Genomic DNA, 57,671 nt, shown 5'->3' with positions numbered 1-57,671 from the left:
GGCATCCGCGGTCGCTTGGACGTCGGCGACGAGGCTCCGCGAGAACTCGGCCAGGTCGAGCTCAGCCATGGGATCCCCCGATCAGTTCCTTCACCTCGTCGACCGTGGCGCGGTAGGCGTCCAGACCCGAGGTGCTCACGTGGTACGTACAGTCACCGACGCCGTCTGGCAGGTCCGACTCAACCAGTCTGGGGAAGCCTTCCCGCACGTGCCAGAACCGAAGCTCGCGGAGGGTGTACCGGGGCTCTTCATAGAGGTCATGTTGCCCGGGGAGATAGCCGACCTGGATGAGCAGGCCGTCGAACCTGGCCCGGGCGGCCGGGCTCGTGAGCTGCTGTCGTATCCCCTCCACCCTCCTGTTCAGGCTCTCCCCCGATCCGCCGCGTCGTTCGTCGAGGTTCGCGAGCGCGAGGACCAGCGCAGGCGTACCAGTGCCGTCCAGCTGTCTCTCACTGGCGATCCGTATGCTCCGGGGGCGCTTCGCGACACTGGCCTTGGTCTCGACCGCCACCCCGGACAGCTGGAAGTCCTGGTTGGTCCCCGTGGGCCCGGTCCACGCCTCGACCGCCTCGGACTGGCCCAGAGAGGCCAGGAGGACGTCGCCCAGCACCAAGAGTTCGCCGTAGAGCCCACGCCGCGCCTCGGCGCTCAGCCCGTCCCTGCTGACAGCACGCAGGAGGTCCTGCCACCTCTCGAACCGGTCCACCGCTGCTGCCAGCGCCTCCGCAGCGGCCGGCGCAGTCTTGGCGGTCTCGGCGACGTCGGTGACAAGCGGGTTGAACACCTCGCGAAGCCCGTCCGCAGTCAGGATCACCTGGAGTTCATACTCGACCCGGGACACGGCACTGAGGTTCATCTCGATCCCGGCTGCCTTGGGAAGGCGACCCACCGACCGCACGATCGGGTCTGCGGAACGAGCGTCCGCCCGGAACACCAACATGCGCTGTCCGCCTGGGTGGGAGACGGAGAGAAAGATGTCGAGAGGAGACTCCGGGTACAGACGGAGGTTGGACCTCCCCGGGGCGTCCTGGGGGCTCTCCAGTTCACGCCACTCGTCCTCGGTGACGGTCACGCCTCGTCCTCCTCCTCGTCGATGGTGTAGATGTCCTCCTGGAGCCAGATGGTGTTGGCGACGTATTCGGTCTTCGACTGGTACTCGGAGTGCGGGAAGCTCACCTGGAAGCCCACAAGGGGGGTCGTCGACTCGGCGTCGGCGGACTTCGGCAGCACGATGGGGTAGATCAGCAGGAGCCCCTGGTCGGTCCTCCGCTCCCGCCGAATGAACGGTCCTGCCGGGGTCTTCGGCTCCGGCGCTTCCTTCTTCTCGGCGGCCTTCTTCGCGGCCTTGCGGGCTGCGACCATCTGCTCGGGATCGAGACCGATCAGCTCGTCCGGTGGGCTGAGCACTCGGCGGATCGTGTACCTTCCCTCCGTCTCGAATCCCTCGTTGAGCGAAGTGCGGGTCACAAGTCCGACCGTGCGCCCGCCGATGACCCGCGGCGACTTCGACGTCTTGCTGCTGACCAGGCAAACCGTCCAGCTGCCCAACTCACCCACCTTTGCGCACTGCTCGACGTACTTCGCGATGAGCCTCGGGCGAACCCGCTGCGCCATACGGTCCGTCTCGTAGGAGGTGAGGAACTCGGAGACCAATTCAGGGGGCACCCCGTCCCACCGGACGTTGCCGCCCGGGCCTCCGGGTTCCGCGACGCTGCCCATCCGGCGGAGAAGGGTTTCGAGGGCCCTGAAGTTGTTCTCGACGGTCCTTTCAGCGAGCCTGAAGATCACGGTCTCCGGTCCCTCCCCGGAGTAGCTGAGCAGGATCTTCGTGCTCTGCCGCATCTTGTTGGCTGCGGTCACCGTGAGACCCAGCGAAGAGGACCGGACCTTCAGCCCGAACTCCTTCGGAGTGAGGCTGAGCGCCGCCATCTCCTCGACCTCCCTGCGGAGTTCGTCGGTCGCAGCGGTGACCTCCGCGTAGGCGTCTTCGAGCGCTGGCGTGGTGTAAAGACGGCACACGTCCTCGTAGCCGGGGCGGTATCCGAACCACCGGCCCATCTGGAGGAGGGTGTCGTACGTCTTCGAGACGCGCAGGTAGTAGCTGACGGTCAGGCCGTCCAGGGTGAGGCCGCGGGAGAGTTTCTGTCCCCCGATGGCGATCACGGACAGGCCGTTCCTCCGGTTCTCGTAGTAGTCGAGTGCATCCTTGGAGGTGCCGTTCACCGTCTTGACCTGGATCTTCCTGAGGGCAGGAAGGAGCTGTTCGGACACCCGCTCCCAGGTCAGGCGTTCCACCTCGTCAGCCGGGAACTTGTCCGTGGTGGGCACGAAGTCCCGCTCCCAGAGAGCCCGGAGCTCGGCGCGGAGCTCAGGGCCCTTTCCGTACCGGTCCCGGATCATGTCCACGATGAGCCGCAGGTGGTCGTCGACCTGGTCGCGAACGAGCGTCTGCACCGCTGTGAAACGGGTGACGTGCACCAGCATCGAGTTGTGGACCTTCGTCTGCCCTCGCGCCCGACGGGCCGCGCATGCGAGCACGAACGAGAAGATCGCGTCGCGGAGGGACTGCGGGAGCCTGTCACTCGGGCTGTCACCGGACTTGTGCCTGGGGGGAAGCCAGGTGTCCGCGTCGTCCACGTGGCGGACCAGCGGCAGCGGCTGCACGTCCTCCTCGTCCTCGTCGTCGACCTGGAGTCCGAAAACCCGCTCAGGACCCAGGTAGTTCGACGGCGAAGGGAGACTGCGGATGAAGCTGTACGGGAAGAGATCCTCCCCGGCGACGTCGTGGTCCGCGTCCGGATCGATGTAGATGTTGGCGAAGGGGGTGGCCGTGTACCCGACGTACGAAGCCTTGTCGAAGCTCTTCATGAGCCTGCGGATGGCGGCGTTGGTCTTGGTCGGGTCTGCCTCGGGGTCACGGACCGTGTTGATTGAGGCGTTGTCGGCCTCGTCGTCGATGACGAACAGAGGGAGGTCCTTCACGACCTTCTCGCCGTTCTCGTCCTCGGTGCCGTGGACGTCTATCACCCAGTTACGCAGGTACTCAAGGATCTTGTAGTGCTTCTTGACGACGAGGACGACGGGGAAGCGGCCGAGGGGGAAGTTGATGGCCTTGGCTGTCGCGAGGCCGAAGTCCCCTTTTTCCGCGCTGCTTGTCGGGGACGCGATGTCGAGCTTCTTGGCGAGGGGCATGGCTCCCGCACCGATCGCGCGTGAACGGCCGTCCTCGTTGGATCGGTTCTGGTGCTGGGTGTCAAAACCCAGGAGCCCTTCGTCTACCCGCAGTTGTGTCTGGCTCCGGAGGTCGTTGTGGATGCCGGCGAGGACCACGATGAACCGGTATCCCGCGTCAACGGCCTTCGCAGCAAGCCCGATGTACTGGCCGGTCTTGCCCGACTGCACCTGTCCGATCACAAGACCCTGCCGACGCCAGGGTCCGGAGCGGCGCGGGTCCTCTAGCTGACTCAGCACCTCGTCCGAGCTCTGGTCCAGCCGCCTCACGACCCACGGCGGAAGGTTCACGACGTCTTCGAGGTACCGTCGATAGCGCTCCCAGAAGTCCCAGGCCCGGTCGTTCTTCGCTTCGGGCAGCCAGGGCTCATGCCCCTTGGGGTCGACCAGTGCCAGGGACCGTTCCTGGAAAACGGCGGTCATGGCCTCGATCTCCTTGGCCAGCTGCTCCCGGTCAAGGTCCTCCCCCTGCGCGGCCAGCATTCCGAAGATGGCGTTGACCGCGTTCTGCACCTCCTCCGGCTTCGGCTGACGGTCCTGAGGCAGGAATCCGAGAACCAGGCGTGTGGCCTTGGCCATGGGCTCGTCGGGAACGGCGCTCACGTGGGACCTCCAGCGGGACGTAGACGGTATGAAGCAGGGTAGGAGCGGCCTCTGGCAACGACTCAGCTCATCCGCTCCAGAACCCCTGCAGTTGGTCGAAGGGAGGCATGGTGCGCAGCCTCTCGCGGGCGGCTGCGGGCGAGCGACCGCCCGAGACGAGTGACTCGTAGATGCACTGTGCAACCTCGGTCGCCGCCTCGTCGGCGGCCCCTGGTCCGCCGAACGGCTCCGGATCGTCGCTGGTGTCCGTCTCGTGCATCACTCGCAAGGCGGCAACGGGCACCGTCTCCTCCAGCAGCCGGATCAACGCGCGTACGTCAGCCGTGTTGTTGCCGCCGGGTCTCAGAGCAGCCTGGACCAGCGGATGGCTGCGGTTGATCCTGCACGTGACCCTGCCGTCCGGCCGGCGCACGTTCCAGGCATACGACAGAGGATCGCCGTGAGTCCGTGCTGCGACCTGTCCACGGTGCCGCAGCACGTCTGCGGCCTTCGCTCGGGCCTGCCCTGCGATGCGCTGAAGGTGCGGACGTAGACCGACAGGCGGAACGACGCTGGACTTCCTCACGTCAACGCCCCACTCGGCATCGGTCTCGGCCGGGATGTCGACGGCGATCCGCGCCAGGTTGTACTTCTCCTCACGGCGCATGCCTCTGTGCCCCAGCCAGTCGCCGGCCAGGATCAGGCGGTTCCGACGGTAGACGTAGAAACCCTGCTGGTCGAGCCACCCCTGTGGTCCCGCAGCCCTGCCGTACTCCTCCGAGGTGATCCGGTGGGCGCTGGGGAGGATGAACGCCTCGACCCGTACGGAACTGCCGCCGAGAGGCAGTTCCTCGGTGGGGAGTCGCTGAACCGAGGGATGGTTGCTCATGAACGGATCCCAGGGCTCCACTGCAGTCCCGGACACCTGCAGGTTTCGGCGTCGACTCCCGGTGAGGAAGCGGGCGAAGACCATTCCGAGGTGCGACTCAGTGCGGGCCGCCTCGGCGTAGAACTGCTTCTGGGTGCGCTCGTCGTCCTCGCTGACCTCACCGCCGTGATAGCCGTTGAGCCGTCGCCAGAGCACGATCGTGCCGTGGTCAGTGCCACTCCGAAGCCTGTTCAACACGGTCGTCGTGTCGGCGTCCGCTCCGTGGAGCAGCCGCCACTCTCCGGATTCCTCGACGACATCGAGGTCCCAGGTCCGTATGTGCCAGTCACCGGCAGTGGCAGTGGCCACGGAGAGCTGTCGAGACTGCGAGAACGAGGCGGACTTCAGGCCCACGCCGAAACGACCCAGGTCAGTGGAGGAGCGTGACGTCGAGGGCCCACGAGCCGCCACGGTCATGGCCGTGACGAGTTGCTGGGCGTTCATGCCCTTGCCGTCGTCGACGACTGCGATCCACGAGTCCCGTCCCGCCCAGGTGAACTCGACGTCGATGTTCCGCGCGCCAGCCGAAACGCTGTTGTCGACGAGATCCGCGACGGCAGCCGGCAGCGAGTACCCCAGGGAGCTGAGCGAAGCCACCATGCCTGCGGGTTCGGGGGCCGCGATGTCGTACGTCATGGGTGCTTCCAGCCCGCTTCCCCCGATATGGGCCCTCTCGCTTTGCGGCTGACTCGTGATCCACACGATCCGAAGAACACCGCGAAGTCTGGGAGATGCCCCCTCAGGGCCGCCAGTTCATGCATCTGGCAAACCCCCGCCCAGAGGCGATGGTAATCGAGGCGTGGGGCGAATGGCCTGGTCTTCTCCGGATTCCGGCCTGCGCTCTCCAGCAGTGGTTCTCATTGAGCCAGCGACCGTCGCACTGCGTTGGCCAGCGACATCGCGCGCACATCGTCAGGGCCGCCGATGATGTGGTTCATCGCGTAGCCGAAGGCGATGCCGTGCTCCGGGTCAGCAAAGCCGAGCGAACCTCCCCGACCGGTATGGCCGAAGGCACACGGCCCGGTCATGGGGTTGGTTTCAGTGGGCAGCATGTACCCGGAGCTGAATCGGCTGGGGATCAGCATCACTTGATCCTTCCCGCCGGCCTGTTCCTTGGTCGCCGACTCCAGGGTTTCCGGGGTGAGCAGGCGCACGCCGTCCACCTCGCCGATCAGCGCGGCGTACATGCGCGCCAGTCCACGTGCGGTGCCGATGCCGTTGGATGCCGGGAGTTCCGCGGCCTGCACCTTGGGCGAGTCGAAGTCGATCGCAGCAGGGTCGGTGACCGCGTACGCCCTGTTGCTGAATGACTCCGGATCCCGCCAGGCGGCGACGAGTTCGCGGAGTTCCTCGGGAACCGACTCGGCGGGCACGGCAGTGAGGTCAACGGCCGGCCGCTGGTACGCCATGCGGCTGACCCGGTCGCGTTGATCCGCCGGCAGTCCGATGAAGAAGTCCAGTCCGAGGGGGGCAGCGATCTCGTCGGCGAAGAAGCGGCCCGGTGTCCGGCCGGACACGCGGCGGATCACCTCGCCGACCAGCCAGCCCCAGGTCCGGCCGTGGTATCCGTGCGTCGTGCCCGGAGTCCACAGGGGACGCTGCGCGGCCAGTGCGGTAACCATCGGGTGCCAGGCCAACGCCTCGTCCAGCGGGACCGGTTGGTCCAGCGCGATCAACCCGGCCTGGTGGGACAACAGCCAGCGCACCGGGATGTCCGCCTTGCCGTTCGCGGCGAACTCCGGCCAGTACTTCGCCACCGGTGCGTCCAGGTCCAATACGCCGCGCTGGGCCAGCATGTGCGCCGCTGTCGCGGTCGCGCCCTTGGTGGCCGAGTAGACCAACTGCAGCGTGTCTCGTGTCCACGGACGACCGGTTTCCGGATCGGCGGTGCCACCCCACAGGTCGACCACCGGCCGGCCGTACTGGTACACGCACACCGCCGCACCGATGTCCCCGTGCTGGGAGAAGTTCGCCTCGAACGCCTCACGCAGCGGTTCGAATCCAACCTCGACCTCGCCGTCGATCGTCGTCATGCCGTCCATCCTGGCATTTGGACCGGCTGCTCCAGCGGGGCGGGTTGGCCCTCGAAGTGCGAGACGGCGACTGTCAGGCCGCGATGGGAAGCGCCTGAAGACGCTCGCGGAACTCGCGGACGGCGGAGACGGATTTGCGCGGTTCGAGTCGAGCGTTGAACTCCTTCAAGCGGTCCAGGGCCCGTACGGAGCTGACACTGCTCTCCAGGAGCCCGGCGCCGTAGTTCGCGGCGTCCAGAGCCCCTTCCAGGTCGCCGCCGGCGAGCCGTGCCTCTGCCAGGCGGCTGGACCGTACGGCCTTGTCCCGGGGAGCCGCACTCTCCACGGAGGTCTCCAGGGAACTCGTCGCGCGCTCCACCTGCCCGGAACGCAACAGGACCTTGCCTTCGGTCGACTTCAACTGCGCCTCGCCGAACCAGTTGAGCCAGTCCGGGTTCTCCTCCACCGAGCCGTGCTCCCAGAGAGACACAGCTTGGTTGAGCGCCGTTCCGGCGTTCCGGTGGTCGCCGTCACGTGACAGTGCCTCCGCCTTGTGCAGGTAAAGGAAGGACTGGGTGTACGGCGACAGAGTTTGAGGTGCGTTGTCGATGGCGGTCGAGATGAGGTCGACCCGCTCGGCGGTCCGTCCAGCCTCAGAGACCTGGACTCCCATCTCCGCGAGGATGAAGGCGCCGAAGGCGTCGTCTCCAGAGGTCCGAGCGCTACGCAGGGCCCCGACGTAGTAGTGCTGGCCGGCGGACCGCAGGCCGGCGTCGTAGGCCATCCAGCCGGTCAGGTGCGACACCCGGGCCGCCAGCGAGTAGAGGCGGACGCGAATCCTGTCCGTGTAGCGGCCGGCGCCGAGGAGGCCAGTCACCAGGGCGAGGTCACCGCGTGCCTGTTCCAGGAGTCGGGCGCCTCCGAGTTGGTCGTCGAGCGTGCGGAGTGTGCTGATGCGCTGCTCGATCGTCGAGACCATCGTGTCCGTGACCTGGTCGCCGTTGAGCGCTGAGGCGAAGGCGGAGGGCGCGTCCGCCCAGCTCGCTGCGAGGCTCGTCAGGGCGGCGCCGGTGATGGTGAGAAAGCCCCGGCGGTCCATGCGGCCACTCCCCACGAGTTCGGACAAGGCTTCAACGGTACCGGCCTCGGTCCACGGTGTGGTGAGCTCCGCGATCTCCCAGACCGGGAGCCACCGGGGCCATCCTTCCTCCCGGACCTGCTCGTACGGGACGCACAGTAAGTCGGCGAGCACGCGCTGGGCGTCAGCGTCCGGCTCCTGTCCCTGCTCCCATTTCCACACGGTCGTCCGGTTGGTCGCCAGCGGGATTCCGAGTGATCGGCCGTGCGCTTGCATGAGGCGGGCGAACTCGGCCTTGCCCCATCCGCGCATGTGGCGGAGGAAGCTCAGCGGGTGGACTGCCAACGGTTCACCAGGCACGTCTTCACTCCCGTCATCCCTTCGCGGCGTAGTGGGGAGGCTACTTCGCGTGTCCGTGTACGGGGAGGGCGTCCCCATGAGGAACCCCCTAGAAACGTTCCGCCTTGCCCGCTGGGCCCGTTGACTGAGTGTCAGCCGTCCAGCGAGGAGCGCGCGCAAGGCGTCCGCTTCGGGAACGGTTCCTCAGATCGGCGGCTTCGTCCCCGTATCCCCCGTCGGGGACGAAGCCGCTCTCCAGCTCTTCGGAGGCGTCCGCCATGCCCACGCTCATCCATCGGTTCGTCCTTGCGGGTATGGAAAGGGAAGTGCCCCTTGCCCGGCGCCAGGTCGTCGACAAGGTGCGTACCTGGGGTGTGCCGGTGGACGACGAGACAGCCGACACCATCCGCCTTGTCGCTTCCGAACTCATCACCAACGCCGTGGTCCATGGGGAGGGACCCGTCACCGTCGCGCTGCACCACCGCCCCGGCAGTCTGATGATCAGCGTCGTCGACGGCAATCCCTTGGCTCCGCAGCTGAGTTGTGCCCACGACGACGATGAGAGCGGGCGCGGTCTTGCAATGGTCGGTCTTCTCGCTTCGCGGTCTGACTGGGAGCCCTCCGGCTGCGGGAAGCTCGTATGGGCGGAGATCGAGCTTCCCAAGGCGGCTCCTGCCATCCGAGCCGCCGTTCTGCGCAGGTTATTCGCGCGCCGGCCGAAGCGCGGGGCCGTAACCGAGCCCGAGTCGCTCACTCTGGCGGTCGCGTGATGGGACGGCACGCATTACGAGCGCATCCACTTCCTGATCCTGACATGGTCTTCCGGCCCACCCGCCGCGACATCGACCCCGTCACCAGGGAGCCCACTGAGTACGCGCTATGGGACCGCCACGAATGGCACGCACGCGGCGAGTGCTGGCTGTGGTGTGGACGGGACGACGTCGAGGTCACATGGATCGGGCCCGTCCGGTCGAGCGGTATGCACGCGACCCTCTACGCATGCCGTGCATGTCTCTACGAGCTGGACCAGCGCGTTCTGGAGATCAACATGCGTGAGGACGCAGGCGCTCTGCGGGTTCATCGCTGACCTGTCCCTTGCGCCGGACCCCGGTTCATCGCGCGCCCAATGACCGCCGCCCCACGGCAACCCAGTTCTCCCACGGCCTTGGGGCGACCATCAACCTCCCGTCGGAGCCCTGGCGGGAGAACCGAAGAGGAAGGAGCACGAGGTGGCAGAGAACACGACACCGCCTTCGGCCCGGAGGGGCCTCCTGGTGGCGGTGCAGGAGTTGACCGCCGTCCACGACCGGTACGACAGCCTCCGGTCGGACAACCAGGGTAGTTCCGGCGACGCGCCGTGGCCGGGTGGCGACGGCAACCTGCACGACAGCGAGTAAGGCACCAAGCGGTGAGGGCCGGCGCGGTCAGCCGTGCCGGCCCTCACCGCGTCCGAAGCATTGGTCGAACCCATGGAGGACGCACGATGGAACATCGGTTGATCAGCGCCATCGAGACAGCGCTCGGGTGGAGCGGAGCCGAGGAGCTGGGCAAGGACTTCGTACGCGGGAGCATGGACGACCCCGCACTCGTCTCCCGCATCATGACCGCGAACCGCCTGCTCGACATCGCCATGCGCAGGAGCCTGAACCGCCCGCAGTTCCGGTGCTTCCAGAAGGGCGAGGAGGTCCATCCGGCCATCTACTACACCGACAGCGTCAGTCCCCGGGGCCAGAGCATCTCCATGGTCAACATGCGCAGCCTGGGCAGGCTCTTGGGTGAAGGCGCGACGGTGATCATGGACCAGGCCAACGTCTTCGATCCGACCATGGAAGTCGCCTGCCGGGCCCTGCAGTGGTGGTCCCGTGAGCGAGTCCAGGTCAACGCGTACCTGACGACGAACGACGCTTCCGGCTTCCCCCTGCACTGGGACGACCACGATGTCGTCATCGTCCAGCTCGCGGGTGAGAAGGAATGGGAGGTCCGCGCGACCTCTCGCAACGTCCCGATGTACCGGGACGCCGACCCCAACACCACTCCGAGCGACGAGATCATCTGGTCCGGCCTGATGCGGACCGGCGACGTCATGCACATCCCCCGGGGCCACTGGCACCAAGCGACTCGGACCGGCAGCGGCTCCGGCAACAGCCTTCACGTCACGTTCGGCATCACCAAGCGCACGGGGGCGAGCTGGCTCGCGTGGCTGGCCGACTGGTGCCGCGAGCACGAGGTCTTCCGCCACGACCTCGACCGCTGGCAGGGAACAGGCCGCGAGGCCCTGACCGAGGCCGCCGCCCAGCTGATCAGCGAGCGCCCGCCGGCCGACTTCCTTGACGCATACGAGCAGGCGACGACACTGCCCCGGCACGTGCCGTTCCTCGACATACTCGGGCCGCTCGACGCAGTGGTGTGCACCACCCATTTCCCGCCCCAGATTCAGGAGCACGGAGAAACCGTCGACATCGTGGCCTCGGGGAAAAAGCTCACCCTCGCGGCCAAGGCCCTGCCCGCTCTGCGTTTGCTGCTCAGCGGCAGGCCGGTCGAGGTCGAACATGCCGCGGCCGTCGTCGGAGCCGAAGTGACGGAGGTCGCTGAGATCCTGGTGAAGGAGGAGCTGTGCGCGGTGCTGACCCCCGAGTTGTTCTCGGGCTACACCGGTCTCGTCACGAACGCCGGCTCCTGACCGGGGCGCTCGACCTCGGCGTCACAGCACTCGACACCAGCACCAACTACCTCGGCTTCCGTTCGCATCAGGTCCTGGCGCAGACGGCCGGCGACCTGCTGCCGAAGTTCACCGTCTCCACGAAGGTGGGCTACTTTCCGGGGCCGGGCGGGGCGGAGCATTCCTTGGACCCGGTACGGCTGCACGCGGCCGTGGAACAAGTGGCTGGGGACCTGGGGCAGGAGCCGGATCTGGTGTTCCTGCACAACCCGGAACACTCACTCCGCGAGGCCGACCCGCACGGCCGGGAGGTGCTGACAGAAGCATGCGCTGCCCTCGATGACGCTACGAGCAAGGGCCTGTGCGCTGCCTGGGGCATCGCGTCGTGGGATCCATCATCCCTGGTGGGACTGATTGGCCCGACCGTACCGAGGCCAGCGACCCTCATGGTCCGCGCCGGCCTACTGGTCGGAGTCAGAACGTTGGACGCCGCGGACGCCCTCATCAAGGCGTGGGTCCTGGACCCCAGCGAGGTATGGGGCATGAGCCCCTTCGGCGGCAGTACCAGCGACTTGGTGTGGGCCAGGATCGACCCCCGTGTCTTCCTCGGTGGCAGCCGTCAACTCTCTCGCGTGCAGGCGGCGTTCATAGCCGCCTATCACCTGCCGAGGGTCGGCACTGTGGCTGTGGGCACTGATGAGCCCGCCCATCTGGGCGAACTCGTCGGTGCCCTGGTTGGCGAGGTCGAGGAACGAACGGTCCAGGAGTACCGGAGTCTCCTGCGAGGCCGTTCACGCGATCAGCCGGTCTGAAGCTCCTTGATGACCTGTTCGGCCATGCGCCGGGCGGGTTTCAGCCGAGGGTCTTCTGGGTGTGCGTACGGCCCGAGGATCTTTGAGCAGGCGAACAACGTCATCAACTTGCCGTCCCGGCTCTCGAAGTCGGACCGGCGCTCGTGCCATACGCGATCGGCCAGAGCCGGGACAGCAAGGGAACTCGCCCACAGCGAGGCCGAGTCCAGCCCCAGCGGCGCGTTACCCCAGTCCTCCCAGTCGAAGAGACTGAACGCTGGAGCGGTCATGTTGGCCCAGTTCAGGTCCGCGTGGGCTGGCACCCACTGCTCGATGGTCGTATCGAGATCGCCGGAGAAAACACCGCGGATGGACTCGGTGACGAGGGCCTGGGTGATGGTGTCGGTGTCCGGTGTGGCGACCCGACTCGTGCGCTGGGCCGCCAGCGCGTCCAACGACGCGTTCAATGCCCCCCACCAGTCATCTGACAGCTTCGGGGCTTCACTCAGGATGGCGCTTCCGACAGGAGCCCCTGGCAGGAGTTCAGTTTCGTCGGCTCGCCACATCACCGGCCCGTCCGTGGCCCGCCAGACCACACATCCGTGCCATTCGGGCTGGGCGATGCCCTTCAGGCAGGCGGCACTTTCAGTCCCGTTCCAGCCCTGGTCGGAGATCTTGTCGAGCAGGCGTCGCTCGATCCGTACCCATGTGCCGCGGTCTGTTTTCGCCCCCACGGATCGGCGCTTGCGCACTATCGTGTCCGGGAGCAGCCCCACTTGGAGAGACCGCTCGACGCGATCAAGAACCTCTTCAACCGGCTGTACGCGTAGGTCGACAGCGTGACCCGTGGAGACCGAGAGCGCCATGGACGCGACCGTAGCAGCGGTGCGGTGACAGGTGCCCGTTGCCGAAGTACGGGCGGTAGCCGCCAACCACTCCAGAACTCGAAGGTCGGGCCCCACCGCCGTCCTGCCGTATCTGAACTCTGCCCAGGCCACCCATCCCGCGTACGGCCCGAGCTTGGAGCGGTTACCTGTTGACCCTGTACCTGCGCCCCGGGCCGCTCGGTTCACCGACCGCCGAGGACAAGATCGCCGAGTAGGTTAGCCAACGCCTGTGCGGCGCCTGCTGGGAGCCGATCGAGGACGACGAGCCGTACGAGCGACGCCCATTCGACAGCGACTCGGCGGGAGCGATCCACGGCTACGTCCACGCCGAGCCGTGCGTCGATCGGCCGTCCCTGCTCGTGCCGGTGCCCCCTGAGGACTCAAGCACTTGAGCTGCCAGCACTTCCCGCAGCCTCAGGAACGACTCGGCTCGTAAAACCCCTCGTCACAAGCCGCTCATACGCCCGAATCACCTCGTCGGGTACGTCCTGTTGGATCATGAAGCCTTGAGCTGGGTAGATCAGCAGCCGTTGAAGAGATCCGACGAGCATGTCGATGACAAGCCGTGCGTCCTGGATTGAGTCCGCGTACTCCGAGAGCGTCATGGGAGTCGACGCACTCACGAACTCCACCTCAGGCCAGAGCTTGCGGGCCGTGGCGTAGGCCCGACGTTCCTCGTAGGGCTTGCTGACGAGAAGCACGGAGGACACCTTGATTCCGCGCTCTGTGAGCAGGGCGCGGGACAGGGTGATGTTCTGCCCGGTATTCCGGGCATGGGGCTCGACGAGGATGGCGTCCGCGGGAACGCCGAGTTCAAGCGCACGGTCCCGATAGTGCTCGGCCTCGCCGCGCGGCATGCGGCCCTGTGTCGTCCGGCTGGTCGCGCCCGTGAAGACGATCAGTGGCATCATGCCGCGCCGGTACAGGTCAACGGTGGTGTCGGCTACGCCCAGGTCGTGGCTGCCAAGACCGAGGCCGACCGAGCAGGGACGCGGCTCGTGATGCATCAGCTGGAAGTCCCAGAGAAGCCGGGCATCTTCCCAGTCCTGAGCGGAGATCACGCGGAACCTTCCTTGGCCTTGTCCCGGGCGGAGTCGGGGACTTCGAACTCGTACTCCCACGCGAACCGCGAGGCTGCGTGGATGCCGACGGCGAACTCGACCACTGTGCCATCTGCTGTGTATGTCGTCCGGTGAAGCTCAACTACGGGTTCACCCGTAGGAAGTTGTAGGAGTTTCACCTCGTCCGCTGTCGGCACGCGAGCGAACAACGCCTCTTTCATGTGGTCGATCTCGTACCCGGCGTCGTAGAGCACCCGGTATCCGCCGCCACGGCCGGCGGGGCCTGGCGTTGGATCGACGATGCGGGTTCCTTCGACGTGTTCGGGCCTGTAATAGCTGGTCAAGGTGTGCGTCGGTTGCGTGCCCTCCTTTACGAGGCGAGCACGTGCATACACCGGTGAGCCAACTGGGACACCGAGCCCCTCAGCGATCATCGTGTCCGCCGCGACGCGGTTGACGGTCTGCGTCTGCTCGTTCCGGTCGTAGGCACGCCCCGACGCCACGCGATCAGCGATGAACGCGACTTCGTCGCTGTCCCGCCATTTGACCTTGTCGTAGCGGGTGATGCCGAGCCGTTTGAGGGCAGAGCGCGGACGCACGATCGTGCCGTGGCCTCGTGTCGACGTCACGAGGCCTTCGGCCTCAAGTGCCTTGTACGCCTGGTGGACGGTGGCCTTCGAGCCTTCGCCGGCCTCTACAAGCTCCCTGATCTGGGGCAATTGAGCCCCTGGTGCGTAGTCGCCATTCCTGATCTGTTCCGCGACCCGGTCCGCCAGTTCACGCCACTTCGGTGCCACAGCAGAACTCCCTTCGACACGGACTAGTGAAGCACAGTCCTAGGACTATTGACAGTCCTAGGACTGCGATGTCATAGTCCTCCCATGCCGCCTGCAGTCCTAGGACAGCGGGGGGATGGCTGCCCTTGGGCTCCGCCATGGCATGTCGGTTCGGGATAGCTCCTAGCACGTCATGGGGGCCCTGAGCTGGTCGTTCCTTGACAACTCAACAGAGTGCACCTGAGGGAAATCCGCCCCACCTCCGCAAGCAAGAGGGCGGGCGCGTGCGGGTCCTGTCCCGTGCGCGGTACAGCGCAACCGCCCCGATGGTCGTAGGCCGGGTTCAACTCCCGGTCGGGGCACTGCGGCCGATCTTCGGTCGCGCCGCGCAGCCTGCGCGGCTTCACCTTCAACGACGCGGCCCCGGTGCTGGAACACCGGGACCGCTGTTCGGGCCGTTCACCTGTGGAAGGACACACGACCCAATGGACCACATCGTCACTGTTCAAGAGGCTGTTACCGCATTCGCCGACTTCATGGAGCCGACGGATGCCGAGCTGGACGCGATCGAGTTGGAGATGCCCGCGATCCTTGCGGACGTCGACCTGCTGGACGCGCAGATCATCACCATGGACCGCACCCCCACTGAGCTGGACGTGCGGCGTATCCGCCGGGCCCGCCGCAGGCTGCTGACCGCGCTGGCGGGCCAGGCCGCGACCGTGCACCGGGGTGGTGCGGCGTGAACGGACAGAACGCCGTGCGGGAGTTCACCGCGCAGATGTCCGTCCGTGACGGGCGCTGGCGCCTGTACGTGGCCTTGCTGAACACCACCGAGCGGTGGCCCGAGCACCAGTTCGGGCGGACGGTGCCGACGTTCACGGATCGCATGCGGGCGCTCCTGGTGCTCGGTTTCGAGCCTGTACCGGGCGCTGAGTGGGAGTGGACCGAGGACAGCGGGACCCCCGACGACCTCGCCTCCCCGGTCGTGCTGATCGCCGCGATTCGGGTGCGTTCATGGTCGGGGGTGAGCGTATGAACGCCGCTCACATCCGTTCAGCTGAGCGGGCGTTGTCAGCCGGCACGTGGCTGATCGTGGCGGGCGCGATGCTCTACTCGATCCTCACCGTCACCCCGCTCGCCTCGGCCCACACGCCCGCCCAGTGGGCCTGGACGGCGCCGATTCTGCCGCTGGTGGTGGATGCGGCGGTGGTCATCGTGGTCCGGCTGGACGCGGTGCTGGCCCGGCTCGGGGGCAACGGCGGGCGGTGGCCCATCGCGCTGCGGTGGATGACCGGCTGCATGACTCTCGCCCTCAACGTGGCCGATTCCGCGCTGAAGAACGACCTGGTGGGTGTGGCCGTGCATGCGGTCGCCCCGCTGCTTTTGATCGTCACGGCGGAGACAGGACTCGCCTACCGGCGGGCCATCACAGCCGCCGTGGTTGCTTGGGAAGCCAAGGAGCAGGCCGAGCGGGAAGCCCGCGAACGGGGCGCGATCGAGCGGCGTGACGAGGTCGCACGGCGGGCCCGCGAGGAACGCGAGCACGCGGCGGCACTCGCCCGTGAACAGCGTGAGCACGAGGCCCGCATGGCCCGTGAACAGGCCGAGCGGGAGGCCGCAGCGCGGCGTGAGGAACGGGAGCGGGAAGAGGCGCGGGAGCGTGCCGAGTGCGAGCAGCGTGAACGTGCGGACCGGGAGCGTGAACAGCGTGAGCGGGAGCGTGAACGCCGTGAACGTGAGGCCGCCGAACGCGCGGAACGCGAGCAGCGGGAGCGTGTTGAGCGGGAGCGTCGTGAACAGAGCGAGCGGGAGGAGCGGGCGGCGCGTGAACGGGCCGCGCTGCTGTCCGCCGGTCCTGCCACGGAGAAGCTGTCCGAGGACGACGCCCGCGCGATCGTGGCCGCCGCGCACGCGGAGGGCATGTCGGTGCGCACGGCTGCGGAGTTGTGCGGCTGGTCGGTGGGCTGGGTCTCGACCCGCTACGCCGAACTGCGGGGCCCGGTCAACGGTGTTCCGGTCGATCTCGCCGGTACCGGCCGTTGATGGCTACCGCGCACGCGAGTGGCTCGCTGCCCGTGCACCGGTGGCGTCTCGCCCTCCCTCGTCTCGCTCGGTGTGTGCGTGCGTGCCGTGCGCCGACTCCAACTGACCTGAGGGAGGGCCCTGATGGCACATCGTGACCCGCCGGGGATCATCGCCCCGCACATTCCCGCCGACGTCTACCGCCGCGCCGAAGCCAACGGACAGCCGGTCGTCGTCATCGTCCACACCACCGACCAGACCGGGCGCCCTCTGGGCCACTACCTGTTCCCGCTCGTCATCGCCGGGGCCGCCGCCATGGGTTGCTGGGGGCTGGTCGCCGCCCTGTGCGCGCTGCTCGACACTGCCGCTCACGCGGTCACCGTCATCGCGCAGACGACCGGCCCCATCAGCGTTGGCGGCATCACCCTCAAACTCGCCCGCCCCAAACACTGAACGACTTCCCCCCGCCCCCAAGCGGGCGGAAGTCGTAGGCGGCCCGCACAGCCCCCGACCCCCTCGCGTGTGGGCTCACATTCCCCGGGCCGTGAACGGCCGTTGAGGACGCCGCGAGGGGGTTGCACGGCTGGTTTTTCCGCCGCCCTACGCGCGCGGGCGCGTAGGGCCCCTACCCCTCCCCATCGCTCAACTCTGCAACATCGCAGGTCAGATGTGGTTGCAGGGGTGCAACCGGTGCTGTCGACGCAACCGACAGCACCGGCCCTGCAACCCGGCGGGCCGGTGACGCCACGCAACGGCGCACCGGCCCTCCTTCATGGTCTTGGAGGACCCTTTCGTGGACTGGAAGCAAGCATGGTCGACCACCACCAACACCACCACTACGGCTCTCGATTCACTCGCCCCGGTGTGCGCTCCGTTCGCGGCCCGCTGGGACCTGGAAGCCGAGCGGCGCGACAAGCTGCGTACCCCCGAGCACTTGAAGTCGCTGATGGCCGCGCAGAAGGAACACAACGCCGCGCGCTCCACACACGCCACGGCCAAGTCGCAGCAACACGCCGCCCGCGCCGCGTCCAACAACCCGTTCACGGTCGGCCGCCGCGCCGCCCGCGTCGCGGCCAAGGCAGCCCTGAGCCACGAGCGCGACACCCGCGCCAAACTCAAGACCGCGCGCGTGAACTACCCCACCACCCTCAAGGCCCGCGCCATCCAGGCGCACTCGATGCACGCCGTGCCCACCTCGATCGCGTCCGCGCTCATGTCCACCGCGCAACTCACCGTCTGGCCGGCCACCACGTCGGCCGTGCTGATCGGGGCGAACGTCGCCGCGCTCGCGCTCGGCCGGCGCAAGCTTCGGGTGCCGGTGGATGAGTCGGTCTCGGTGGAAGAGCGTCAGCTCATGGAACGCCTCGACCCTCCGTACTGGGTCGAGCACGCCCCGGATCGTGGTCTGTCGGGCACGGTCACCACGCCTCCCGCGATGGAGCCGGGCGGCATCCGCTGTGAGATCCGGCTGGACGGCACGTGGACGGTCAAGACACTCGCGGACAAGGCCGACTCCATCCGTGCGCTGCTCGGTGCCCGCACCGCGCTGCGCATACGGATCACCTCCGCCTCACGCGGCGGCTGGGCCGTTCTGAGCCTGGCGACCCGTTCGGCAGCCGCGGGGGTTTCCTCGCTGTGGATTCCAGAGCGCATCCCGTCCGACCCGCTCGCCATGAGCCTCGGCCTGGACACCGAGACCGGGGACGAGGTCCTGATCCCGTTCGACGAACGGCTGTTGGTGTCCGGCGCCTCCGGCACCGGCAAGTCCTGGTCCTTCCGTCCCCTCATGGCCACCGCCCACCTGCGCGGCGACCTGCTCCTGATCGACGGCAAGGGCGAAGAGGCCAACATCTGGGAACCGGTCTGCCGCGTCGCCGTGGAACGCGACGACATCACCGACGCGGTGGACCAGGCGCACGCGGAGATGACCCGCCGCAAGACTGGCATGAAGGCGCGCGGGATCAGCGTGTGGGACGGTCCTCAGCTCACCGTCGTCGTCGACGAGGGACAGGTGATCCTCGCCCTGATCACCAAGGACAAGGACCGCCTACAGCGGCTGATCGAGCTGTCGTCTCTGGGGCGCTCGCGCGGTGTCGTCCTGTGGTGGGCGACGCAGTACCCGCTGACCGACGGCGGGGCGCCGGGCGTGCACAAGCTGATCGCACCGAACCTCCTCACCCGGTTCTCGCTGCGGGTGGCCGGCACAACACAGGCACAAGTCGCCCTGGACGACTGCGCGCACTACGCACCGCACCAGATCCCCGACGGCCGCGAGTACCGAGGCCACGGCTACCTCAAGGGCTACGGACCGCGCATGCTGCGCACCTGGACCCTCGACGACGCCGGCGTACGCGCCCTGCCCAAGTCGATCTGGTCTCCGGCCCAGGCCACGGGCGGACAGGTTCCGCGCCCGCCGCTGCACCTGGTCAAGAACACGCCCGCCGCGACCGGGGCGGCAACCAACCGGGACAAGGTGCTGGCCGCCGTGCACTCCGGGGCCCGCACCGCCAAGGACGTGGCCGACACGACCGGCCTCAACAAGGGCACCGTCTCCCGCGAGATCAAGACCCTCACCGAGAGCGGAGCCCTGCACCGGACCCCCGACGGCAGGCTCCTGCCAAGCCGGCAAGCGGCCTGAGCACTCTCGCGAACGACAACGGCGGCCCCCCTCACGCCAATGAATCGGGGCCGCCGCCAATCCACCTGCCCTCAACAGACCTGTGGAGGTCTCCCAGCATGACCCAACCCACCGACATTCGGCGAGAGCACCTGTCTACCGCTCTCGCCTTGGCAGCCTCGGGCGTGCCGCCGCTGCCACTGCGGGCGGGGAAGGTGCCGTTCGGCAACTGCCCGACCTGCGCCAAGAACGCCTGTGGTGGCCGGCCGAACATGAAGACTCCCGGCCCCTGCACCTGCCCGCAACCATGCCACGGCTGGGCCGCCGCCACCACCGACCCGCACATCCTCAACTCCCCCACGTGGCGGCGGGCATGGCAGGAGGCGGCGGGCGTGGCCTATCACCCCGGGGGCGCGGGCCTGACCATCGTGGACCTCGACAACGCGGACTCCATCACGTGGGCCCGTGCCACCCTGCCCGCCACACGGACCGTACCGACAACGCGCGGCGAACACTGGCTCTACCAGGGCGCCATGCAATCCGCCAACGCGGTCCGACCCGGCGTGGACATCAAATCGCTCATGTCCTACGCCCGTTGGCTCGGACCCGGCACCGGAGCCCTCACGGGCCTACCAGACGTCGTACACGCGCTGATCGTGAAGGAGCCCGCCCCGGCCCGGCCCATGGCCGTCACCATGCCCGCACCCAGCGCGGGCGGACAGTGCCCCCACCGCACGCCGACCTATCTCGACCGTGGCATCACGATGGCCGAACAGCGCATCACCAGCGCCCGTGAGGCGGTGCACGCCACCGTCTACCGGACGTTCCTCGCCGTGCTCTCCACCCACGGCCGGTGCGGCTGCCTCACCGACACGCACACCGCCCGGCTGTTCACCGCCGCGCAGGCCAAGGGCGAAACGCCCCGGCACTGCATGGACGCGTGGACCAACGCCCTCACCACGTTGGGACTGTGACCATGTCTGAGGACGACAAGACTCCCGGCCGCGAGGTCATCGCGGACTACGCGCAAGCGCACTTCCGCTACTTCCGCACCGCCGACGGGACCGTGTACGCACAGAAGAAGGGCCATCCCGTGGCCCGCCCGATCCGCTCCCAGGGCACGACAGGCAGCCACCGCCAGGAACTCATGGTCGGCCTCTACCGCGACGGACGCGGCGCGTTCAACGGGTCCGCGCTCAAAGAGGCGTTGGACCTGATCGAAGCACTCGCCCTGACCGAGGACGTCCAGCCGGTCCACATCCGCGTCGCCCCCGGCTTCGACGGCGCGACCTGGCTGGACCTAGGGCGCGACGACGGGCAGTCCGTCCGAATCCACCCCACCGGGTGGGACATCACCGTTCCCGACCCGCATGAGGTGTGCTGGCGGCGCACCCAGCTCACCGGGGAACTCCCCCTGCCCGTCAAGGACACGAACGGCAAGGGCATCGACCTGCTGATGCGGCTGTGCAACTTCGCCAACGCCGAGACCGAGTGCCTGGCCATCGCCTGGCTGATCGGCTGCCTCGGCCCATCCGTGCCCGTCCCCGCACCGTTCCTCACCGGACCGCAGGGAGCAGGCAAGTCGACCGGAGGCCGCATGCTCACCCGGATCATCGAGGGCATGAGCGGTGACCTGCGCAGGGCCCCGAAGGACGAGGAAAGCCTGATCGCAGCGGTTGCCGCGGGATGGGTCACCGCCCTGGACAACCTCTCCCACGTGACACCCGACCTGTCCGACGCCATGTGCTGCATCGTCACCGGCGCCGAAAGCGTCAAGCGCGCCCTGTTCACCGACGGGGACGTCTTCCGCGTCGGCTACCGCCGCCCCCTGCTCCTGACCGGGATCGACGTCGGAGTCATCCGCCCCGACCTCGCGGACCGGCTCCTGCCCCTGCGCCTGGAACGCCCCCGCATCCGGCGCACCGAGGCCGAACTGTGGACGGACTACGCGGAAGTCCTCCCCGTCGTCCTCGGCTCCCTCCTCGACCTCACCGTCAAGGTCCGCGCGGCCCAGGCGGAGACCCCCACCGATCTGCGGATGGCAGACTTCGCCCACCTCTGCGCCCAGTTCGACGCGGCAACCGGCCTCGGAGCTCTGGCCGCGTACCGGGCCAGCCTGGACGACCTGAACGACGACGTCATCGAGGGCGACCTCCTCGCACAAACAATCCTCAAGCACGCCGAGACCATCGAACCCGGCGGCGCGCAGCGGATGACGTCAACCGAGTGGCTGTCCTGCCTCAGCCGCCTCTACAGCGGCGACGACTCCCGCCCCCTGCCCAAGGGATGGCCGACCACCGGCAAAGTCCTCTCCGACCGCCTCAAGCGCCTCCAACCCACCCTCGCCGCCCGGCGCGTCCTCGTCGACTCAGGCCGCACCAGCGCGGGCCGCTACCTCGAAATGACCCACACACTCCCCGCGGCCCCGCACGAGCAGGCACGGGCGTTCTGACCACACGCTCACCCGGACAAGCAAGAAGAGCACCACCACGCCGGGCGGGGGTGCTCCTCTTGCTGTTCGGCGCCTGCGCCGCCCCAAGGACGTGCCGCGCAGCGGCTCCTTCTCTGCTCTTTGAGCCGCACCCAACTACAACAAGGCAGCCCCTTCTTTGTCCTAAGAAGGAAGACCCTGCGTCATCCGCGTCACGCGAGCCGGGAAACGGCATGTGACCTGCAGCAACAGGCATGACGCAGACGGTTTGCTCTGCGTCATCCTGCGTCACCTGCGTCATCCGGTGACGCACCCCATGACGCCGACATGACGCACGCCCTAGCCGCTACGACAGGCAAACCCACAGTTCAGAGCCCTAAGTGACGCTCATGACGCCATGACGCAGAAATCCACGCCTCGGACAGACACGAGCTTCTGAGCAGACCTCGAAACCAACTCCATTCACAGGCCCCGCCCCCAGCCGGAGGTAGCCGCGTGCTCGCCCTCTCGCCCGCCGACCAGTTGCTCTACACCCCCGCGGAAGCTGCCACAGTCCTCCGCTTCGGCCGCTCGACCGTCTACGAGCTGATGGCCGAAGGCGCCCTGAAGTACGTCAAGCGAGGCCGCTCCCGCCGCATCCGCCGAAGCGACCTTGAGGCATTCGTGAACGCCCTGGAACCCCAGCCCAGCTAAAGCACGCGCACCCCCGAGGCGGCCCTGGACCAACGTCCGGGGCCGCCTCCCGCATGAAGGAACACAGAGGAGCACATGAGCCCCCGCAATCCGAACATGGAGTCATCCGTCTACGAGGGCAGTGACGGCTGGTGGCATGGCCGCGTCACGATGGGCGTCAAGGACGACGGGAGCCCCGACCGCCGCCACCGCCGGGCACGGACCGAACCCGAAGTGCGCCGCAAGGTCCGCGACTTGGAGAAGCTCAGGGACAAGGGACGCGCCCCGAAGGCCGGCCGCAAGCCGACCGTAGAGCAGTGGATGACGACGTACCTGACCGACATCGCGAGCCTCAGACTCAAGCCCCGCTCGCTGGACGACTACTGGTCCAAGACCCGCAACGACATCGTCCCGGGCGTCGGGCAGCACCGTCTCGACAAGCTCGCACCCGAGCACCTGGAACGGATGTACCGGAAGATGCTCGATGCCGGGCACGCTCCGTCCCACGTGCTCAAGGTTCACCGCATCCTCTCCCGCGCCCTGAAAATCGCCCACCGCCGCCGGATCATCGCCGAGAACGTCGCCACCCTCGTCGACCCGCCCACGGTCGACGAGACAGAAGCGAACCCGTTCACGATCGAGGAAGCCAAAGCGTTCCTGCGAGCAGCGGCCGAACGCCCCACCTCGATACGCTGGATCGTTGGCGTCGGAATGGGATTCCGGCAGGGGGAAGCACTCGGCTTCCGGTGGCCGTACGTCGACCTGGAAGGCGAGATGTTCCACCCTCAGTGGCAGATACAGCGGCTCACCTGGCGCCACGGCTGCAAGGCCCCGCACGCGTGTGGGGAACGCCTCCACCGATTCGAGCCCTGCCCGCCGGACTGCGCCGCGCACAAGGGCTACAAGCGCGGTTGCCCCGCGCCGTGTCCTAAGACGTGCACTCGGCACGCAAGTGCTTGCCCCGAGCGAAAGGACGGCGGTCTCGTCTTCACGCGCCCCAAGACGAAGAAGAGCCGCAATTCCGTGCCGATCCCTCCCCCGTTCATCCCGTACCTGATCGCGCACAAAGAACGGCAGGAAGCGCTGCGCGAGGCCGCGGGCGACGGGTGGGCGGAACACGGTGCCGTATTCACGCGGCCGGACGGGCGGCCGCTCGATCCCCGGGCCGACTGGGAGGAGTTCAAGGAGCTGCTCGCCGAGGCCGGTATCGACGACCGCCGCCTCTACGACGGCAGCCGTCACACGGCGGGCACGATCCTGAATGAGCTGGGCGTGGACATGGTCACCATCATGGAGATCCTTCGGCATACTCAGATCAGCCAGACGCGACGGTACGTCAAGGGCCGCTCTCACCTCTCGAAGGACGCAATGCGCCGTATGGGAGACACGTTCATACCACCTGCGGAAACAGCGCCTCAGACAAAGTCTGGCGTAGTGGGAAGTCGCGTGGCACGGGCAAACCGTCGACGTCGCATGCGCTAAAAATTTAGACCCTGCGTAGGACAACGTTTGTACTGAAGCCTCCATGGAGCCGCTGGCGGGGTTCATGCCGAATCCCGCCAGCACTGCAAGAAACCCTATCGGACCCAAACGAGCTCCCTCGGCGGAGTGGTCCACGCCCATGCCTGGGGTTGATCCTTTCACCGCTCCCCCGACCGCCCGCCGTCGCGGCACCACGGCCGCCGACGCGGCAGGAAGACCACGCAACTACGTGCAGTGAAGCTTGAAGGTGATTTCGAGTGTTCCCTTCAACCCGGCAGATGATCTGTCGATCTTAAGAGTTAGATCTTCAGCGTTCCCTCTGCACAGTCACCCAAGCGAGTGAATTTTCAGATCACCTCTCCGTAAAACCCCTCAGAAGTTTCGTTTTTTCACTTCCGCCCCATGGCCCCCTCTCGAATGAGCGTCCCTCATGAAGAGCTGTAAGGCATAGTGACAGGTAGCACAAATCCGCGTAGCCTTCTGATTCTGGTCCTCTTACCTAAGGTCAGAACGACGGCCTGCGAACGACCTGAGGCGCCACAAGGAGATCACCATGTCCGATGTCGATCCGATGTTCTACCGCCAACTCCTGAGCTCGCAGCTTCAAGCAGCTCGCAAGAAGGCGGGGTACTCACAGCTGGACGTCGTGAGAGAGACCGGGTGGTCCCCGTCGAAAGTAATGCGCCTGGAGTCAGGGCGGGTCAAGATTTCCATGACCGACCTCAAGGCCCTGACGAACTATTACAACCTTCCCCCAGAGGATGCTGCGGTGTTGAAACAGGCCGCAGAATCGGCACGCCTGCAGCCGTGGTGGTATGACTACCGGTCTCTTTTGTCGGAGGGATTTCAGTCCTACCTAGGATATGAGGCATCCGCAGCAGTGATCCGCAACTTCGAGGCTCTCTTCATTCCTGGCCTACTTCAGACCGAGGGGTACGCACGAACCATCCTCCAACAATCAGTCGTGGAGGAAAAAGAAGAACTGCTCGACCTTCGAATGAAACGTCAGGAACGCATGCTCGTCGAGTCTTCAGAAACGGAACTACGGTTCCTTATCGATGAGGCTGCCCTGCGGCGGGTTGTCGGAAACCCGGCGGTAATGGAGGCGCAACTCGACCACATTGAGTCGACGAGCTCACTGAATCACGTGACAGTGGGAGTAGTGCCCTTTGCGCGGGGACTATACCCGCTCCTGCGTTCACCCTACGTAATTTTCGAGTTCTCCAGGGCCGAACAAGAAAGGGTGGTATATCTCGAAAACCCTGACGGAAGCGTCATCCTCAATAACAAGGCGATCGTCGGCGTACAGCGCAGCGTAGAGGACTATATCGAGGCTTTTTGGGAGGTGGAAAACGAGTACGCACGCCCCTTCAGCGAATGGCGAGAGGCTTCAGCGCCCGCTACCATCCCGCCCGACATCTCATAATTCTGGCGCGCTAGAGCTTTCGCTTGACAGGCGACAAAAATGAATTCCAAGCAGATAAATCGAAAGAAAGGCGCAAACCGTTAGAATCTTTAGAGTCCCTGACTAAAACACAACTACCCAGCAAAACCTCGACACAATTGTCATCTGGACCACTAGCGGAACTCTTTCGCCACACCGTCGTCGGACCCGAAGAAGTCACCACTCCCCCAACTCTGCACCATGGCGCCCTCAGTACGCACAGGCTTCTGCCTTCAGTATGACGGCACGAGCAACCAGTGCCAAGGAGTCAAATCACGGCGCCTCACCGCGAAAGGCAGGGAACTAAGAAAAGTCCAAAACTCTACTATGAGCCCGCGAAGCGGCAAGGTCTTTTCTAGCCATTGATGCGGGAGATCGTTTCCACGAGAAGGGGAGTACTCGGCTAGCCGGCAAGCATCGCCCGAGCACTCCCCTCACGAAGCACCGTCGTCCACACAATCGAACTAGGAAGCCTCATGACAGATACTAACGTGCCTCACGTCGCACGCCAGAGCCACAGCGGAGCGGGCCCTCGATGTGCGGAGATAGTCCGCTCAAGGCGAGGTGTCTGATGACCCCGCCTCCCTCGGGTGGGCTCGCACACCGGGTCCTTGTTGTCCTCTTAGCTGTGTTGCTCGGGCTCTTAGCGGGCTTTGCAGCGGGTGTAGTGGCTGCAGTGCTCCATGCCGGCATCCTGGTCGCAGCCCAGTCCGCGGGGTGCACCTTTATCGCCGTCACCCTGCTGGTGTTGGAGATCCGCGACCGTTTGCGGGAGCCCTAATCGCCTACTGGAAGCCCTACTAGGCTGACAGCAGGCTCGTCACCGCTGCGGCGCTTCCAAGGAGGCCCTCGCGCAAGGCCGGGCGAACACGAAGGTGTCAGTCCTTCCACGGAGGCGACGGCAAGCGTCACCTTCCCAGCTCCCAGCTGAGACCAGAACTGAGACCGCGAGCACGCCGACTGGGCGCCGCCGAACTCCGTCGACATCGTCAAAAAAGCAAAAGCCCCAGGTCACGGCGAGTGAGTCCTGAGGCTTCTACAGAGCCGCCTTCGGGATTCGAACCCGAGACCTACGCATTACGAGTGCGTTGCTCTGGCCAGCTGAGCTAAGGCGGCGCGCTGTCCACACCATGGTGCGGTCAGCAACGTCGGCAAGTCTACACAGTTTCCGGGGGTGCTCCGCACGTGCCTTCGGGGCGCCCCCGGACGGTCCGGTGATCAGGACTAGGAGCAGCGTTTCCCGTCCGTGGGAGGGGTTCCGCGGAGGAGATACGTGTCGATCGCGGAGTCGATGCAGGTGCTCCCGCGGCCGTAGGCGGTGTGGCCGTCGCCCTCGTAGGTGAGGAGGCGGGCCGAGGAGAGCTGGGCGGCCAGGGCGCGGGCCCAGCGGTAGGGGGTGGCCGGGTCGCGGGTGGTGCCGACCACGACGATCGGGGCCGCGCCCCGGGCCTCGATGCGGTGCGGCTCACCCGTCGCCCTGACCGGCCAGTACGCGCAGCTGAGGGAGGCCCAGGCGAGGCCCTCGCCGAAGACGGGGGACGCCTCCTCGAAGGCCGGAAGGGCCTTCTCGACCTCCTCGGGGCTGCCGTAGGCGGGCGGGAGGTCGAGGCAGTTCACGGCGGCGTTGGCCGGCATCAGGTTGCTGTAACGGCCCCCTGCATCACGCTCGTAGTAGCTGTCGGCGAGGACCAGCAGCCCGGCGCCGTCCTTCTCCTTCATCGCCGACGTCAGTGCCTCACGCAGTTGCGCCCAGGAGCTCTCGTCGTACATCGCCGCGATCACGCCGGTGGTGGCGAGGGCCTCGCCGAGCCTGCGGCCGTCCGCGTCGCCGGTGCGGATCGGGCGTGCGTCCAGCTTTCCGAAGAACACCTTCAGATTCCGGCCGACCACGGCGGGCGTCGTGCCCTTCGTGCCGAGCGGGCAGTCCGGCTGCTGGACACAGTCCTTCGCGAACGACTGGAACGCCGTCTCGAACCCCGCCGTCTGGTCGAGGTTCATCCTGCGCGCGGGCAGCGAGGGGTCCATCGCGCCGTCCAGCACCAGCCGCCCCGCGCGACCGGGGAACAGCCCCGCGTACGTCGCCCCGAGGAACGTCCCGTACGACGCCCCCACGTAGTTCAGCTTCGTGTCGCCCAGTGCCGCCCGCACGATGTCCATGTCCCGGGCCGTCTCGATCGTCGACACGTGCCGCAGCAGCGCCGGCGAGTGCTTGCCGCAGCTTTCCGCGAACTCCTTGTAGGCGTCGACGAGTTCGGTGGTCTCGCGTGCGTCGTCGGGGGTGCTGTCCGTCTGGGTGTACGTGTCCATGTCCCGCCCGTCGAGACATTCGACGGGCTCGCTGCGGCCCACTCCGCGCGGGTCGATCGCGACCATGTCGTACCGGGCCCGGACCGCGGCCGGGTAGCCGATGCCGGCGTACGCCTGGAGGTAGCCGATCGCCGAGCCGCCCGGTCCGCCCGGGTTCACGAACAGCGACCCGAGGCGCGAGCCCGGCCCGGTGGCCTTCTTGCGGGAGACGGCGAGCCGGACGTCCCCGCCGGCCGGCTTGTCGTAGTCCAGCGGCGCCTTCAGCGTGGCGCACTCGAAGCCGGGGACTCCGCAGCTGCGCCAGCGCGCCTTCTGCCCGTAGTACGACGTGAGCGCAGCAGGTGTCGATCGCGGCAGCGCGGTCAGCGCCACCTCGGCGGCCGAGGTGGTGGAAGTCGTCGACGCGCCGAGGGAGCAGGCGGAGACAAGGAGCGTGGAGATCACGAGGAGGGCGCCGCCGGCAAGGACTGTGCGGGTCTGACGCGGATGGGCCTCGGGTGCCTGAGGAGTGCGGGCCGTGCGTGCCTGCCGGGCGGGAAGGTTCCGGCTGGTGCGGCGGGGGTTGAGCCTGATGCGCATCGAGCGAGCCTAACTGTCCGCGTTGGATCACATGCGCACCGTGAACCATCCGGCCCGTACGAGTGACTCCGTCAACCTGTGATCACCTGTGCTCCTCAGCCCTCTCTGAGTGCCATCGCCATCGCCTCCACCGCGAGCAGCGGGGCCACATTGCGGTCGAGGGCCTCACGGCAGGCGCCGATCGCCTCGATGCGGCGGAGTGTGCTCTCCGGGGAGCTGCCGCGGGCGAGTCGCTCCAGGGCGTCCTCGGCGTCGCCGTTGGCGATCGCCACGCGGGAACCGAACTGGAGGGCGAGGACGTCGCGGTAGAAGCCGGTGAGGTCGGTCAGTGCCAGGTCGAGGCTGTCGCGCTGGGTACGCGTCCTGCGGCGCTTCTGCTTGTCCTCCAGGTCCTTCATCACGCCCGCGGTGCCGCGCGGCATCCGGCCGCCCTCGGTGGCGCCCATCGCCGTCTTCAGCTCGTCGGTCTCCTTGCCGTCCCTCTCCTCTGCGAGCTGTTTGGCGTCGTCTGCCGCAGCGTCGACGAGTTCCTGAGCCGCCCTGAGGCAGCCGCCGACGTCCTCGACGCGCAGCGGCATCTTCAGCACGGCGGCGCGGCGCTGGCGGGCGGCCGGGTCGGTGGCGAGACGGCGCGCCCGGTCGACGTGGCCCTGGGTGGCACGGGCGGCGACCATCGCGGCGGCGGGTTCGATGCCCTCCCGGCGCACGAGCATGTCGGCGACGGCGTCGACGGAAGGGGTGGACAGGTTCAGGTGCCGGCAACGGGAGCGGATCGTCGGCAGGACGTCCTCGATGGAGGGGGCGCACAGCAGCCACACCGTCCGCGGGGCGGGTTCCTCCACGGCCTTGAGGACCGCGTTGGCCGATTTCTCGTTCAGCCGCTCGGCGTCCTCGACAAGGATGATCTGCCAGCGGCCGTTGGCCGGCGAGGTGAAGGACTTCCTCACGGTGTCCCGCATGTCGTCGGCGAGGATCTGGCTGCCGACCGCCGCGACGGACGAGACGTCGGCGTGGGTGCCGATCAGGGCCGTGTGACAGCCGTCGCAGAATCCGCAGCCGGGAACTCCGCCGAGGGCCCGGTCCGGGCTGACGCACTGCAGTGCGGCGGCGAAGGCCCTCGCCGTCTGGTTCCGCCCGGCCCCGGGCGGTCCCGTGAACAACCAGGCATGGGTCATCTTCGACGCCTCGGGCGGCGGGGCGCCGGTGACGACGGCGGTGACCAGGGCGTCGGCGTCCCGGGCAGCGGCCCCGAGCTGCTCGCTCACCCTCTCCTGGCCGACCAGGTCGTCCCATACGGTCATGGGTCACGCCGCCCTTTCGTCATGTGTCGCGCTACGCAGTCCATTGTGGAGGCGGCCACTGACAACGAGCCGACGGCCGGTTGTCGGCTGCGGACCGACGGGGCGCGGGGAACTGCGCGATCCGCCACGACGAGCCCGCACCCGGAAGACGGCCGCTACCGCCCCCGACGCCGACCCCGGTCGTCCCCATAGTCGTCGTCGTGCGGGCCGAGCAACTCGTCCGCCAGCGACGGCAGGTCGTCCAGCGGCGTCTCCTCGGCCCAGTCCGACCGGGCCCTGCGCCGAGGCGTCCCCTCCGCGTCGACCTGCGGCAACTCCCGCGTCCGCTCGGCGTCCCGGAAGTACCCCGGCGGCACCCGATCCGCGGGCCCGTCCCCGGTCACCGGAGGCAGCACGGCCGTCTCGTCCGCGGCGTTCGACGGCACGGGGGGAAGCACCGCGGTCTCGTCAGCGGAGCCCGGCGGCACAGGCGGCAGCACGGCCGTCTCATCGGCGGAGCCGGGAGGCACGGGCCGCAGCACCGCGGTCTCTTCCGCCGCACCCGGAGGTACGGGCGGCTGCGGAAGCTCGGTCGTCACCTCGGAGTCGGCGCCACCGGAGCCGGAGGCGGAGCCAGTGCCGGACTCACCCCCGTGCCCGTCACCGTCCCCCTTGTTCATCCGAATGCGAGGCAGCACAGCCGTCTCGTCCACCGGCCCGCCCGACGCGTTCGTCGGCGTCACGACAGGCGTGGGCACGGTCGCCGCATCCAGCCCGGCCGCCGGAGTGGCTGCCTGCTTCGGTCCCGCCTCCGCCGCCGCGGCCGCGGACTCGGCGAGCCGACGAGCCTCCTCGGCCCGCAGCAACGCCGCCTCGGCCTTGCGCTGCTTCTCCACCCGCCGTTCCTCGGCCTCGGCACGCAGGCGCGCCTCCTCCGCGGCCCGCTTACGGGCGGCCTCTTCCTGGACCTTGCGCCGTGCCTCTTCCTCGGCGCGCGCCTTCTCCTCGGCGAGGAGACGAGCCCGCTCCTCCTCAGCCCGCCTGCGCGCTTCCTCGGCACGCAGTCGTGCCTCCTCCGCCTGCCGCTCGGCCTCGCGGCGCTGGGCCTCCTCCAGCTCGCGCCGCTTGCGCTCCTCCTCCTCGGCCTTCAGCCGGGCGAGTTGCTCCTGGCGCTCACGCTCCAGGCGCTCCTCCTCGGCCTTGCGCGCGGCCTCTTCCTCGGCCTTGCGGCGCGCCTCTTCCTCGGCCTTGCGCCGGGCTTCCTCCTGCTGCCGTATCTCCTGTTCGGACAGCGGCAGCATCTGGTCGAGCCGATGCCGTACGACGGTGGAGACGGCCTCGGGTTCCTGTCCCGCGTCCACGACCAGGTACCGGCCGGGGTCGGAGGCCGCCAGGGTGAGGAACCCGGACCGCACACGCGCGTGGAACTCCGCCGGCTCCGACTCAAGCCGGTCCGGCGCCTCGGTGAAGCGTTCGCGGGCGATCTCCGGGGACACGTCCAGCAGGACGGTCAGATGCGGCACCAGACCGTCCGTCGCCCAGCGGTTGATGCGGGCGATCTCCGTCGGGGACAGGTCGCGCCCGGCGCCCTGGTACGCGACCGAGGAGTCGATGTACCGGTCGGAGACCACGACCGCGCCGCGCTCCAGCGCGGGCCTGACCACGGTGTCCACGTGCTCCGCGCGGTCCGCCGCGTAGAGCAGCGCCTCCGCGCGGTGGGACAGGCCCGCGCTCGACACGTCCAGCAGGATCGACCGCAGCCGCTTGCCCACCGGGGTCGCCCCCGGCTCGCGCGTCACCACGACCTCGTGCCCCTTGTCCCGGATCCACTCGGCGAGCGCCTCGGCCTGAGTGGACTTCCCGGCCCCGTCGCCGCCCTCCAGGGCAATGAAGAAGCCGCCGTCGGCCGGCACCGTCACCGGGTCGTCGCCGCCGAGCAGCGCGTCCCGCAGGTCGTGCCTGAGCGGTACGCCGGACCGGTCGTCGACCTTGGCCAGCACCACCGCGGCGACCGGCAGCAGCAGCGCGCCGACCAGCATCAGGACGAACGCGGCGCCGCCGTGCGCGAACACGAACTTGCCGCTCTCCAGGCGGTGCGGCCCGATCGCCGCGGCCACCACGGGCGCGACCAGCGCGCCGAGCGCCACACTGACCCGCACGACCGCGTGCAGGTGCTCGGTGGTTCGCGCCCGCCGGTATTCCTCGGTCTCCTGGTCGAGCAGCGTGTGCCCGGTGTTGGCGGCCACGCCGGCGCCGACGCCTGCCAGCACCTCGATCAACAGCACGGTGGTGAGATCCGGGACGAGCCCGGCAGCCAGCAGGGCGATGCCGGTAAAGGCGATCGCCAGCGCGAGCAGCCGGCGCCGGGACAGCGCGACCAGCACCCGGGGCGCGGTACGGACACCGACCACGACGCCGCCGGTCAGCGCCGACACCATCAGCCCGTACGTCACCGGGCCGCCGCCCAGGTCCCTGGCGTGCAGCACGGCGGCGGCCACGGCGGCCGCGATCGCCCCGGCGACGGCCGCGCAGGCCGGCACCAGCAGCGGGATCGCACCGGTGCGGCCCTTGTCGACGCCAGTGCCCGTCTTGGGCCGGCGCAGCCCCTCCAGCGGCGAACGCGCGCGCGGGGTGCGGGTGTCGGGCAGCTCCAGGAAGGTCAGCAACGACAGGGACGCGGCGAACAGACCGGCCGCGACATACGAGGCGAGGGCCGCCTGGTGCTGGCCGAACCAGTCGATGCCGGAGCCCAGCAGGTTGTTGAGCAGACCGGCTGCGACGAGCGCGACGCCGGCCAGCGGGATCACCACGAAGGTCGTACGCAAGGACAGGCGGCGCAGGGCGTCCAGGTGGTCCGGCAGCGGCCGTACCGTCGCCCCCTCCGGCGGAGGAGTCGGCAGCAGGGCGGGCGCCGCGCTCTCGCGGCACACGGTCCACAAGCGCTCGGCGACACCGGTCACGAAGGCGGTCACCAGGAGCATCGCCAGCGCGTTGTCCGGCATCCAGTCGATCCACAGCGGGGCGACGATGAGCAGCGCGGCCCTGAATCCGTCCGCACCGACCATGGTCCAGCGGCGGTCGAGCGGGCCCTCGTGCGAAGTGAGCGAAGTCAGCGGGCCGAGCAGGACGGCGCCGAAGAGCAGCGTCGCCAGGATGCGCGTACCGAAGACGGTCGCCACTGCGAACGCCAGGCCTCGGTAGCCGCCGCCGAACGAGCCCTCGGCGATCGCCGTCTGGAGGGCCAGCAGCACCAGCACCAGAAGTGCGAGGGTGTCACCGACTCCGCCGACGAGCTGGGCGCTCCACAGGCGTTTGAGCTGGGGCCTGCGCAGCAGGGCGCGGACGGCGCGCTCGCGGGAGTCCGCGACCAGGGCGTCGTCGGGGGCCGGGTCAGGGGCCGTTGGCTGCTCCGCGGAGGTCATGCTTTCAGCCTATCGGCAGCCACCGACAGCCCGGGGCGCGCGTCCGCACGTGCGCACGCCCCGACACCAAAGTGATGCCGGGGCGTTTGTTTTGCGAAGCCTGCGCAAGCGGCACGGAGAAACCGCGCCGGACCTCAGTCCTCGGACGCCGCCTTCGAAGCCGCCGCCTTCTTCGCGGTCGCGGTGGCGGTGGTCTTCTTCGCCGTCGTCTTCTTCGCGGCCGTGGTCGTCTTCTTCGCGGCCGTCGCCTTCTTGGCCGGGGCCTTCTTGGCGGGCGCCTTCTTCGCCGTCTTCTTGGCGGGCGTCTTCGCCCGCTTCTCGGCGAGCAGTTCGAAGCCGCGCTCCGGGGTGATGTCCTCGACACTGTCGCCGGAGCGCAGGGTCGCGTTGGTCTCCCCGTCGGTGACGTACGGCCCGAAGCGGCCGTCCTTGACCACGACCGGCTTCTCGCTGACCGGGTCCACGCCCAGCTCCTTCAGCGGCGGCTTGGCGGCTGCCCGCCCGCGCTGCTTGGGCTGGGAGTAGATCTCCAGCGCCTCTTGGAGGGTGATCGTGAAGAGCTGGTCCTCGGTCTGCAGCGAGCGCGAGTCCGTGCCCTTCTTCAGGTACGGGCCGTAGCGGCCGTTCTGCGCGGTGATCTCCTGGCCCTCGGCGTCGGCGCCGACGACACGCGGCAGCGACATCAGCTTGAGGGCGTCCGCGAGGGTCACCGTGTCCAGGGCCATCGACTTGAACAGCGAGGCCGTACGCGGCTTCACCGCGTTCTTGCCGGTCTTCGGGGTGCCCTCGGGGAGCACCTCTGTGACGTACGGGCCGTAGCGGCCGTCGCGGGCGATGATCTGGCGGCCCGTCTCCGGGTCGGCGCCCAGCTCGAAGTCGCCGCTCGGCTTGGCGAGCAGTTCCTCGGCGTGCTCGACGGAGAGCTCGTCCGGTGCCAGGTCCTCGGGCACGTCGGCCCGCTGGTGGTTCTCGGAGTCCTTCTCGCCGCGCTCGATGTAGGGGCCGTAGCGGCCGACCCTGAGCACGATGTCGTTGCCCACGGGGAACGACGACACCTCTCGGGCGTCGATGGCGCCCAGGTCGGTCACGAGCTCCTTGAGGCCGCCGAGGTGGTCCCCATCGCCGTTGCCCGCGTCGGCCGCGCCGCCCGCAGCGGGGCCGGCAGCGGGGCCCTCACCGAAGTAGAAGCGCTTGAGCCACGGCACGGACTTGGCCTCGCCGCGGGCGATGCGGTCGAGGTCGTCCTCCATCCTGGCGGTGAAGTCGTAGTCGACGAGCCGGCCGAAGTGCTTCTCCAGCAGGTTGACCACGGCGAAGGACAGGAAGGACGGGACGAGTGCCGTGCCCTTCTTGAAGACATAACCGCGGTCGAGGATCGTGCCGATGATCGACGCGTACGTCGACGGGCGGCCGATCTCGCGCTCTTCGAGCTCCTTGACCAGGCTGGCCTCGGTGTAGCGGGCCGGGGGCTTGGTGGCGTGCCCGTCGACCGTGATCTCCTCGGCGGACAGCGGGTCGCCCTCGTTCACCTGGGGCAGGCGGCGCTCGCGGTCGTCCAGTTCGGCGTTCGGGTCGTCGGCGCCCTCGACGTACGCCTTCAGGAAGCCGTGGAAGGTGATCGTCTTGCCGGAAGCGCTGAACTCGACGTCCCGGCCGTCGGCGGCGGTGCCGGCGATCTTCACGGTGACCGAGTTGCCGACCGCGTCCTTCATCTGGGAGGCGACCGTGCGCTTCCAGATCAGCTCGTAGAGCCTGAACTGGTCGCCGGTCAGGCTGGTCTCGGCCGGGGTGCGGAAACGATCACCCGAGGGGCGGATCGCCTCGTGCGCCTCCTGGGCGTTCTTGACCTTCCCGGCGTACGTGCGCGGGGCCGACGGCAGGTAGTCGGCGCCGTACAGCTGGGTGACCTGGGCGCGGGCGGCGTTGATCGCCGTCTCCGACAGGGTCGTGGAGTCCGTACGCATATAGGTGATGAAGCCGTTCTCGTACAGCTTCTGGGCCACCTGCATGGTCGCCTTCGCGCCGAAGCCGAGCTTGCGCGAGGCCTCCTGCTGAAGGGTCGTCGTACGGAACGGGGCGTACGGCGAGCGGCGGTACGGCTTCGACTCGACCGAGCGGACCGCGAAGCTGGTGTCCGCCAGGGCGGCGGCCAGGGCGCGGACGTTGGCCTCGTCGAGGTGGAGGGTGTTCGCGCTCTTGATCTGTCCCAGGGAGTCGAAGTCGCGGCCCTGTGCGACGCGCCTGCCGTCGACGGCCGCGAGGCGGGCGACCAGCGACGACGGGTCCGAGGAGTCCCCCGCGCGGCCGGTCGCGAAGGTCCCCGTCAGGTCCCAGTACTCAGCAGAACGGAAAGCGATGCGCTCGCGTTCCCGCTCCACCACGAGCCGGGTCGCGACGGACTGGACACGGCCCGCCGACAGCTTCGGCATGACCTTCTTCCACAGGACCGGCGAAACCTCGTAGCCGTAGAGACGGTCGAGGATGCGGCGGGTCTCCTGGGCGTCGACCAGCTTCTGGTTCAGCTCACGCGGGTTGGCGACGGCGGCCTGGATCGCGGCCTTGGTGATCTCGTGGAAGACCATCCGCTTGACCGGGACCTTGGGCTTGAGGACTTCCTGGAGGTGCCACGCGATGGCCTCGCCCTCGCGGTCCTCATCGGTGGCGAGGAAGAGCTCGTCGGAGTCCTTCAGCAGGTCCTTGAGCTTCTTGACCTGGGCCTTCTTGTCCGCGTTGACCACGTAGATCGGCTGGAAGTCGTTGTCGACGTCCACTCCGAGGCGGCGCACCTCACCGGTGTACTGCTCGGGTACCTCGGCGGCGCCGCTGGGGAGGTCGCGGATGTGCCCGACGCTCGCCTCGACGACGTATCCGGGGCCGAGATAGCCCTTGATCGTCTTCGCCTTGGCAGGGGACTCGACGATGACGAGTCGGCGGCCGCCCTTTGCGGTCTCGCTGGTCGGGGACAACTTCGCTCTTCTCTCCGGTCGACACTGGGGGGTCTCCCCCGGCCTTGTTCCCGGGGTCGGGTCATGCTGACGCTGCGGAGTGTGACGGTACATCCCGCCCCCGTGTCAAACGGGAAAAGCCCACAACGGCCACTCGAACGGTAACCCGACTACCGCCATTCCTGCCGCCCGGAGTCCTCACCGGCCTTTTCGAGCTCATCCGGAGGGCGATCTCCCAATTACCGGTCGAGCTGCTCGCGGAGGCTTCCCGCCAGGCGTCCTAGAGGCGGGTGAAGCACCATACGGCGAGGGCCAGCGTGCTGAGCGCGACGAGGGTCGCGAGGGTCGCGGATGCGACGGGACTCACACCGTGGGCGACGGGTTCGCGATGGCGTACACAGGCCGCGGTCCACACCAGCAGCCCTCCTCCGAACAGGGCGAACACCACTCCCGCGAAGACCGCCGGTCCGCTCTCCATGGTTCCCCGTGCCCCTTTTTCTCCCGGCTGCGCGTGCGCCTTCCATGGAGGCTGGCACGCGCGGACGGCGGCCAGGCGAACCCCGGGTGAACGCCGGGCCGACACGGCCCGCGAACCCCTCGGACCGCTCCCGGCCGACCGCCCGGCCCGCGCCCCGGGCCGGTCACGGATTCCGTCCGATTCTCGCCGGGTTCTCACCCGGATCCTGCTCTCACCCGCCCGCGGCAGCGCACCCCGCCGCCCACCACCCGGCAACGGCCACGGCACCGCGCCCGCCGCTCAGGGGCGGCAGGTCACGCCGGCTCCAGGAACCCCTGCTCCACCAGCAGCCGGATCTGCGCGGGCGTACGGTCGCGCAGCATGACCGGGTCCTCGCCCATGAGCTGGGCGATCGCGTCGAGGATGCGACCGGCACTCATCGAGCCGTCGCACACGCCGGCGAAGCCCGCGCCGACCGTGTCCACCTTGGTGGCCCGGCGCATCCCGCGGTGCTGACGCAGCACCACGTGCTCCGGATCCTCGGCGCCGGGCAGCCCGACCTGCTCCTGGACGATCTCGGACACGAGTGTGAAGTGGGCCTCCAGCAGGGCGGCGTCGTCGTTGGCGCGCAGGTAGTCGAGGCGGTCGAAGTGCGCCCGGACGGTGTCGCCGAGAGGCTGCTCGACCGGGTGCGGCCACTCCTCCACGGTGATGGAGGGCACGGCGGAACCCGTCCTGCGCAGGGTGATCCAGCCGAAGCCCACGGCCTTCACCTTGCGCGCCTCGAACTCGTCCAACCAGGCGTCGTAGAGCGCCTGGTACTCGGCCGGGTCGCCCCGGTGGTCACCGGCGTCCCTGAGCCAGAGCTCGGCGTACTGCGTGACGTCCTGCACCTCGCGCTGCACGATCCACGCGTCGCACCCGCGCGGCACCCACGACCTGAGCCTGTCCTGCCAGTCCTCCCCCGCGACGTGCTGCCAGTTGGCGAGGAACTGCGCGAACCCGCCCTCGTTCAGCAGCTCCCCCGCCCCCTGAACGACCGAGCGGCACAGATCGTCCCCGCCCATCCCGCCGTCGCGGTACGTCAGCCGCGCGCGGGGCGAGATCACGAAGGGCGGGTTGGACACGATCAGGTCGTACGTCTCCCCCTGCTTGAGCGGCTCGAACAGCGAGCCCTCCCGCAGATCGGCCGCCGGGGCACCGGACAGCGCCAGGGTGAGCGCGGTGATGTGCAGCGCGCGCGGGTTGAGATCGGTGGCCGTCACGCGCGTGGCGTGCTGTGCCGCGTGCAGAGCCTGGATCCCGGAGCCGGTGCCGAGATCGAGGGCGGCACCGACGGGTGTGCGCACGGTGATGCCTGCGAGCGTCGTGGAGGCACCGCCCACGCCGAGCACGACACCCTCGTCACTGTTGCCGATGCCCCCCGCGCCGCCGACGGCACAGCCCAGGTCCGACACGATGAACCAGTCCTCGCCGCCGGGTCCGCCGTACGGCCGTACGTCCACGGTCGCGGCCACCTCGTCCCCCGCGCGCACCAGCCACCCGCTCTCCAGACACGCGTCGACGGGCAGAACGCCCTCCACGCGCGTGTGCGGCACCGGTTGCTGGAGGAGGAACAGGCGGACGAGGACCTCCAGCGGGGTGTCCCCGCGGGTGGCCCGGAGCGCGGGCACGGTCTCGCTGCGCGCGAGGGCCGCGTACGCGGGAGCGCCGAGCAGTTCGAGCAACCCGTCGGCGGTGAAGGAAGCCCCGAGCAGGGCGTCCCTCAGCCGGGCGGTGGCGTCGGGGCCGGCGGAGGCGGGGGCGGCGGGCAGCGCGGGCAGACTGGAGGTACTCACGCCCCCATTGTGGCCCGCGCCCGCCCCGTCGGAACGCCCCACGGAGCGACTCGCGGGCCCGCTCGGTCCACGAGACCCGGGGTACCCACGGGAGCTACGAGGCCCGGGGTACCCACCCGGACGGTCAGCTGCCGGTGGCCGAGGCCGACGCCCCGGTGGAGGCGGAGACCTGCTTGCAGCCCGGCTGGTCGGCCAGCGCCTGCTTGGTGTCGCCGGACTCCAGCTCCTTCAGCGCGGCGAGGGCCGTCTGGCGCTGCGCCTCCACCTTCTGCATCTGGGCCGAGACGTCCTTGAGGCCGGTCGCGAACTTCGCCTGGTCCTTGGTGTTGAGCCCGTCCACCTGAGTCTTCATGTCGGCGTAGGACGCCGAGAGGGCGTTGAGCTGCTTGACGGCTTCCTGGAGCTTCTTCGCGCCGTCCTCGGCACCGGGAGGCGCACCGGCGTTCTGGATGACCGTGCCGCGCGCCTTGTAGCCGTCGGACAGGTCCTGGAAGGCCTGGGAGTCGGCCTTCTGGAGCTCCGCGGGGGTGCTCTCGGTGTCCTCCGCCGCCTTGGTGATCGCGTCGTAGGCCGCCGTGATCTTCTTGTTCTGGGCCGGCACGAGATCGCAGACCTTCTTGGCCCAGGCGTCGAGCTCCTTGTTGTCCTCGCTGCCACCGCATGCCGTCAGCGTCAGTACCAGTACCGCACCGCTGGACAGTGCGGCCGCAAGCTTCTTGTTCACCGGATCGGTCCCTTCCGTGGGCTCTCAGCCCCCGGACCATACACAGCACCGGCACCACACCCACGCACCGAATACCACGTACAGACCCTTTTACAGCTGTTTACACCAGGCGAGACAAGCCTCACGGCCGATCGGCGGGCGCGCACAAGGAGGGCGGGCGGCGCATGAACACGCGCCGCCCGCCCGCCCCTTGAGCTGGGACTCGTCGAAGGGCCTACGAAACCACCGCAGGATCCACCGACTTGGCAGCCTTCTTCTCGTTGTCTTCGTCACCTACGGCGATGCCGCGCCGTTTGGAGACGTAGACCGCGACGGCGATCACGAGGAACGTGACACCGGCGACGAAGATCCGTACGCCGATGCTCTTGTCCTCGCCGTAACTGAACTTGATCACTGCGGGCGCGATCAGCAGCGCCACCAGATTCATCACCTTCAGCAGTGGGTTGATCGCGGGACCGGCGGTGTCCTTGAACGGGTCGCCGACGGTGTCGCCGATCACCGTCGCGGCGTGGGCCTCGCTGCCCTTGCCGCCGTAGTGACCGTCCTCGACGAGTTTCTTGGCGTTGTCCCAGGCCCCGCCGGAGTTCGCCAGGAACACCGCCATCAGCGTGCCCGAGCCGATCGCGCCCGCCAGGAACGAGCCGAGCGCGCCGACGCCGAGCGTGAACCCGATGAAGATCGGCGCCATCACGGCGAGCAGACCGGGCGTGGTGAGCTCGCGCAGGGCGTCCCGGGTACAGATGTCGACGACCTTGCCGTACTCCGGCTCCTCGCTGTAGTCCATGATCCCGGGATGTTCGCGGAACTGCCGCCGCACCTCGTACACCACGGCCCCCGCCGACCGTGACACCGCGTTGATCGCCAGCCCCGAGAAGAGGAAGACGACCGCCGCGCCCGCGATGAGGCCGACGAGGTTGTTGGGCTGCGAGATGTCCATCGTCAGGCTCATCGGCGCGCCGTTCCCGCTGAGTTTCTCGCCGACGTCCTGCGCGCCGGTCGTGATGGCGTCACGGTACGACCCGAAGAGCGCCGATGCCGCGAGGACCGCGGTGGCGATGGCGATGCCCTTGGTGATGGCCTTGGTGGTGTTGCCGACGGCGTCCAGGTTGGTGAGCACCTGCGCGCCCGCGCCCTCGACATCGCCGGACATCTCGGCGATGCCCTGCGCGTTGTCGGAGACCGGCCCGAAGGTGTCCATGGCGACGATCACACCGACCGTGGTGAGCAGGCCGGTGCCGGCCAGCGCCACCGCGAACAGCGCCAGCATGATCGAGGTGCCGCCGAGCAGGAACGCCCCGTAGACGCCGAGGCCGATCAGCAGGGCGGTGTAGACGGCCGATTCGAGGCCGATGGAGATTCCGGCGAGGACGACGGTGGCGGGCCCTGTGAGCGAGGACTTGCCGATGTCCTGGACCGGACGGCGGGTCGTCTCGGTGAAGTAGCCGGTCAGTTGCTGGATGACGGCGGCGAGCAGGATGCCGATCGCCACCGCGACGAGCGCGAGGATCCGCGGGTCGCCGCTCCTGCCGCTGATCGCCGTGTCGGTGACGCCGTCGAGGTCGGCGTACTTCCCCGGAAGGTAGACGAAGACGGCGATCGCCACCAGTACGAGCGAGATCACCGCGGAGATGAAGAACCCGCGGTTGATCGCGGACATGCCGCTGCGGTCGGAGCGGCGCGGTGCCACCGCGAAGATGCCGATCATCGCGGTGAGTACGCCGATCGCCGGGACGAGCAGCGGGAAGGCGAGCCCGGAGTCACCGAAGGCCGCCTTGCCGAGGATCAGCGCGGCGACCAGGGTCACGGCGTACGACTCGAAGAGGTCGGCCGCCATGCCCGCGCAGTCGCCGACGTTGTCGCCCACGTTGTCGGCGATGGTCGCGGCGTTGCGCGGATCGTCCTCCGGAATGCCCTGCTCGACCTTGCCGACCAGGTCGGCGCCGACGTCGGCGGCCTTGGTGAAGATGCCGCCGCCGACCCTCATGAACATCGCGATGAGCGCGGCGCCGAGACCGAAGCCCTCCAGGACCTTCGGCGCGTCGGCCGCGTACACCAGCACCACACAGGAGGCGCCCAGCAGACCGAGCCCCACCGTGAACATGCCGACCACGCCGCCGGTACGGAAAGCGATCTTCATGGCTTTGTGCGAGACGGCGGTGAGATCCTTTTCCGGCTCACCTTCCGCCGGAGTGGCTTCTCGCGCCGCCGCGGCCACACGCACATTGCTGCGCACGGCGAGCCACATGCCGATATAGCCGGTGGTGGCCGAGAACGCCGCGCCGATCAAGAAGAACACGGATCGGCCTGCGCGCTGATTCCAGTCGTCCGCGGGCAGCAGCATGAGCAGGAAGAACACGACGACGGCGAATACGCCGAGCGTGCGCAACTGGCGTGCCAGATAGGCGTTCGCGCCCTCCTGGATCGCCGTCGCGATCTTCTTCATGCTGTCGGTGCCCTCGTCGGCCGCGAGTACCTGGCGTACCAGGACACCCGCCACCACGAGCGCGGCGAGGGCGACGACCGCGATGACCGCGATCAACGCCCGGTTGTCGTCGGTGAGCACCGCAGCCGCGAGGGTTGTCGGGTGGTCAAACTGATCAGGGGTAGAAAGCCCCGCCATTCGTCCTCCTTGACGCTTGGGCTGAGCTCAAGATGTGGACGGATTGTAGGTACCCCGCTCTGATCAAAACAGGGCGCGGCAAACGGAATCTGCCTTTACGGAACCTCAAAGCAGTAACGCCCCGAAGGCATTGGCGATCAATTCACTGATCATTCGTCGACCACCCGCCCGATCGTGAATCAATTCACGAAAAGCATCGCACCAGACCACTGTAGGCACAGAGAGCCCACGCCGACATGCGGAAGGGCCCCACCGAGTGGTGGGGCCCTTCCGCATGTCACGCCGAGTCGAACAGATATGGGAATAAAAAATAAAGAATCAGGAGAGCGCCGCGGCCGGCGATGTGGTCGGCCAGGTCATACGGATCTGACCGCCGTGCTCCCCTGCGGTGACCTCGACGTCGTCGACGAGGCCACTGATGACCGCGAGGCCCATCTCGTCCTCCTCGGCCTCGGCATCGAACTCCTCACCCGCGGCGCCCGGTGCCCGGTCGCCCGGGGACGAACGCGGCGCTTCGTCGCCGACCTCGATGGAGAACTGCTTCTCCTCCTCGATCAGCAGCACCTGGACGGGCGCGGTGATGCCGCCGTTCTGGTGCAGTCCGACGGCACGGGTGCAGGCCTCGCCGACAGCGAGTCTGACCTCGTCGAGAACGGCCTCGTCCACCCCGGCCCTGCGCGCCACCGCTGCCGCCACCAGCCGGGCGGTCCTGACATGCTCGGGCAGCGCGCTGAAACGGAGTTCAACGGTGGCCATACGTCCCCCTCGGAACTACGGGCGTGCTGTCGAGGGACCGGGCTGCCGAAAGCCCGGGCCCCCTCCTTGTACTTCTGTCGACGTCCTGCTGCCGCCCCGGGCATGGGCCCGGGAAACCGGTCAGTCGGTCGCCGCCACCGCTTCCTCGACCGAGGTGTGGATCGGGAACACCTTGGTGAGGCCGGTGATTCGGAAGATCTTCAGAATGCGCTCCTGGTTGCAGACCAGGCGCAGCGAGCCCTCATGGGCACGCACCCGCTTCAGGCCGCCGACCAGTACGCCGAGTCCGGTGGAGTCGAGGAAATCCACGCCCTCCATGTCGACGACAAGGTGGAAACTGCCGTCGTTCACCAGCTCGACCAGCTGCTCGCGCAGCTTGGGCGCGGTATATACGTCGATTTCGCCACCGACCCTGACGATCGTGCGATCGCCGACGGTCTCGGTCGACAGGGACAGGTCCACGGATCCTCCAGCACCTTGCTATCGAGCGGTCGCCCCTTGGGACACCTCGGCAGAGCCCCCGGGACGGTTCGCCAGCCGCGATGGCATTCAATCACTTACCGGCAGGCGTGCACGACGCCTTGGTCCCATTGTCCGTCACGCCAGTGACACACTCGGTGCCGATGGCCAAGAATCTCCGATCCGATCGACCCACGACGGACCCCGGTTCCCGCCCCGCACCGAGCACGGTCCTCGACCGGCTCGCCGCCGGGCCGAGCCGGGCTGCACGCATCACTCATACGGAGCACTTGCCCCCGCGTGAGGGCCGCCATGCCGTCTGGCCCGACCGGATCCGCTCGGAGGTCATCGCGGCAGTCCAGGCGTGCGGTATCGAGCACCCCTGGGCCCACCAGGCACTCGCGGCGGAGCACGCCCTGGACGGCGAGTCGGTCGTCGTCGCCACCGGCACCGCCTCCGGCAAGTCGCTGGCCTACCTCGTGCCGGTCCTCTCCGCCCTCCTGGACGGCTCGGAAGCCCCCAACGGCCGCGGCGCCACCACGCTCTACCTGGCGCCCACGAAAGCGCTGGCGGCAGACCAGTGCCGCTCAGTGAAGGAACTTTCACAACCGCTGGCCAATTCGGTGCGCCCTGCCGTCTACGACGGCGACACGCCGTTCGAGGAACGCGAGTGGGTCCGCCAGTACGCCAACTACGTCCTCACCAACCCGGACATGCTCCACCGCGGGATACTCCCGTCCCACCCGCGCTGGTCCTCCTTCCTGAAAGCACTCAAGTACGTCGTCATCGACGAGTGCCACACCTACCGGGGCGTCTTCGGCTCCCACGTCGCCCAGGTGCTGCGCCGGCTGCGCCGCCTGTGCGCCCGCTACGGCTCCTCTCCCGTCTTCCTGCTCGCGTCCGCGACCGCCGCCGAGCCGTCGGTGGCCGCCCGCCGCCTCACCGGCCTCCCGGTGGTCGAGGTCGCCGACGACGCCTCACCACGCGGCGAACTGGTGTTCGCTCTCTGGGAGCCCCCGCTCACCGAGATGCAGGGCGAGAAGGGCGCGCCCGTCCGCCGTACGGCCACCGCCGAGACGGCCGACCTGCTGACCGACCTCGCCGTGCAGGGCGTGCGTTCGGTCGCCTTCGTCCGCTCCAGGCGCGGCGCCGAGCTGATCTCGGTGATCGCCCAGGAACGGCTGGCCGAGGTCGACCGCTCCCTCGCCCGGCGCGTGGCGGCATACCGCGGCGGCTACCTTCCCGAGGAGCGCCGCGCCCTGGAACAGGCCCTCCATTCGGGAGAGTTGCTGGGCCTCGCCGCCACGACCGCCCTGGAACTCGGCATCGACGTCTCCGGACTGGACGCCGTACTGATCTGCGGCTACCCCGGCACCCGCGCCTCCCTGTGGCAGCAGGCGGGCCGGGCCGGACGCTCCGGCCAGGGGGCGCTGGCCGTCCTGGTCGCCCGCGACGACCCCCTGGACACCTTCCTCGTCCACCACCCCGAGGCCCTCTTCGACCAGCCCGTGGAGTCCACGGTCCTCGACCCCGACAATCCGTACGTCCTCGCCCCGCACCTGTGCGCGGCCGCGGCCGAACTGCCCTTGACGGACGAGGACATGGAACTGTTCGGCCCGTCGTGCGAGGACCTGCTGCCCCAGCTGGAATCCGCGAAGCTCCTGCGCCGACGCACCAAGGCCTGGCACTGGACCCGGCGGGAACGGGCCGCCGACCTCACCGACATCCGCGGAGAGGGCGGCCCGCCGATCCAGATCGTCGAGTCCGGCACGGGCCGCCTCCTCGGCACGGTCGACGCGGGCGCCGCCCACACCACCGTCCACGAGGGCGCGGTCCACCTCCACCAGGGCCGCACCTACCTGGTGCGGTCGTTGGACCTGGAGGACTCGGTCGCCCTGGTCGAAGCGGCGAACCCGTCCTACTCCACGGTCGCCCGCGACACGACCTCCATCACCGTCCTCGAGACGGACACCGAGATCCCCTGGGGCGACGGCCGCCTGTGCTATGGCTCCGTCGAGGTCACCAACCAGGTGGTCTCCTTCCTCCGCAGACGTCTGATGACCGGTGAAGTGCTCGGCGAGACGAAACTCGACCTCCCTCCTCGTACGCTGCGCACCCGCGCGGTCTGGTGGACGGTCACCGAGGACCAGCTCGACGAGGCCCGGATCAACCCGGAGATCCTCGGCGGCGCCCTGCACGCCGCCGAACACGCCTCGATCGGCCTGCTGCCCCTCTTCGCGACCTGCGACCGCTGGGACATCGGCGGCGTGTCGGTCCCGCTCCACCCCGACACGCTGCTCCCTACGGTCTTCGTCTACGACGGCCACCCGGGCGGCGCGGGCTTCGCGGAGCGCGCCTTCCACACCGCCCGCGCCTGGCTCACCGCCACCCGCGAGGCCATCTCCTCCTGCGAGTGCGACGCCGGCTGCCCGTCCTGCATCCAGTCCCCCAAATGCGGCAACGGGAACGACCCCCTGCATAAACGGGGAGCAGTGCGACTGCTCACGGTGCTGCTGCGGGGAGCCCCCGACGAGGGCGCGAGTGCGGAAGCGGAGGTGCCCGCCGACAGGGTGAGCGCGGAAGCAGAGGTGCCCGGGGTGCCGCGGGCGAGTGCGGAGGCGGGGCTGCCCAGGGTGCCGGGAGCGAGGGCGTAGCAGGATCCACCCGCAGTGCCAGGGACGAATGCGTAGCGGATCCGTCCGCAGTACCGGCGGCCAGGGCGTAGCAGATCCACCCGCAGTACCAGCGGCGAGGGCGTAGCGGATCCGTCCGCGGTGCCAGGGAACCGGGACCGCGGACGGCCCTCGCCCGGATGCCGGGAAGGGGCTGGCTGCCTGGTCGTCCCGGGGCCGGGCGGGGCTCACAGCCCCGCCCTCCCCGAGGCGCCGGAACGAGGCTGACTGCCCAGCCTCCTCCGGACGCCCGCACGGCGCTCACAGCTCAGCCTCCCCAGGCGCCCGCTGTGGGAAGGGCAAGGCACCGAATCTCACCCCGCAGCCGGTGCCGGAGCTCCCGGAACCGCCGGATCATCAGGAGGCGACGCTCCGTCCGGGCCCCGTGGAAGCGGAGCCCCCGAGGGGACCGGCCCCGCAGGTCCCGCTCGTGCCCTGACCTCCGCCGTGAACGGCCCTCTCCCGGAAACCGCCGTCACGTCCGAGATCTCGCCGACCACCGCGCACCGCACGAGCCGCACGCCCTGTGCTCTCGCCACCCCCTCCGCCCGGGCGCAGGCCGCCCCGAGACCGTCGGACCAGTGGTCCGCCGCCGCGAGCGCCGCGAGATCCGCGCCGCCGGCCGCCCGGTGCCGTACGACGACGGCCTGCCCCAACGCCAGCACACCCCCGAACACCACGCACAGCACCGCGATGGCACCGACACTCCACACGGTGGCGGAACCCCGGTCCGCCTGGCCGGCGGCAGCGTGGGCGCCGACGAGCCGGGCAACGGCGCGTCGGGCCTTGTCGAGGCAGACAGCGGCGAAGCCGGCGAAAACAGTCCAGGCATCGGCAAGCCGGCCGCCGAGGGACCGGACGAAGGCGTGACGGGTGCCGGCCCGAGAACCGTGGGCGGACCGGACGAGCACGCCAAGGGCGCCAGCCCTGCAACCGCCCACAGACCGGACAAGCACACGGCGGGCACCGGCCCGACCACCGTCGGCAGACCGGGCGGCGGCAGACCCGCCTTTTCTCTGCCTCGTAGGGACCACCCCGCGCTCCGAGGCGCCACCCCTCGCCGCAGCGCCGCTCATCCCCCTGCCTCCACCGTCTCCTCCGCCAACGCCACGGCCTCCTCGCGTACTTCGAAAGGCAGGCCGTGCAGTGCGGGCGGTTTCGCGACGACCACCACACGGACCTGGTCACCCTCGCGGGCGACCGTGACCTGCGCATCGCGCGGGGCCGTGTCCCGGGCCACCCGGACGACCGCGTCGGCGGGGTCCTGACGGGCCGCCGCCCGAGCACCTGCCCGGGCAGCGTCCACGCACTGGATCTGTGCGGCCACCACGAGCAGCCCCCACACCAGCGCCATCGCGAACATCACCAGCACGGGCAGCACCATGGCCGACTCCGCCGTCACGAACCCCTGGTCCGACGCCCGTTCACGCCTTCGCATCGAGCGCCCGCTTCACGATGGCCTGGAGCTCCGCACTGACGGCCCCGCTCGTCACCACCTTGTAGAGCACCACCGCGAATGCCACCGCCGCGACGATCCCCATCGCGTACTCGGAGGTCACCATCCCCGCGTCCTCGCGCACCGACCGCGCCCCGCACATCGTCCTGCACACCAGGGCACGCATCCGCGCCCATACCGTCTTGTACATCTCAACCCCCGTGAGGATCAGTCCCGTTGATTACCTGTCTGCCTGCTGGTCCGCCGGTTCAGCGGCCGTCGTCCGTCATCGCCCACCTCCTCCCAGCACTCCGCCCGCGAGTCCGATCACGATCGGCAGCACGCCGACTGCGATGAACGCGGGCAGGAAACACAGCCCGACCGGCGCGGTGACCAGCACCGCCGCTCGACGTGCCCGTGCCGTCGCGGCGCGCCCCCAGTCGGCGCGGGCATCCGCCGCGAGTCCGGCGACCGGTCCGGCCGCGGGCACCCCGGTCACATCGGCGCGTGTCAGCAGCCGCGCAAGTGGTTCGGCGCCGGGTGTCGTGGCGAGCCTTCGCCAGGCGTCGCCCGGTTCGCTGCCGAGCCGCACCTCCGCCGCCCCGCGCGCGAGTCCCTCTCCCACGGGCCCGCCCAGTGCCTCGCCGACGGCCTGTGCCGCGATCACCGGGCCGGCGCCCGCCGCGATACACGCGGCCAGCAGGTCGGCGGCGAGCGGGAGTTGGCGGGCCGCCTCGCGCTGGTCGGCCTCCTGGACGCCCACGCCGGCCACCTGCCGGAGCCGCCATCGCCACAGGCCCACCGCGACGACCAGCCCGACCACCACACCGGGGACTCCGCCGACCAGCACCCACCCCGCGCACCCGACACCGACCACGGGCAGCCACCGCCGCAGGAGCTCCCGTCCCTCGAACCGCGGGCCCTCAGCCGTGGCCTGCGCGGCGGCCAACAGCTCACCCAGCCGCCGCCGCAACCTCCGCTCACGCCGTACCGCGACAACCCATCGGGTGAGCCAGGCGACCATCGCGATCCCCACGACCGCCCCCAGCCTGTGGACAACTTCCGCGCTCACGCCGCCTCAGCTCCCCGCACGATCCGCATCGCCCACCACATCCCGACGCCCTCCAGCAGGCCGCCGACCAGGAGACAGCCAAGGCCGCTCCCGGTGTGCAGCAGTACATGCAGGGGGTCGACGCCGAGGGCGCCACCCAGGCCCAGCCCCAGGGCCGGCAAGGCGGCGAGCATCCACGCCGTGGACCGCGCTCCGGCCAACTGGGCGCGCAGATCCGCCCGTTGATCCCGCTCGGCCCGCAACGCCCCTTCGAGCCGGTCCAGCCCGGCCGCGAGGCCCGCGCCCTGGTCAACGGCCACCCGCCAGCACGCGGCAAGCCCCAACAGCCCTTCGGCCCCAGGCCGCCGAGCCCCGGCCGCAAGCGCCCCCGGAACATCCCCACCGAACCGGGCCGCCGCCAGCACGACCGCCTGCGCGTCTCCGAGCCCACCCGGCTCCGGCGCACCGGGACCGGCCCACAGCCCACGCGACCACAACCCACCGGGCGGCCTCCGGAAGCGCCGCCCACCGACCCCACTGACTTCAGGCGCCGGCACTCCAGGCCCGGACCCACCCGAGCCCGCGCCGCCAACCGCCGCCCCCTCGAAGTCCCGCACGGCCCACACCAGCGCCTCGCCCGGCTGCCGCCCCGCCCGCACCTCTCCGGCGACCGCCGCGCACAGCGTGATCACCGCGTCCGTACGCCGCTCCCGCACCCGGCGCGCATCGCGGGCAAGTCGCACCCGCCGCAGCAACGGCACCCCGGCCGCCCCCGCGAGGACCGGCACCACCGAAGCCCCCAGCACCCCGAGCACCAGGCCGCCGACCGCCGCCCACCACTCGAATCCCAGTCGCCCACGAACCTGCCGCAGTTCCGCCAGCAGTTGCTGCCACGGCGGAGGTCCGACCCCCGCCACTCCGCCGCCCTCGAAGAGCGCCTGGGCCCGCCGAACGCCGGAGCGGCGCCCGCCCGACAGCCACGCGGCCGCGCCGAGGCATCCCACGGCCACCCCCATAGACCCCAGCGACATCTCATCCATCCCGGTCACCACGTCCTCTCACCGTCCGAGCCGTCATCGGCCCTCAGCAGCTCCCCGACGGCCCGGTCAGCGCCGTCGTCCCGTCGTTGCGAAGTCACCCGCCTCCCCCTCCAGCCCTCGCATCGCGCCCCCGAGCAGCTCTCGCAGCCGCTCCCACCCGCGCTCGTACACGAACGCCTCCGCGCCCCACCGCAGCGCGGGCACCGTCCGCACCAGGCCCGAGGAGTCCCGCTCCAGCACACGCACCTCGGCGATCCGGCGCCTCCCGGTCCGGTCGCGCACGAGGTGCAGCACGACCGACAGCGCGGCCGCCAACTGGCTGTGCAGCGCGGCCCGGTCGAGCCCTGCGGCCGTCCCCAGCGCCTCGAGGCGGGCCGGGACATCGGCTGCCGCGTTGGCGTGCACGGTCCCTTCTCTGAACTAACCGCTATGCCTAGCGCGCGAGCGGTCGATACCTTGTGCCGATGAACGCTCAGCGAGCCATCGAGGTCCTGACGGGGCTCAAGGAAGAAGCAGACCGGCGAGGAGTAGAACTTCGGCCGCCCGGTGAACTCGCGTCTTGGAAAGGTCGAGTGAGGTCCACCCTCATTCGAGCACTGGGGAAAGACCATCACCTGCTGACCGACTTTGAAAAAGTTCGGTACTCACTGATGGCGTTCACCAACGGAACTCCCGACTCGTCCTTTGAGAGAGCTTTTTTGGGAGGCCTGCGGAAGGCTGGTGGCATCATCGAAGCAGCTGTCTTCGAGCTGCAAGAAGCAGGAACCAGTGACGACGCGGTGGACGAAACGGCGATTGACCCTGACTTGTGGTCTCACGTTCAGAAGCATGTCCAAAATGAAGACTGGCAGACGGTCGCCAGTCAAACCGCTATCTATGTCGAAGACTGCGTTCGGAGATGGTGCGGAAACCCCCGGGGAAATAACGGCCAGGCATTGGTCGGAAAAGGTCTCTTCGCTGCCGTATTCGCTACTGATGCTCAGTATCGACTCGGCAAGGAGCCCGGCGAGTGGGAAGGGTGGCGAGGGCTGGGAATGGGGTTTGCCCAGGCGCTGAGCAATGTGGATCGCCACAACATCCAAAAGCGCGACGATGCAAAGCGATACGCATTCGGCGTTCTCGGGCTGGGGAGCCTGATCTTGTCCCAGCTCCGCCATCAGCATGGCGAGGAATTGCACGACAAGTAGACGATGGGCGGGCCATCAGCCCGCCCATCTTGTTGGGGCCCCAGGCTCAACTCGTGTGCGCGTGGTCTAGTTCGCGCGAACAGCGATCTGACTGAAGCTGGGGACTCCCAGGAAGACGGGAGAATCCTTCTTCTCCTGCCGAGCATCCAGCTGGGCGAGCTTCTCCTCTGCAGCGTCCAGGCTCACCGACAACCCCTCGACCTCGCCCAACCACCCCTCCCGCTTCGCCTCGGCGATCCGGTCGTCTAGATTGTCGCGGATTTCAACAAGCCGACCCCTCTCCGTAGGATCGACTATAAGAACAGGACAACGAACACAAGCGTGTTCATGAATGCAGTCAGTTCCAAAAGCCCGACCGCATGAACCCAGCGCAAGCTTGCGCTGTTCGAAGTGGTTCAGGAACTCCTTCCATTCTTCCGAGGTGACCGCGCGGTATTCGTCGCTGGGCCGGAGGCTGCGACGGCGGGCGATAAACGACCGGTGGGCTTCGATGGCCTGGACCGGATAGACGGCGTTGTAGCCCATAGTCGTGTTGATGTTGGAGTGACCCGCAATTACCTGAGCGATGTGCGGGGGTAGGCCGTTGAGGATCGCATCGGTGATAAAGATCCGTCGGAAGTCGTGCGGCTGGAACTTCAGTGGGGTCCCAGTGGAGTCGGTGATTCCTGTGGCCATGAGGGCATCATTGAGGGCGTCGCGGACCGTGTTTGACGAAATGGGACGCCTTTCCCCCGAAACGTTCCATTGGTAGAGAAGCGGCATCGGGTCGTTCCAGATTTTCTCGTGTACGTCGTAGCTGGGGACCGATGGAATTGCTTTGTTCTCGCCCCGGACGCGTGTGACGACGATGCTCAGGACATCGGCCAGTTCGGGCGTGACAAGCAGCAGACGTTCCTGGTCTGTCTTCGATGGCGCGATTTGCAGCAGCGGAACGTACTCCCCTGTGGTGGGGAGCTTGTAGCGGATGATGCTGTGATGGCCGAGTTCCAGCAACTCCTCGATGCGGATGCCGGTGTGCCGGAGGATCTCGATAGTGGCCCAGCCCCAAAAGGCCCGCTTCTCCTCGGCCTCGAGGTCACGGCGACGGCCTGTGCCGTCGTATGCCTGGCCCGTGAGGCCGGCCCGGGAGGTTCCCTTGGGCGCCGTGAACGTCTCGCCGAGGACGGTGAATTGGGCGCCGAGGGGGGCGGCATGGAGGGCGTCGAGGCGGACGCGGGCTTCCTTCAGTCGGCGGTCGGCGACGCGGATGAGCGCGGGCAGCACGGGGAGCCGCTCACGGGTTCGCTGGTCAGAGGCGGTCTTCTGCCGCTGCTTGGTCTTCTTGTCCGAGCAGTCAGCTTCGGTGATGGGGCAGGGTGCTGCCCAAGGTCCCCACCGGGCCGGCTCGTCCAGGGCCCACTGGCCGATGTCGAAGTAGAACGCCCGGACGAGAGTTTTGACCGCAGGCGCGCTGTTGCGCGGCGTAGTGGTCTCGATGACCTGGCCGTCCGGACTGCGCCGACGGCGGGTGACCGTGTTGACGCGCGCTTTCCAGGCCGCGGCAACTTCCGGGGTCAGGTGCAGAGACGAGATTCCCTCGTGGTGGCGTTCGAGGTCGCCCCAGAAGTTGTTGGCTAGTGCTGCCGACAAGCTGATCAGGGAGTTGTGGTCGAGGGAAGGCTGGCGTTCGGTGAGGTAGTCGACCAGGAGGTCGCGAACAGGGCGGCAGCGCAAGTGGTACCGGTCCACGAGTTGCGCAGGGGTCACTTGCCCCGTGCGGGTCTGGATGCGGAGCAGGGTCGCCGGGGCGTCCGGCGGGAACTGGCCGCGCTCACGCAGAGTGGAGTAGGCGATGCGGGCCCCGCGGGCCGCATCGTGACTGGTCTCCTGAAGCAGAACGAGGAGATCCCCGACGGTGATGTCCTCGACGAGGCCGCCGAAGGCGGCCAGGGTGCGGGCGACGGCCTTGAGGGCCGCGGAGGCGTGGCGGGTGGACCGGATGGCTGCGGGAAACTGGGCCTCCAGCCGGGCGAATCCTTCCGGGTCGCGGGCTGCCGCCATGGCCGGGCGCAGGGCGTTGGAGGAGCTGGCCGCCAGCCAGGCAGGGGAGGGACGGATCACGTCCGCGCAGATCAGGGCCAGGGTCCCGGAGGCGAGGCAGGCTGAAGTCGGCCTTCGGCCGAGTTCGGCGGCGGCCCAGTCGCGGACCGTGCGATGCCAGCCGGTGGGCGAGTCTGCTGCCGGGCTGGCGTCCCAGTTGGCCTGCCAGGTCGATCCGGGAAAGGTTGTGAGCCAGGCCAGGATCGCCCGGGCGCCGACCATGCGCGTCGACTGGGCGCTGTCGCCTTCAGCGCGGAAGGGGTGTTTCCGGAGGCGGTCCAGGACGTAGTCGGTGTCGGCCTCGGTGATGAACCAGGAGTCGAGATTCTGGCGTGGCGGGAACTTCTGCAGGAGTGCGGCGGCCTCAGCGCCGGCGAGGTTGCGCGGAGTCTCCGGCAGGGCCATGAGGATTGCAGTGGTCATGCGACGAGCCCTCCGAAGAGGGTGTTCATGGAGTCCTCGTTGTAGGCGGGGGCGATGGGGGCCGGCGGCGCGGCGTTCTTCTTCGCCTCCTGCCGGGCATGGTGGGCCAGCCCTGCAGAGATGACCTCGTCCCGGCTCGGGCGAAGGTACTTCTGGAGGGTGCTCTGATCCTTGTGGCCAAGGATGTGCTGGACGTAGGTCAGCGACATCTTGGGGTCCTCGGTCATGCGGTAGGTCGCGGTGTGCCGCAGGTCATGGAGTGTCCAGTTGGCCCCCAGGAGCTCGACCGCTCGGTTGAACATGGCGCGGGCGGCGTCGTAGTTCAGTGGCCGCCAAGGGCGTCGCAAGGTCCACCAGAGGGGCTGGTTGCGGCCCCGCGGGACCCCGTTGCGCCAGGCTTCTTCCTGGTAGAGGCGGAGCCAGACGAACGCGTCGGGAGACGCGGGCAGTTGCTGGTAGTCCCGGGTGCCTTTGCGGATCACGCCGATGAGTTGCTGGCCGGGCAGGGCGTCGCGGCCGGTCGCGGTCAGCAACTCTTCCGAGCGGGCGGCGGTTGAGACCCAGAAGGCGAGCAGGGCGCGGTCCCGGTGCGAGCGCAGGCCAGCGAAGACCTTGGCGTACTCGTCGTCCGGTATCCGGCGGGGGATCCGGTTCGGGACGGTCGGCCGGTAGCGGCCGGTCCGCTCGCGCTTGAACTCCTCGGCCGGGTTGTGGTGGGCGTGTGGCCGTCCCTTGCGGCGGTTGCGGTCCAGCGGGAACGGATTGACCAGCAACTGGCCGCTGTTGAGGTCGAGATGGAAGTCGTAGAAGGTCCGGAGGACGGTCTCGCAGTGGGCCCGGGTGGCGGGCGCGTACTTCTTGCCGATGGTCGGCTTCCCGGTCACCGGGTTCGGCGTTCCAGGTGCGAGGGCCGGGATCTTGCGCCCGGGTATCTCGGCTGGGTCCTTGCCGCGGTGCCGCCAGTGCACCCGTACCGGCTTGTCTGCGAGCTGCATCCACAGCGCGAAGTCCCGGGCATCCTCACGTACGGCGCGGTCCCACGCGATGTCGTGGGCCCACAGGAATCGCCACCACCGGAGCAGGTCGTTTCCGTACGAATACAGGGTGGTGGCAGGGCTGTCTGCGGTCAGCAGGTCCTTGAAGTAGATCGCGACCGGCTCGACACGATGCCCGTCCGGGTCGATGAGCCGGTATGGCTCCCAGACGTCCCCTGTCGTTTGCAATCGTCCGATCTCGGGCAGCACGAAGGTCTTCAGATCTCGTTCAAGTGTTCTTCCGTCACGCACTGCCGGAACTTAACAGAAAGACCCTCTGACCTGCGAAAACGGCAGAGTTAGTTCGGTCAATACACCGCAGCCGCCTTCATGGCCCGTGTTCAACGCGGCCAGCAGATGCACCACTTCAGGCCCACGGACCTCACCCACGACCAGCCGGTCCGGCCGCATCCGCAGTGCCTGCCGCACCAGGTCCTCGAGCGTGACGAGCCCGGCACCCTCCTGGTTGGCGGGTCTGGTCTCCAGCCGTACGACGTGCGGATGGTCCGGCCTGAGCTCCGCCGAGTCCTCCGCGAGGACGATTCGCTCCCCCGGCCCCACGAGCCCCAGCAACGCGCTCAGCAAGGTCGTCTTGCCAGTGCCGGTCCCGCCGCTGATGAGGAAGGACAGCCGCGCGTCGAGCAGCGCCCGCAGGACCCGGTCGCCGCCCGGCGGTACCGTGCCCGCCGCGACCAGTTCGTCCAGCGTGAACGCACGCGGCCGTACTACCCGCAGCGCCAGACAGGCACAGCCGACGGCGACCGGGGGAAGCACCGCGTGCAACCGCGTCCCGTCCGGCAGCCGGGCGTCGACCCAGGGCCGGGCGTCGTCGAGGCGCCGCCCGGCCACCGCGGCGAGCCGCTGCGCGAGGCGCCGTACGGCGGCCGCGTCCGGGAAGGAGACGGCGGTCAATTCGAGTCCGCCGCCCCGGTCCACCCAGACCCGGTCCGGGGCCGACACGAGGACGTCCGTCACCGACGGGTCGGTGAGCAACGGCTCCAGGGGGCCGCTGCCGACCAGTTCGGACCGCAACAGCGCCGCCGCGCCGAGCACTTCGGCATCTCCCAGCACCCGCCCCTGCTCCCGCAGGGCCTGCGCCACCCGCGCGGGCGTCGGTTCGGCCCCGCTCTCGGCCAGCCACTGCCGTACGCCGTCCAGCAGTCCGGCAGCCATGTCCACGCCCGCCGCCGAGCCCGCCACGGAAACATCCGTCAGGCCCGCCTCGCCGGCTCCGGCCGACTGCCACGCGGCGGGTTCGGTCGGAGGCTCATCGGCCGGCGGCCATCCGACGTCCGCGCTCTCACCCCCACCGGCCCGCCACCGCCCGCCGAGCCCGCCGAGCCCGCCGACAGACTCACTCACCCTCACCGGCTCGACAGCCCGGCCGGCCGGGTCCCTGGCACACCGCCGTTCGACAGCTCCACCCGGCGATGGCCGGCCCGTTCGCCGCCGCCCGGGCACCAGGCTCTCCTGCCCGGCGCCCGTCCATCCGCCCTCGAATGCGCCGCTCATGCCACCCTCGCCTCCGTCAGGGCCTGCTCCCAGAACTCCTTGCAGAAGCGGGCCAGCGGCCCCCGGACAGCCGCTCCCGGCGGCGCCTCGCTCCCCTGCGGCCGCTGAAGCACCGACTCGACCGGCACCTCGCCCACCAGCGGCAGGCCCAGCAACCGGGCCACCTCGCGGTCGTCCAGGCCAGGTGCGTACGGGCCCCGTACCGCCACCCGCAGGTCCCGCAGGACCATGCCGACGGCGGAGGCCACGCGGCCCGCCGCAGCGATGGCACGCAGTTCGGCGGGGACCACGAGGATGCCGAGGTCGAGCTGGGCGAGAGCCTCGGCGACCCCGTCGTCGAGGCGGCGCGGCAGGTCGACGACGACGGTGCCGCCCCGGCGCCGGGCCGCGGCGAGCACCGCACGTACGGCAGGCGGCGGGACAGTGATGCGGTCGCCGCGGTCCCAGCTCAGCACCCGCAGCGAGTGCAGCCGCGGCAGCGACTCCTCCAGGGCGCCGCCTCCGACCCGTCCGCGCGAGGCGGCGAACGCGGGCCACCGCAACCCCTCGGTGCTCTCGCCGCCGAGGAGTACGTCGAGTCCGCCGCCCAGTGGATCCGCGTCCACGAGGAGCGTGCGCAGACCTTCACGCGCGGAGGTGACGGCGAGGGCACACGCGAGCGTGGAGGCTCCGGCTCCGCCCCGGCCGCCGATGACGCCGACGGTGAGGGCGGGTCGGCCGACGCCCTCGGCGACATCGGCGATGCGGTCGACCAGCCATTGCTCGCCGTCGGGGAGCACGAGTACATGGTCGGCGCCGATCTCGACGGCCCGTTTCCACACCCCGGAGTCGTCCTGGTCCCGGCCCACGAGCACCACTCCGCGCCGACGGGCGGTCCCGCGCACACGCCGGGCGGCATCGTCGCCGACCAGGACGAGCGGGGCGGCCTCCCAGCTGCCTCTGCGCTCCGGCATCCCGTGATGGACCTCGGGTTTCGCCCCGGCCGCCGCGCACAGGCGTAGCAGGTCGTCCAGCAGATCCTCGTCCTCGGTGATGATCAACGGCTGCCCCTGCCGCCCTCCGGCGGCGGGCGGTGGATCGTGTGTGACGGCTGCGGCCACGGTCCTCATCCCCCTTCACTGCGACGCGCGAGGACCCGCGCGGCGCCTCTCCCACGCGGCCCCTCCGGCCCCGCGATTCCCAAACATGTGAAGAACCGGCAAGCGGTCTCCATATGAGCGGCCGATACGAACCGGCCAAGCACACCCGACTAACCGGAACCGGCCATGAAGTCGGCCCGAGCGGGATGCATGGGAATCACGGTGCAGGGATCCCGGAAATCATGTGGATCTTGGTCGATAACTGTGGACAACTCAGTGGCTGTGAATATCGCCGTCACCCATACCGGTGAGCCCCACGAGCCCTGTGCACGGCCGCCACAGAGCAGCACCTCGGCTACTCACGGTGACGAATCATGGACATGCGAAAGAGGCGGCCGAAGCCGCCTCGGAGCGGTCGCAGGACCGCATGCTCATGAGGAAAAACCCACCCGGACATGCGACGACCCCCACCGGGGGGGAGAGTGGGGGTCGCCTTCACGGCCGACTCGGGGGGGGGAGGAGCCGGACCGCGTTAGCACGGTCGCGAACGATCCGTGACTTCCATGGTGTACCCGAGAGCCCTCTCAGGCAAACCCACACGCCTCACCTTACGCCGAATGGGCTGCGCCTATGCTCGGGGTCGTGGATAACCACTCGATGCCCCGCACAGCCGCCTTCTTTGACCTGGACAAGACGGTCATTGCGAAGTCGAGCACGCTCACGTTCGGCAAGTCGTTCTACCAAGGCGGCCTGATCAACCGCAGGGCCGCCTTGCGGACCGCCTATGCCCAGTTCGTCTTCCTCGTCGGCGGTATGGACCACGACCAGATGGAGCGCACCCGCGAGTACCTCTCCGCGCTCGTGCGCGGCTGGAACGTCCAGCAGGTCAAGGAGATCGTGGCCGAAACGCTCCATGACCTGATCGACCCGATCATCTACGACGAGGCCGCCTCCCTCATCGAGGAGCACCACACCGCCGGACGCGACGTGGTCATCGTCTCCACCTCCGGCGCCGAGGTGGTCGAGCCGATCGGTGAACTCCTCGGCGCGGACCGTGTGGTGGCCACCCGCATGGTCGTCGGCGAGGACGGCTGCTACACGGGTGAGGTGGAGTACTACGCGTACGGCCCGACGAAGGCCGAGGCGGTCAAGGAGCTGGCGGAGTCCGAGGGGTACGACCTGGAGCGCTGTTACGCCTACAGCGACTCGGCGACCGACCTGCCGATGCTCAAGGCCGTGGGCCACCCGCACGCGGTCAACCCCGACCGGACGCTGCGCCGCGAGGCCTTCGCGCGCGGATGGCCGATTCTGGATTTCCATCGGCCGGTCCGACTCAAGCAGCGACTGCCCGGATTCGCGGTACCGCCCCGGCCGGCGCTCGTCGCGGTCGCCGCGATAGGAGCCGCGGCAGCCACGGCGGGCCTCGTCTGGTACGCGAATCGGCGCCGGTCGCCGGTGGCCTGAGGCGGTTCAGCCCACTTGACTACTATTTGCGAATAAAAGTAAAGAACTGCTGCCAGGGGTTCCGCTTGCTCCGGCCCAGGAGTACAAAGGGGTTAACGGCCCGCGAGACCAAGGACATCCGAAAGGATCACCTTATAAACGCATTTGGCCCCACGGACCGAGCATGAACACCAGGCACCCACGCGACGTCGACCCGTCGATTACGGGCCAGCCGCACCAGGTGACGGGCACAGTTCCCGACCTGATGGGCAATATCTCGAGGACGCTTGGTAACCAGGTGAACATGTCTGCGGCGG

At 68.8% G+C, this 57,671-nt stretch carries 45 protein-coding genes, 1 tRNA gene and 4 pseudogenes (1 of these 50 running past the window's edge); 19 read left to right on the top strand and 31 right to left on the bottom strand.

What is annotated here, in order from left to right:
* The 6 genes from OHT57_RS27305 to OHT57_RS27280 form a co-directional block, all read right to left on the bottom strand.
* Positions 1 to 69, bottom strand: the beginning of a protein-coding gene (locus OHT57_RS27305; RefSeq protein WP_328749148.1) for an AIPR family protein. 1,941 nt of this gene lie to the left of the window's left edge; the window shows 69 of its 2,010 coding nt (coding positions 1–69); it begins with the start codon at positions 67 to 69; its stop codon lies off the left edge, out of view.
* Positions 62 to 1,072 carry a PD-(D/E)XK motif protein gene (locus tag OHT57_RS27300; protein WP_328749147.1) on the bottom strand — a complete coding sequence of 337 codons (1,011 nt, stop codon included), beginning with the start codon at positions 1,070 to 1,072 and terminating at the stop codon, positions 62 to 64. The genes OHT57_RS27305 and OHT57_RS27300 overlap by 8 nt, the downstream gene beginning before the upstream one ends.
* A complete protein-coding gene (locus tag OHT57_RS27295; RefSeq protein ID WP_328749146.1) occupies positions 1,069 to 3,834 on the bottom strand; it encodes a Z1 domain-containing protein in 2,766 nt (921 codons plus the stop codon). The genes OHT57_RS27300 and OHT57_RS27295 overlap by 4 nt, the downstream gene beginning before the upstream one ends.
* Positions 3,835 to 3,901: 67 nt before the next feature.
* Positions 3,902 to 5,377: an ATP-binding protein gene (locus tag OHT57_RS27290; protein WP_328749145.1), complete on the bottom strand. Its 1,476-nt coding sequence runs from the start codon at positions 5,375 to 5,377 to the stop codon at positions 3,902 to 3,904.
* Positions 5,378 to 5,598: 221 nt separating this feature from the next.
* Positions 5,599 to 6,774, bottom strand: coding sequence for a serine hydrolase domain-containing protein (locus OHT57_RS27285; RefSeq protein ID WP_328749144.1), 1,176 nt, complete (start codon positions 6,772 to 6,774; stop codon positions 5,599 to 5,601).
* A 73-nt stretch (positions 6,775 to 6,847) separates the two neighbouring features.
* Positions 6,848 to 8,143, bottom strand: a complete 1,296-nt coding sequence (locus OHT57_RS27280) for a transcriptional regulator (protein WP_328749143.1) — start codon at positions 8,141 to 8,143, stop codon at positions 6,848 to 6,850.
* 305 nt (positions 8,144 to 8,448) lie between these two features.
* On the opposite strand from OHT57_RS27280, the gene OHT57_RS27275 reads away from it, so the two are divergent.
* The 5 genes from OHT57_RS27275 to OHT57_RS27255 all read left to right on the top strand — a co-directional run bounded on the left by OHT57_RS27275 (position 8,449) and on the right by OHT57_RS27255 (position 11,641).
* Positions 8,449 to 8,940, top strand: a complete 492-nt coding sequence (locus OHT57_RS27275; RefSeq protein ID WP_328749142.1) for an ATP-binding protein — start codon at positions 8,449 to 8,451, stop codon at positions 8,938 to 8,940.
* Between the two features lie 44 nt (positions 8,941 to 8,984).
* Positions 8,985 to 9,257, top strand: a complete 273-nt coding sequence (locus OHT57_RS27270) for a hypothetical protein (RefSeq protein ID WP_328749141.1) — start codon at positions 8,985 to 8,987, stop codon at positions 9,255 to 9,257.
* Between the two features lie 142 nt (positions 9,258 to 9,399).
* Positions 9,400 to 9,567: a hypothetical protein gene (locus tag OHT57_RS27265; RefSeq protein WP_328749140.1), complete on the top strand. Its 168-nt coding sequence runs from the start codon at positions 9,400 to 9,402 to the stop codon at positions 9,565 to 9,567.
* A gap of 86 nt (positions 9,568 to 9,653) precedes the next feature.
* On the top strand, positions 9,654 to 10,850 hold the full coding sequence (locus OHT57_RS27260) for a JmjC domain-containing protein (protein WP_328749139.1): 1,197 nt from the start codon (positions 9,654 to 9,656) through the stop codon (positions 10,848 to 10,850).
* Complete coding sequence (locus tag OHT57_RS27255) at positions 10,784 to 11,641, top strand: aldo/keto reductase (RefSeq protein ID WP_328749138.1); 858 nt, start codon at positions 10,784 to 10,786, stop codon at positions 11,639 to 11,641. The genes OHT57_RS27260 and OHT57_RS27255 overlap by 67 nt, the downstream gene beginning before the upstream one ends.
* On the opposite strand, the gene OHT57_RS27250 is transcribed toward OHT57_RS27255, so the two are convergent.
* Positions 11,629 to 12,486, bottom strand: a complete 858-nt coding sequence (locus OHT57_RS27250) for a hypothetical protein (RefSeq protein WP_328749137.1) — start codon at positions 12,484 to 12,486, stop codon at positions 11,629 to 11,631. The genes OHT57_RS27255 and OHT57_RS27250 overlap by 13 nt on opposite strands.
* A gap of 91 nt (positions 12,487 to 12,577) precedes the next feature.
* On the opposite strand from OHT57_RS27250, the pseudogene OHT57_RS27245 reads away from it, so the two are divergent.
* Positions 12,578 to 12,652 (top strand): annotated as a pseudogene (locus OHT57_RS27245) (flavoprotein); the annotation flags it as partial.
* A gap of 235 nt (positions 12,653 to 12,887) precedes the next feature.
* Here OHT57_RS27245 and OHT57_RS27240 read toward each other — a convergent pair.
* Both OHT57_RS27240 and OHT57_RS27235 read right to left on the bottom strand, forming a co-directional pair.
* Positions 12,888 to 13,568, bottom strand: a complete 681-nt coding sequence (locus tag OHT57_RS27240; protein ID WP_328749136.1) for a YdcF family protein — start codon at positions 13,566 to 13,568, stop codon at positions 12,888 to 12,890.
* A complete protein-coding gene (locus OHT57_RS27235) occupies positions 13,565 to 14,365 on the bottom strand; it encodes a GntR family transcriptional regulator (protein WP_262063050.1) in 801 nt (266 codons plus the stop codon). Before OHT57_RS27235 ends, OHT57_RS27240 begins: the two co-directional genes overlap by 4 nt.
* A 464-nt stretch (positions 14,366 to 14,829) precedes the next feature.
* Between OHT57_RS27235 and OHT57_RS27230 the strand changes: the two genes are divergently transcribed.
* The 10 genes from OHT57_RS27230 to OHT57_RS27185 all read left to right on the top strand — a co-directional run bounded on the left by OHT57_RS27230 (position 14,830) and on the right by OHT57_RS27185 (position 24,994).
* Entirely contained in the window at positions 14,830 to 15,087 is a 258-nt protein-coding gene (locus OHT57_RS27230) for a DUF6284 family protein (RefSeq protein ID WP_328749135.1), read from the top strand.
* Complete coding sequence (locus OHT57_RS27225) at positions 15,084 to 15,380, top strand: DUF6303 family protein (RefSeq protein ID WP_328749134.1); 297 nt, start codon at positions 15,084 to 15,086, stop codon at positions 15,378 to 15,380. Before OHT57_RS27230 ends, OHT57_RS27225 begins: the two co-directional genes overlap by 4 nt.
* Entirely contained in the window at positions 15,377 to 16,387 is a 1,011-nt protein-coding gene (locus tag OHT57_RS27220; protein WP_328749133.1) for a DUF2637 domain-containing protein, read from the top strand. Before OHT57_RS27225 ends, OHT57_RS27220 begins: the two co-directional genes overlap by 4 nt.
* A gap of 123 nt (positions 16,388 to 16,510) precedes the next feature.
* Positions 16,511 to 16,819: a hypothetical protein gene (locus OHT57_RS27215; protein WP_328749132.1), complete on the top strand. Its 309-nt coding sequence runs from the start codon at positions 16,511 to 16,513 to the stop codon at positions 16,817 to 16,819.
* Between the two features lie 340 nt (positions 16,820 to 17,159).
* Positions 17,160 to 19,004 (top strand): type IV secretory system conjugative DNA transfer family protein, encoded by a 1,845-nt coding sequence (locus OHT57_RS27210; protein WP_328749131.1) that lies wholly within the window; start codon positions 17,160 to 17,162, stop codon positions 19,002 to 19,004.
* Between the two features lie 98 nt (positions 19,005 to 19,102).
* On the top strand, positions 19,103 to 19,957 hold the full coding sequence (locus OHT57_RS27205) for a DNA primase (protein ID WP_328749130.1): 855 nt from the start codon (positions 19,103 to 19,105) through the stop codon (positions 19,955 to 19,957).
* A gap of 2 nt (positions 19,958 to 19,959) precedes the next feature.
* Positions 19,960 to 21,435, top strand: coding sequence for an ATP-binding protein (locus OHT57_RS27200; RefSeq protein WP_328749129.1), 1,476 nt, complete (start codon positions 19,960 to 19,962; stop codon positions 21,433 to 21,435).
* Between the two features lie 474 nt (positions 21,436 to 21,909).
* Positions 21,910 to 22,107 carry a helix-turn-helix domain-containing protein gene (locus OHT57_RS27195; protein ID WP_328749128.1) on the top strand — a complete coding sequence of 66 codons (198 nt, stop codon included), beginning with the start codon at positions 21,910 to 21,912 and terminating at the stop codon, positions 22,105 to 22,107.
* 75 nt (positions 22,108 to 22,182) lie between these two features.
* A complete protein-coding gene (locus OHT57_RS27190; protein WP_328749127.1) occupies positions 22,183 to 23,568 on the top strand; it encodes a tyrosine-type recombinase/integrase in 1,386 nt (461 codons plus the stop codon).
* 553 nt (positions 23,569 to 24,121) lie between these two features.
* Positions 24,122 to 24,994: a helix-turn-helix domain-containing protein gene (locus OHT57_RS27185; RefSeq protein WP_328749126.1), complete on the top strand. Its 873-nt coding sequence runs from the start codon at positions 24,122 to 24,124 to the stop codon at positions 24,992 to 24,994.
* A 10-nt stretch (positions 24,995 to 25,004) separates the two neighbouring features.
* On the opposite strand, the gene OHT57_RS27180 is transcribed toward OHT57_RS27185, so the two are convergent.
* The 12 genes from OHT57_RS27180 to bldG all read right to left on the bottom strand — a co-directional run bounded on the left by OHT57_RS27180 (position 25,005) and on the right by bldG (position 42,402).
* Entirely contained in the window at positions 25,005 to 25,169 is a 165-nt protein-coding gene (locus tag OHT57_RS27180; protein ID WP_328753342.1) for a DUF397 domain-containing protein, read from the bottom strand.
* A gap of 885 nt (positions 25,170 to 26,054) precedes the next feature.
* Positions 26,055 to 26,128 (bottom strand) — tRNA-Thr (locus OHT57_RS27175).
* A gap of 108 nt (positions 26,129 to 26,236) precedes the next feature.
* Positions 26,237 to 27,898 carry an alpha/beta hydrolase gene (locus tag OHT57_RS27170; protein WP_328749125.1) on the bottom strand — a complete coding sequence of 554 codons (1,662 nt, stop codon included), beginning with the start codon at positions 27,896 to 27,898 and terminating at the stop codon, positions 26,237 to 26,239.
* Between the two features lie 95 nt (positions 27,899 to 27,993).
* Entirely contained in the window at positions 27,994 to 29,199 is a 1,206-nt protein-coding gene (locus tag OHT57_RS27165) for a DNA polymerase III subunit delta' (protein WP_328749124.1), read from the bottom strand.
* Positions 29,200 to 29,354: 155 nt separating this feature from the next.
* Positions 29,355 to 32,600, bottom strand: coding sequence for a dTMP kinase (gene tmk, locus OHT57_RS27160; protein ID WP_328749122.1), 3,246 nt, complete (start codon positions 32,598 to 32,600; stop codon positions 29,355 to 29,357).
* Positions 32,601 to 32,734: 134 nt separating this feature from the next.
* Positions 32,735 to 35,566 carry a type I DNA topoisomerase gene (gene topA, locus OHT57_RS27155; RefSeq protein WP_328749121.1) on the bottom strand — a complete coding sequence of 944 codons (2,832 nt, stop codon included), beginning with the start codon at positions 35,564 to 35,566 and terminating at the stop codon, positions 32,735 to 32,737.
* A 259-nt stretch (positions 35,567 to 35,825) separates the two neighbouring features.
* Positions 35,826 to 36,023, bottom strand: coding sequence for a hypothetical protein (locus OHT57_RS27150; protein WP_328749120.1), 198 nt, complete (start codon positions 36,021 to 36,023; stop codon positions 35,826 to 35,828).
* 293 nt (positions 36,024 to 36,316) lie between these two features.
* Positions 36,317 to 37,840: a class I SAM-dependent methyltransferase gene (locus OHT57_RS27145; protein WP_328749119.1), complete on the bottom strand. Its 1,524-nt coding sequence runs from the start codon at positions 37,838 to 37,840 to the stop codon at positions 36,317 to 36,319.
* A 124-nt stretch (positions 37,841 to 37,964) separates the two neighbouring features.
* On the bottom strand, positions 37,965 to 38,564 hold the full coding sequence (locus OHT57_RS27140) for a small secreted protein (RefSeq protein WP_328749118.1): 600 nt from the start codon (positions 38,562 to 38,564) through the stop codon (positions 37,965 to 37,967).
* A gap of 214 nt (positions 38,565 to 38,778) precedes the next feature.
* Positions 38,779 to 41,184, bottom strand: coding sequence for a sodium-translocating pyrophosphatase (locus tag OHT57_RS27135; RefSeq protein WP_328749117.1), 2,406 nt, complete (start codon positions 41,182 to 41,184; stop codon positions 38,779 to 38,781).
* A 318-nt stretch (positions 41,185 to 41,502) separates the two neighbouring features.
* Positions 41,503 to 41,940 carry an ATP-binding protein gene (locus OHT57_RS27130; protein WP_328749116.1) on the bottom strand — a complete coding sequence of 146 codons (438 nt, stop codon included), beginning with the start codon at positions 41,938 to 41,940 and terminating at the stop codon, positions 41,503 to 41,505.
* Positions 41,941 to 42,060: 120 nt separating this feature from the next.
* Positions 42,061 to 42,402, bottom strand: a complete 342-nt coding sequence (gene bldG / locus OHT57_RS27125) for an anti-sigma factor antagonist BldG (protein ID WP_006132569.1) — start codon at positions 42,400 to 42,402, stop codon at positions 42,061 to 42,063.
* 80 nt (positions 42,403 to 42,482) lie between these two features.
* Here bldG and OHT57_RS27120 point away from each other — a divergent pair, with 80 nt between their 5' ends.
* A complete protein-coding gene (locus tag OHT57_RS27120) occupies positions 42,483 to 45,053 on the top strand; it encodes a DEAD/DEAH box helicase (protein WP_328749115.1) in 2,571 nt (856 codons plus the stop codon).
* A gap of 332 nt (positions 45,054 to 45,385) precedes the next feature.
* Here OHT57_RS27120 and OHT57_RS27115 read toward each other — a convergent pair.
* The 6 genes and pseudogenes from OHT57_RS27115 to OHT57_RS27090 all read right to left on the bottom strand — a co-directional run.
* Positions 45,386 to 45,805: pseudogene (locus tag OHT57_RS27115) on the bottom strand (Rv3654c family TadE-like protein); the annotation flags it as partial.
* 338 nt (positions 45,806 to 46,143) lie between these two features.
* Positions 46,144 to 46,509, bottom strand: a complete 366-nt coding sequence (locus OHT57_RS27110; protein WP_328749114.1) for a TadE family type IV pilus minor pilin — start codon at positions 46,507 to 46,509, stop codon at positions 46,144 to 46,146.
* Positions 46,496 to 46,717 carry a DUF4244 domain-containing protein gene (locus OHT57_RS27105; protein WP_328749113.1) on the bottom strand — a complete coding sequence of 74 codons (222 nt, stop codon included), beginning with the start codon at positions 46,715 to 46,717 and terminating at the stop codon, positions 46,496 to 46,498. Before OHT57_RS27105 ends, OHT57_RS27110 begins: the two co-directional genes overlap by 14 nt.
* A gap of 75 nt (positions 46,718 to 46,792) precedes the next feature.
* Positions 46,793 to 47,578, bottom strand: a complete 786-nt coding sequence (locus tag OHT57_RS27100) for a type II secretion system F family protein (protein ID WP_328749112.1) — start codon at positions 47,576 to 47,578, stop codon at positions 46,793 to 46,795.
* A complete protein-coding gene (locus OHT57_RS27095; RefSeq protein WP_328749111.1) occupies positions 47,575 to 48,597 on the bottom strand; it encodes a type II secretion system F family protein in 1,023 nt (340 codons plus the stop codon). The genes OHT57_RS27100 and OHT57_RS27095 overlap by 4 nt, the downstream gene beginning before the upstream one ends.
* Positions 48,598 to 48,663: 66 nt before the next feature.
* Positions 48,664 to 49,008 (bottom strand): annotated as a pseudogene (locus tag OHT57_RS27090) (TadA family conjugal transfer-associated ATPase); the annotation flags it as partial.
* Between the two features lie 53 nt (positions 49,009 to 49,061).
* Here OHT57_RS27090 and OHT57_RS27085 point away from each other — a divergent pair.
* Positions 49,062 to 49,784: a TIGR02391 family protein gene (locus tag OHT57_RS27085; protein WP_328749110.1), complete on the top strand. Its 723-nt coding sequence runs from the start codon at positions 49,062 to 49,064 to the stop codon at positions 49,782 to 49,784.
* Positions 49,785 to 49,850: 66 nt separating this feature from the next.
* On the opposite strand, the gene OHT57_RS27080 is transcribed toward OHT57_RS27085, so the two are convergent.
* From OHT57_RS27080 to ssd, 4 genes and pseudogenes are all read right to left on the bottom strand, one after another.
* On the bottom strand, positions 49,851 to 52,286 hold the full coding sequence (locus OHT57_RS27080) for a site-specific integrase (protein WP_328749109.1): 2,436 nt from the start codon (positions 52,284 to 52,286) through the stop codon (positions 49,851 to 49,853).
* The gene (locus tag OHT57_RS27075) at positions 52,283 to 53,572 is read right to left on the bottom strand and encodes a tyrosine-type recombinase/integrase (RefSeq protein WP_328749108.1); all 1,290 of its coding nucleotides are present in this window, start codon (positions 53,570 to 53,572) and stop codon (positions 52,283 to 52,285) included. Before OHT57_RS27075 ends, OHT57_RS27080 begins: the two co-directional genes overlap by 4 nt.
* A 57-nt stretch (positions 53,573 to 53,629) precedes the next feature.
* Positions 53,630 to 54,493, bottom strand: a pseudogene (locus OHT57_RS27070) (TadA family conjugal transfer-associated ATPase); the annotation flags it as partial.
* Between the two features lie 335 nt (positions 54,494 to 54,828).
* On the bottom strand, positions 54,829 to 55,941 hold the full coding sequence (ssd, locus tag OHT57_RS27065; RefSeq protein WP_328749107.1) for a septum site-determining protein Ssd: 1,113 nt from the start codon (positions 55,939 to 55,941) through the stop codon (positions 54,829 to 54,831).
* Positions 55,942 to 56,541: 600 nt separating this feature from the next.
* On the opposite strand from ssd, the gene OHT57_RS27060 reads away from it, so the two are divergent.
* Positions 56,542 to 57,375, top strand: coding sequence for an HAD family hydrolase (locus tag OHT57_RS27060; RefSeq protein ID WP_328749106.1), 834 nt, complete (start codon positions 56,542 to 56,544; stop codon positions 57,373 to 57,375).
* The last annotated feature ends 296 nt before the right edge of the window (positions 57,376 to 57,671 follow it).

The organism is Streptomyces sp. NBC_00285 (assembly GCF_036174265.1).
Lineage (GTDB): Bacteria > Actinomycetota > Actinomycetes > Streptomycetales > Streptomycetaceae > Streptomyces.
The sequence above is the reverse complement of the archived record's forward strand: the minus strand, read 5'-3'. Positions and strand labels throughout refer to the sequence as shown.

Coding starts and splice junctions, on each gene's coding strand:
- OHT57_RS27085 (WP_328749110.1), top strand. CDS start 49,062: ATGAACGCTCAGCGAGCCATCGAGGTCCTGACGGGGCTCAAGGAAGAA.
- OHT57_RS27110 (WP_328749114.1), bottom strand. CDS start 46,509: ATGCGAAGGCGTGAACGGGCGTCGGACCAGGGGTTCGTGACGGCGGAG.
- OHT57_RS27170 (WP_328749125.1), bottom strand. CDS start 27,898: ATGCGCATCAGGCTCAACCCCCGCCGCACCAGCCGGAACCTTCCCGCC.
- OHT57_RS27250 (WP_328749137.1), bottom strand. CDS start 12,486: ATGGCGCTCTCGGTCTCCACGGGTCACGCTGTCGACCTACGCGTACAG.
- OHT57_RS27095 (WP_328749111.1), bottom strand. CDS start 48,597: ATGGATGAGATGTCGCTGGGGTCTATGGGGGTGGCCGTGGGATGCCTC.
- OHT57_RS27060 (WP_328749106.1), top strand. CDS start 56,542: ATGCTCGGGGTCGTGGATAACCACTCGATGCCCCGCACAGCCGCCTTC.
- OHT57_RS27220 (WP_328749133.1), top strand. CDS start 15,377: ATGAACGCCGCTCACATCCGTTCAGCTGAGCGGGCGTTGTCAGCCGGC.
- OHT57_RS27270 (WP_328749141.1), top strand. CDS start 8,985: ATGGTCTTCCGGCCCACCCGCCGCGACATCGACCCCGTCACCAGGGAG.
- OHT57_RS27280 (WP_328749143.1), bottom strand. CDS start 8,143: ATGCGCGGATGGGGCAAGGCCGAGTTCGCCCGCCTCATGCAAGCGCAC.
- OHT57_RS27285 (WP_328749144.1), bottom strand. CDS start 6,774: ATGACGACGATCGACGGCGAGGTCGAGGTTGGATTCGAACCGCTGCGT.
- OHT57_RS27105 (WP_328749113.1), bottom strand. CDS start 46,717: ATGTACAAGACGGTATGGGCGCGGATGCGTGCCCTGGTGTGCAGGACG.
- OHT57_RS27215 (WP_328749132.1), top strand. CDS start 16,511: ATGGCACATCGTGACCCGCCGGGGATCATCGCCCCGCACATTCCCGCC.
- OHT57_RS27080 (WP_328749109.1), bottom strand. CDS start 52,286: ATGACCACTGCAATCCTCATGGCCCTGCCGGAGACTCCGCGCAACCTC.
- OHT57_RS27190 (WP_328749127.1), top strand. CDS start 22,183: ATGAGCCCCCGCAATCCGAACATGGAGTCATCCGTCTACGAGGGCAGT.
- ssd (WP_328749107.1), bottom strand. CDS start 55,941: ATGAGGACCGTGGCCGCAGCCGTCACACACGATCCACCGCCCGCCGCC.
- OHT57_RS27275 (WP_328749142.1), top strand. CDS start 8,449: ATGCCCACGCTCATCCATCGGTTCGTCCTTGCGGGTATGGAAAGGGAA.
- tmk (WP_328749122.1), bottom strand. CDS start 32,600: ATGACCTCCGCGGAGCAGCCAACGGCCCCTGACCCGGCCCCCGACGAC.
- OHT57_RS27200 (WP_328749129.1), top strand. CDS start 19,960: ATGTCTGAGGACGACAAGACTCCCGGCCGCGAGGTCATCGCGGACTAC.
- OHT57_RS27230 (WP_328749135.1), top strand. CDS start 14,830: ATGGACCACATCGTCACTGTTCAAGAGGCTGTTACCGCATTCGCCGAC.
- OHT57_RS27185 (WP_328749126.1), top strand. CDS start 24,122: ATGTCCGATGTCGATCCGATGTTCTACCGCCAACTCCTGAGCTCGCAG.
- OHT57_RS27130 (WP_328749116.1), bottom strand. CDS start 41,940: ATGGCCACCGTTGAACTCCGTTTCAGCGCGCTGCCCGAGCATGTCAGG.
- OHT57_RS27120 (WP_328749115.1), top strand. CDS start 42,483: ATGGCATTCAATCACTTACCGGCAGGCGTGCACGACGCCTTGGTCCCA.
- OHT57_RS27290 (WP_328749145.1), bottom strand. CDS start 5,377: ATGACGTACGACATCGCGGCCCCCGAACCCGCAGGCATGGTGGCTTCG.
- OHT57_RS27150 (WP_328749120.1), bottom strand. CDS start 36,023: ATGGAGAGCGGACCGGCGGTCTTCGCGGGAGTGGTGTTCGCCCTGTTC.
- OHT57_RS27260 (WP_328749139.1), top strand. CDS start 9,654: ATGGAACATCGGTTGATCAGCGCCATCGAGACAGCGCTCGGGTGGAGC.
- OHT57_RS27135 (WP_328749117.1), bottom strand. CDS start 41,184: ATGGCGGGGCTTTCTACCCCTGATCAGTTTGACCACCCGACAACCCTC.
- OHT57_RS27165 (WP_328749124.1), bottom strand. CDS start 29,199: ATGACCGTATGGGACGACCTGGTCGGCCAGGAGAGGGTGAGCGAGCAG.
- OHT57_RS27205 (WP_328749130.1), top strand. CDS start 19,103: ATGACCCAACCCACCGACATTCGGCGAGAGCACCTGTCTACCGCTCTC.